At 54.0% G+C, this 52,207-nt stretch carries 35 protein-coding genes and 3 pseudogenes; 19 read left to right on the top strand and 19 right to left on the bottom strand.

Features of this window, described 5'->3' with window-relative positions; genetic code table 11:
- Positions 1-120: 120 nt before the first annotated feature.
- Positions 121-279, top strand: a pseudogene (locus tag FH061_RS27825) (IS3 family transposase); the annotation flags it as partial.
- A gap of 27 nt (positions 280-306) precedes the next feature.
- Here the strand turns inward: FH061_RS27825 and FH061_RS27820 are convergent.
- The 5 genes from FH061_RS27820 to FH061_RS30750 form a co-directional block, all read right to left on the bottom strand.
- Complete coding sequence (locus tag FH061_RS27820) at positions 307-1,287, bottom strand: hypothetical protein (RefSeq protein WP_151639088.1); 981 nt, start codon at positions 1,285-1,287, stop codon at positions 307-309.
- Between the two features lie 141 nt (positions 1,288-1,428).
- A complete protein-coding gene (locus tag FH061_RS27815) occupies positions 1,429-2,376 on the bottom strand; it encodes an ATP-binding protein (RefSeq protein ID WP_225984934.1) in 948 nt (315 codons plus the stop codon).
- Between the two features lie 82 nt (positions 2,377-2,458).
- Positions 2,459-3,418, bottom strand: a complete 960-nt coding sequence (locus FH061_RS27810; protein ID WP_151639086.1) for a hypothetical protein — start codon at positions 3,416-3,418, stop codon at positions 2,459-2,461.
- Between the two features lie 1,004 nt (positions 3,419-4,422).
- The gene (locus tag FH061_RS27805; protein ID WP_151639085.1) at positions 4,423-5,139 is read right to left on the bottom strand and encodes a PDDEXK family nuclease; all 717 of its coding nucleotides are present in this window, start codon (positions 5,137-5,139) and stop codon (positions 4,423-4,425) included.
- Between the two features lie 830 nt (positions 5,140-5,969).
- Positions 5,970-6,137 carry a hypothetical protein gene (locus FH061_RS30750; protein WP_192805290.1) on the bottom strand — a complete coding sequence of 56 codons (168 nt, stop codon included), beginning with the start codon at positions 6,135-6,137 and terminating at the stop codon, positions 5,970-5,972.
- A 464-nt stretch (positions 6,138-6,601) separates the two neighbouring features.
- Between FH061_RS30750 and FH061_RS27795 the strand changes: the two genes are divergently transcribed.
- Both FH061_RS27795 and FH061_RS27790 read left to right on the top strand, forming a co-directional pair.
- Positions 6,602-6,946 (top strand): PilZ domain-containing protein, encoded by a 345-nt coding sequence (locus tag FH061_RS27795; RefSeq protein WP_151639084.1) that lies wholly within the window; start codon positions 6,602-6,604, stop codon positions 6,944-6,946.
- 6 nt (positions 6,947-6,952) lie between these two features.
- The gene (locus tag FH061_RS27790; protein WP_151639083.1) at positions 6,953-7,153 is read left to right on the top strand and encodes a hypothetical protein; all 201 of its coding nucleotides are present in this window, start codon (positions 6,953-6,955) and stop codon (positions 7,151-7,153) included.
- A gap of 237 nt (positions 7,154-7,390) precedes the next feature.
- On the opposite strand, the gene hfq is transcribed toward FH061_RS27790, so the two are convergent.
- The 3 genes from hfq to FH061_RS27775 all read right to left on the bottom strand — a co-directional run bounded on the left by hfq (position 7,391) and on the right by FH061_RS27775 (position 9,985).
- Positions 7,391-7,717, bottom strand: a complete 327-nt coding sequence (gene hfq, locus FH061_RS31700; RefSeq protein WP_151639082.1) for an RNA chaperone Hfq — start codon at positions 7,715-7,717, stop codon at positions 7,391-7,393.
- A 65-nt stretch (positions 7,718-7,782) separates the two neighbouring features.
- Entirely contained in the window at positions 7,783-8,301 is a 519-nt protein-coding gene (locus FH061_RS27780; protein ID WP_151639081.1) for a hypothetical protein, read from the bottom strand.
- 313 nt (positions 8,302-8,614) lie between these two features.
- Positions 8,615-9,985: a hypothetical protein gene (locus tag FH061_RS27775; protein WP_151639080.1), complete on the bottom strand. Its 1,371-nt coding sequence runs from the start codon at positions 9,983-9,985 to the stop codon at positions 8,615-8,617.
- 331 nt (positions 9,986-10,316) lie between these two features.
- On the opposite strand from FH061_RS27775, the gene FH061_RS27770 reads away from it, so the two are divergent.
- Positions 10,317-10,739: a hypothetical protein gene (locus FH061_RS27770; RefSeq protein ID WP_151639079.1), complete on the top strand. Its 423-nt coding sequence runs from the start codon at positions 10,317-10,319 to the stop codon at positions 10,737-10,739.
- Between the two features lie 25 nt (positions 10,740-10,764).
- Here FH061_RS27770 and FH061_RS27765 read toward each other — a convergent pair whose 3' ends face one another.
- Positions 10,765-11,061 (bottom strand): hypothetical protein, encoded by a 297-nt coding sequence (locus FH061_RS27765; RefSeq protein WP_151639078.1) that lies wholly within the window; start codon positions 11,059-11,061, stop codon positions 10,765-10,767.
- Between the two features lie 445 nt (positions 11,062-11,506).
- On the opposite strand from FH061_RS27765, the gene FH061_RS27760 reads away from it, so the two are divergent.
- Positions 11,507-11,986: a hypothetical protein gene (locus FH061_RS27760; RefSeq protein WP_151639077.1), complete on the top strand. Its 480-nt coding sequence runs from the start codon at positions 11,507-11,509 to the stop codon at positions 11,984-11,986.
- Positions 11,987-12,126: 140 nt separating this feature from the next.
- On the opposite strand, the gene FH061_RS27755 is transcribed toward FH061_RS27760, so the two are convergent.
- Entirely contained in the window at positions 12,127-12,330 is a 204-nt protein-coding gene (locus tag FH061_RS27755) for a cold-shock protein (RefSeq protein WP_151639076.1), read from the bottom strand.
- A gap of 1,926 nt (positions 12,331-14,256) precedes the next feature.
- Between FH061_RS27755 and FH061_RS27750 the strand changes: the two genes are divergently transcribed.
- Positions 14,257-15,099, top strand: coding sequence for an ankyrin repeat domain-containing protein (locus FH061_RS27750; protein ID WP_192805289.1), 843 nt, complete (start codon positions 14,257-14,259; stop codon positions 15,097-15,099).
- Between the two features lie 491 nt (positions 15,100-15,590).
- Positions 15,591-16,811 carry a GGDEF domain-containing protein gene (locus FH061_RS27745; protein ID WP_225984933.1) on the top strand — a complete coding sequence of 407 codons (1,221 nt, stop codon included), beginning with the start codon at positions 15,591-15,593 and terminating at the stop codon, positions 16,809-16,811.
- Between the two features lie 137 nt (positions 16,812-16,948).
- Here FH061_RS27745 and FH061_RS27740 read toward each other — a convergent pair whose 3' ends face one another.
- Positions 16,949-17,602 carry a hypothetical protein gene (locus FH061_RS27740; RefSeq protein ID WP_151639074.1) on the bottom strand — a complete coding sequence of 218 codons (654 nt, stop codon included), beginning with the start codon at positions 17,600-17,602 and terminating at the stop codon, positions 16,949-16,951.
- Between the two features lie 331 nt (positions 17,603-17,933).
- On the opposite strand from FH061_RS27740, the gene recD2 reads away from it, so the two are divergent.
- The 6 genes and pseudogenes from recD2 to FH061_RS27715 all read left to right on the top strand — a co-directional run bounded on the left by recD2 (position 17,934) and on the right by FH061_RS27715 (position 26,578).
- Positions 17,934-20,264 carry an SF1B family DNA helicase RecD2 gene (gene recD2, locus FH061_RS27735; protein ID WP_225984932.1) on the top strand — a complete coding sequence of 777 codons (2,331 nt, stop codon included), beginning with the start codon at positions 17,934-17,936 and terminating at the stop codon, positions 20,262-20,264.
- 90 nt (positions 20,265-20,354) lie between these two features.
- Complete coding sequence (locus FH061_RS31695; protein ID WP_318841065.1) at positions 20,355-20,795, top strand: hypothetical protein; 441 nt, start codon at positions 20,355-20,357, stop codon at positions 20,793-20,795.
- Between the two features lie 141 nt (positions 20,796-20,936).
- Complete coding sequence (locus FH061_RS31690; RefSeq protein ID WP_318841064.1) at positions 20,937-21,566, top strand: hypothetical protein; 630 nt, start codon at positions 20,937-20,939, stop codon at positions 21,564-21,566.
- A gap of 115 nt (positions 21,567-21,681) precedes the next feature.
- Positions 21,682-22,815 carry a J domain-containing protein gene (locus tag FH061_RS27725; protein WP_151639073.1) on the top strand — a complete coding sequence of 378 codons (1,134 nt, stop codon included), beginning with the start codon at positions 21,682-21,684 and terminating at the stop codon, positions 22,813-22,815.
- A gap of 261 nt (positions 22,816-23,076) precedes the next feature.
- A pseudogene (locus FH061_RS27720) lies at positions 23,077-23,382 on the top strand (transposase); the annotation flags it as partial.
- Positions 23,383-23,716: 334 nt separating this feature from the next.
- Positions 23,717-26,578, top strand: coding sequence for a PAS domain S-box protein (locus FH061_RS27715; RefSeq protein WP_192805288.1), 2,862 nt, complete (start codon positions 23,717-23,719; stop codon positions 26,576-26,578).
- A 659-nt stretch (positions 26,579-27,237) separates the two neighbouring features.
- Here FH061_RS27715 and FH061_RS31935 read toward each other — a convergent pair.
- Both FH061_RS31935 and FH061_RS27705 read right to left on the bottom strand, forming a co-directional pair.
- Positions 27,238-27,495, bottom strand: a complete 258-nt coding sequence (locus tag FH061_RS31935; protein WP_151639071.1) for a helix-turn-helix domain-containing protein — start codon at positions 27,493-27,495, stop codon at positions 27,238-27,240.
- A 22-nt stretch (positions 27,496-27,517) separates the two neighbouring features.
- Positions 27,518-27,787: a helix-turn-helix domain-containing protein gene (locus FH061_RS27705; protein ID WP_151639070.1), complete on the bottom strand. Its 270-nt coding sequence runs from the start codon at positions 27,785-27,787 to the stop codon at positions 27,518-27,520.
- 440 nt (positions 27,788-28,227) lie between these two features.
- Here FH061_RS27705 and FH061_RS27700 point away from each other — a divergent pair, with 440 nt between their 5' ends.
- Together FH061_RS27700 and FH061_RS27695 are read left to right on the top strand one after the other, a co-directional pair.
- On the top strand, positions 28,228-28,887 hold the full coding sequence (locus FH061_RS27700) for a hypothetical protein (protein ID WP_151639069.1): 660 nt from the start codon (positions 28,228-28,230) through the stop codon (positions 28,885-28,887).
- A 314-nt stretch (positions 28,888-29,201) separates the two neighbouring features.
- The gene (locus FH061_RS27695) at positions 29,202-34,505 is read left to right on the top strand and encodes a RecQ family ATP-dependent DNA helicase (protein ID WP_225984931.1); all 5,304 of its coding nucleotides are present in this window, start codon (positions 29,202-29,204) and stop codon (positions 34,503-34,505) included.
- 526 nt (positions 34,506-35,031) lie between these two features.
- On the opposite strand, the gene FH061_RS27690 is transcribed toward FH061_RS27695, so the two are convergent.
- Both FH061_RS27690 and FH061_RS27685 read right to left on the bottom strand, forming a co-directional pair.
- A complete protein-coding gene (locus FH061_RS27690) occupies positions 35,032-35,373 on the bottom strand; it encodes a hypothetical protein (RefSeq protein WP_151639068.1) in 342 nt (113 codons plus the stop codon).
- 242 nt (positions 35,374-35,615) lie between these two features.
- The gene (locus tag FH061_RS27685) at positions 35,616-38,546 is read right to left on the bottom strand and encodes a Tn3 family transposase (RefSeq protein WP_151639067.1); all 2,931 of its coding nucleotides are present in this window, start codon (positions 38,544-38,546) and stop codon (positions 35,616-35,618) included.
- Positions 38,547-39,370: 824 nt separating this feature from the next.
- On the opposite strand from FH061_RS27685, the gene FH061_RS27680 reads away from it, so the two are divergent.
- A complete protein-coding gene (locus FH061_RS27680; RefSeq protein WP_151639066.1) occupies positions 39,371-39,676 on the top strand; it encodes a hypothetical protein in 306 nt (101 codons plus the stop codon).
- A gap of 169 nt (positions 39,677-39,845) precedes the next feature.
- On the opposite strand, the gene FH061_RS27675 is transcribed toward FH061_RS27680, so the two are convergent.
- Positions 39,846-40,259: a response regulator gene (locus tag FH061_RS27675; protein ID WP_151639065.1), complete on the bottom strand. Its 414-nt coding sequence runs from the start codon at positions 40,257-40,259 to the stop codon at positions 39,846-39,848.
- Between the two features lie 162 nt (positions 40,260-40,421).
- On the opposite strand from FH061_RS27675, the gene FH061_RS27670 reads away from it, so the two are divergent.
- Complete coding sequence (locus tag FH061_RS27670) at positions 40,422-42,350, top strand: hybrid sensor histidine kinase/response regulator (protein ID WP_225984930.1); 1,929 nt, start codon at positions 40,422-40,424, stop codon at positions 42,348-42,350.
- 478 nt (positions 42,351-42,828) lie between these two features.
- Positions 42,829-45,006, top strand: coding sequence for a hybrid sensor histidine kinase/response regulator (locus FH061_RS27665; RefSeq protein WP_192805287.1), 2,178 nt, complete (start codon positions 42,829-42,831; stop codon positions 45,004-45,006).
- A 650-nt stretch (positions 45,007-45,656) separates the two neighbouring features.
- On the opposite strand, the gene FH061_RS27660 is transcribed toward FH061_RS27665, so the two are convergent.
- A complete protein-coding gene (locus FH061_RS27660) occupies positions 45,657-48,056 on the bottom strand; it encodes a hybrid sensor histidine kinase/response regulator (RefSeq protein ID WP_151639063.1) in 2,400 nt (799 codons plus the stop codon).
- Between the two features lie 621 nt (positions 48,057-48,677).
- Here FH061_RS27660 and FH061_RS27655 point away from each other — a divergent pair.
- The gene (locus FH061_RS27655) at positions 48,678-51,401 is read left to right on the top strand and encodes an ATP-binding protein (RefSeq protein WP_151639062.1); all 2,724 of its coding nucleotides are present in this window, start codon (positions 48,678-48,680) and stop codon (positions 51,399-51,401) included.
- 210 nt (positions 51,402-51,611) lie between these two features.
- Here FH061_RS27655 and FH061_RS27650 read toward each other — a convergent pair whose 3' ends face one another.
- Both FH061_RS27650 and FH061_RS27645 read right to left on the bottom strand, forming a co-directional pair.
- Positions 51,612-52,037 carry a hypothetical protein gene (locus FH061_RS27650; protein WP_151639061.1) on the bottom strand — a complete coding sequence of 142 codons (426 nt, stop codon included), beginning with the start codon at positions 52,035-52,037 and terminating at the stop codon, positions 51,612-51,614.
- Positions 52,038-52,089: 52 nt separating this feature from the next.
- A pseudogene (locus FH061_RS27645) lies at positions 52,090-52,207 on the bottom strand (IS5/IS1182 family transposase); the annotation flags it as partial.

The raw sequence follows: 52,207 nt of genomic DNA, 5'->3' as shown, positions 1-52,207 counted from the left end.
TGCTGACCATCCCATCAACCGCATTGATGACCTGTTGCCTTGGAACGTTGCCGGCAAACTCCCGTCCTTCAACGCAAACGCATAACCCTAACGTCGCCGTCAACCACGGCTCTCAGCCGACGCTTACAATGCATCTACCAGACCCATTACGAAACGCGAGCCCAGGCACGGCTGGATATCGTGGACTGGATCGAAGGGTATTACAATCGTCAGCGGATTCATTCCTCTACCGGATATCGCACTCCGGTTCAGGCTGAGGAAACGCTTATGGCTGCATGACTTGCTGTACGTGGAAACGAGGCAGGGTCAGTTCCCCTTCGTCAATCTATCTCGTACAAGTCGCAGAATGCGCCGGCGAATCGCCTTGTAGATCCGATAGCGCTGTATCCCTCGTTCTTTACCGTTGTTGGATGGCGGACCTTCCGAAGTCGCTTGTCTTGATTGTAGAAAGCTGGCGAGTTGCTGTCTTTCCTGTACTTCCACTTCCCTAAGCCGGTGCGTCTTTCTTCTATACGAGTTCACTAAGTGGAGGGCGCCGCCATTAAAGAAAACACTCCGGTCACCTTGGTAAGGAACGGCCTTTTGAAGCATCGTAAAAGCGGCGATTCTTTTATCGGAGATTGCTGTGGTTACCGGCCAGGATTGAAATGAGTCGTCCCATGTGTGGCTCTTATCGATGGTCAGATGCACCTGACGAAGCCAGTGGACAATGGGAGACAATCGTTGATGTGCATGCCGATGATGGTGCATTGCGCGCCAGTATGTAGGTGACATGTCGCGACCATAAGGTGCGCCACAGCCATCACAGCACAAAGCCTGGGAGAACGGAACGCTCAGGCAGCCGTAACTTCGCGTGGGAGCGTTGCATTCATAACACCGGTCAAGCAGTTTATCTCCATGAATCGGGCACTGGGACATCGCCTCGATTTGAAACAACGGAGTTTGAAAGCCCACGATTGCACATGACGGACAGACTTTCATATGCTCGTCAGATACCAACGTATCCCACCAACGATTTTTGTCGAAGCGGTCCGTGATGAGATGAAGCCCCACGAAATTGGGTTTCCAGTTCGTTCGCCGTGCCCACTGCAAATTCGTCAGCGATTTGTGTCCGCTATACCAAAGTGCGTGATTGGCTCGCTTTCCAAGAAAGACAGCATCGAGAGTCTGATAGTTATCGTACGAATTGATCCACGCAAATTTCATCAGAAGGCTAACCCCGCCCTCATACGGCCCCGTCCAGCCAGAGACCCAACTTACTGTCCGTTGAATATTTCGGTCGAACATGGCAAAGTTTGCATGATGTAGTTGAGATCGGCTTGGGCTACCCTGGTAGAGCAGCATCGCCTACCACCCCGTTGTTCGCTCCCATGAAACAGCGACGGAACACAGCGAGTATGGCCGTACACGTGACATTGAAATGCTCATCTATCGATTGTTAGGGTAATACGTTACGCCTAAACTATCGGCGAATCCGGACGTGTTCACCGCCGATGTCCACGCGTCAGCTATTGGCCTGAAATCAGGCTCGTCTTTTGCAAGATGGTCGTACAAAAAATTGCGTATCGATGCTGACACCCAACGCATGCCGATCTGGTCAATCTTGAAGGTTCCTGCCGCTTCACGAAAGGCTTTCCAAAGATACCCTGATTGTCCCGCCAGTCGAAATCCTGAGCCGTATGCGGCAGTGAGCAAGCTCTCGGTATAGCTGATTCCGCTCCCCTCTGGATATTCCGATATCGCAGGGTCGTCGTAACACCTCATCACATAGGTTAACTCATTGAGAGACATAATCCCAGGAAATTGGTACTGCTTAAGCATGAAGCGGCCGACCAAATCCTGGCGATTACTTTGCAATAGTGAATTACGCAAACCCTCCATCTCAGGCTGCCCGAAAAATACGGAAAACAGGGCAATATTGAATTCCAGGTCAAGGTCATTGGAAATGTCCCGCAGATAGGTAAGCTCCGATTCCGACCAGTTCTGCGCTTCGTCGATAAATAAGACGATTCGGTCACTTTGTCGTTCGTGAGCTAGTGACCATAGATACTTGATAAACCGAGATCGTCTTGTGAGAGCCTTTCCTGCTTTCGTGTCGTGTCGACATGCTTCCAGCAGTTCTTCCGTATAAGTCAGCTCGGAAAAGCGAAGATGCCGGTGCGCGTTTATCGTCAGCATTGGAATTTTGGGAAAGGTCTGAGCCAACATGGCATTCAGGACCCGTATTGCGCTCGTTTTACCAAATCGTGAATAGGCATAGAACGAGCATCCCGGGTTATGCTGTACCAACTCGTTGGCAAGAACTGTATAGACCTTTCTTATCGAAGGAGTCGGAAACTTGGCTCGATCGTTCAGCACTGGATGTGACCTGTACATGCCTGAAATCTCAGGAGGCCTCTTTGAAACTTGGTCTTGCTGTAGTGACTTGGTCAACCTTACCTCCCCCTCTGTATCGATCCTAGGTGATGGTCTTCCACACGGGCGAAGTTACAAATGGAGAAAGCATTTGCTCTTCAAGTGCTTGTGAACGACCTTGGGCATGTGTAGGTTCCGGCGCCAGAACGGGAACGGGCTCCCCGGTTTCCTTCGCCAGCTGTGCGAGCTTCGTTGCATTCTTGGATATCTTGTAAGCTGCCTTTTCTGCGTCCTTGTGTGCTTTCGAAGCGTAATAGTTCATGGCTACTTTGATTGGATCGTCGCCGGGACCGACCTCAATTTCGCCTGCATCCCGAAGTGCGCAGATTTGCTGTCTTATCTCGCGCGTATGAGCTGTTCGACCCCACCATCCGCCCGCTGTCAGAATTCCTAGCTCTTCTCCAGAAGCAAAATAGGCCATCACTGTTTGGATGTTCTTTCCAATGTGGATCAGTATCTTTTTATTGACCAAACCCATTGAGCTTGCCAGGATGGGGCTCGTATAGTGCACTCCATAAATTTCAACATAAGGGCGTCGCCCTGTCGCCTTGTTACCACGTACCGTTTTCTGTAACACTTCGACACCAAGCTCCCCATGAAACGAGTTGGCAGGCGGTAGAAGTCGCGGGAAAAACGTCGACGGTACGCAATGCAGAGCCTCTCCTAGAACATCGAGCGGCCGCTGACTACCTATGCCCGCATGTTTCGTAGCGTTATAGTTCGCAGTAATCACGTCCACCAGGTCAAGAAGCACTTCCCAATCGATACCGATATCGACAGCACTCTTGACTGGTTGATCTCTCGCAGGATCGGTTGGACTGGAACCCGTTGAAGAAGGAAGGCGTTGGAAACCATAGCGTTCCAGAGTCGCGAAGAGTCTTTCTAACACTGCACGGTGTTCCCAATGTCCTAACGGACCAAAATTGATTGCACAGCCCAACCGACGACGAGCCCGGTCAGCAATCGCCGCAGCATAGTGAATTGCTGCATTGTCTAGCTTCATCGTGGTCCATCCAATTCCCCGCAGCTCCGGAAAGACCCCAGACGGCAATCCCGCGCCCTCGTTATAGGACATCCCGGGGATCTTAAGCTTTCGAGGTTCCCACGTGCTTAGGGCCGACACCAGCGCCTCCTCCGCTGTGGCGGCCGAACATTCCGTCCGAATGGCGACCGTATAACCAAGGATCGCACGGCTGTAGAAATCGAGAACTGGTATATACCAAAGCCGCTTTATCGCGATTCGCTGGGGCCCGCCCGGCCCTATGACTTTGACCGTCCCAATACAGTCAATCTTGTGTGCATCCATACCGACCACATCATATGGGGCAGTAACAAACGTCTGGCTTGCGTGCCCACTCCCTGTGCTCAATCGCTTGGCCGCTTCCCTTCCAAAACGGACTCGAGTTGCCTGCTCAAGGTGCTGCTCCATAATAGACTCGACATACCGGCTCAATGACCGCCGCCCTTTGGACACTGTATTCAGCGGATAATCGGATAGGGCCACGCCCTCTTTCAGGCACAGTTCAACGAACGTTGAATGAAGTCTCTTTATCGTAACCTTCGCTTCATGGACGACATCACTTTTTGCCTTTTTCAGTACCAGATCTTCGATGCTTTGTCCGATATGTGGATGTTCATCAAGAAATCTGGCGAAGGCCCCTGAATATTGCCCACGAGTCTGTACGGCACCGTTCGGTTGTGCCCGATTTCGCGTGTATCTGACAATTCGTAGATGTCGTATTAGTGCGGGCCATCCCTCGATGTCACCGTCATCTCTAAGTGAGACACATCGTCTAAAGCTACGCAATACCTCCGAAGGCGCCACTTGCATCTCATTGGCTATTGCACGCAGGGCCCCACTTCGAAGGTACGCCTCCACGGCAGCTTTTAGCTTGAGGAACCGCTGTCGATCACTATGTGACAGTGCACCTTCATCGACCGATCTCCATCGCGATGAGTCACGGAACGCGATTGGCAAAGTGCTGAAGGTAAGATGTCGACCTCTGGTCATGCTGTACCCTGCAGGCATGAGACCAAAGTCGCTTTGGATAAGGTATGAGTAGCGATATCGCTAATAAGGCGGCCGTCCAAAACGCCCTGCATCACTGCCGCCAGGTAGAGGGGATAATCTCGTTCGTTACCTAATGCGTATAGCTCACCTAATACGATGGATCGACGAGCGTCCAGAGTGGCGGCGACTTCCAGATAATAGCTGGCTAGACTCCGATCCCTTGCAGCGGAGACCCAGGCCAGGACGCGGCGCAGATTCTCCAGGAGCACAGAGTTCGTATGTAGCTGTTCTTCAGTGTATCTGCAGTACGTGACTCCGGCAATGCTCGCCGCGATGGTTTGCGTTTCCCTTTGCCGCAGGTTCCTTGAGGTTGTGTCATACAGCGATTTCACTTCACGCCATTCAGTACTGCCGTCTTGCCGAATCACCTCTGCATCGAAGATCGTCGTCCTTGTATCGCCTTCATCGCTTTTGATCGTAATCGGATCTGGTGCATAGTTAACGCTTCTTACCGTTGGGTCAGCTTCGGTAAGAACGAAGTGATCATACTCTAGGTTGCTGTGCAGGACCCAATCCCTTTTTGTTCGAGGGCTATAGACATACCAAAGATTGCTTCCATACTTGCCACGCTGCCCGTAAGCCAGGGTGAGCTTTCCCCGAAACTGAGTTCCTAACCGCCCGCCTTTCACAATCCGGTTCTTCTGGTCGCCCATTGCGTTGCTCCTGTTGCTAAAAAAAGAACAACTATTGCTAACTATTTATAGGCGCCGCTTAATCAAATGGCAACGGATATGGGAGACACAAGCACATGAAGAATTGACAACAATCAAACTTGAGAAGCGCCAAAATTCTCGACTCCGGTGTTATTTCCTACTACCAGTGATCGTAATGGCTCCTCTGTCAGGGTATTTAGACTTTGTTGCCCACGTTGAAATCGTCGACAGAAAAGTTGGACTTTGTTGCCCAATGCAGAAAACTAAGACTTTGTTGCCCGCTAAAACGGGCAAGAAAGTCTATATTGCAAAGAGGAAATTCACGAATAATCAGTAGCTTGGATCTTTGGGCCATTTAGACTTTGTTGTCCGCTGACTAGTTAAATGTTTTGCCACATTACCCATTTCCCCGGCCCGCGTACGGCACGTGGTGCCGTTGTCGTCGTCCTGCTTTTCGATGCCGACCAGACTGATGCCGAACCGCTCCACGGACAAGTCACTCTTGCCGCTGTTGTGAGAACTTTGAGCAAAAATATCACTGGCCAATAGAAACGGCGAGTTTCCCGTCAAATACCGCTGATGGCCGCGCCGCTTGGGCTACGGTCTATAGCTTGCCACCAGAAGTCATTGCCGCAGCGATGGACTCGGGCGATCGTGACTGGTTCAAGAGTCGCGTGATGTGAAGCGCCCATCCATACAATAGGCCTCGAGTAGGCGTTCGAATCTGTCGCGGCTAGTCGACGGGCTGGCCCCCTTGCGTTATGCAGACTGCAGAGCCCTGAGCATTCTATGCACCATTGAATAAAACGATTGGGTGATGCACTGCACATTCAAGCCGGTGTCTTTGCTTTTGATACTTTAGGCAGTTTCGGTTGTGCCGATTGCTTTTGAGCCGGCTTGGTGACGTTGCGAAGGATCTGCGCTGTGATGCGTGTTCTGGCTGCATCAGCAATCCCATAGCGATTCAAGACATCGATATCGCTCTTCGCGGTTTTCATTTGCGTTGCCATCAATTGCCTTCACTGTATAAAAAGACAGTACGGTTATTCTACCGTAACTATCCAAGACTCAGGCAATTTCAGCCCATTCCCGTTGTAGCATCTCCCTCACAACATCCTTTCAGCCGATTCAGATATCTAATTTCAATGTACGCGCCAAGCCAGGTTTACATGTGCTATCAATGATTTTTTGCTATCGAAGGTGAGGCATCAAAAGAAAATGCTCCAAACTTCCCTTGAACTTGGCAAAAGCATCTCTATCTACTATGCGTCTCCTCCCAACCTTCCGGTTTGGATTTTATGGCCCGCACGGACTTTCGCTCTTGCGGGCTTTTTTATGGCATTGGCAATGACAATAGTCGACAACACCGGCCATTGGAATACTGGCTGCGATCACTTTTGATGCGCCGCAATAAATGTTTCAAGGTTGAAACATCATTTCCCCGCGGAACTACAATGGCGGTATGTCTTCTCCTTCTGCCATTGAACAGCGCTCATACCGACGCCAGTATTGTTCCTTCGACGCGAAGGTGCTTATGGACGACGTGGGTCCCTATTCCGTCATCACGGTGAATGTGTCGTTGCATGGTCTCGGCCTATTCAGTCAGCGTCGACTCGTAATCGGTCGTAACTATGCCATCGCGATTGAGGTTCCGGACAGCCCTCGACGTATAAATGCGTGGGGTACTGTGGTCTATTGCGATCCTACCGAAGCGGGATTTAACGCCGGTGTTCGATTTCTCGACATGGACGCCTATAGCAAAGCCTGCATCGACGATCTGCTGACAAGCCATGTAAGCGTGTGTTGACCGGCCATGAAGATCAATACCCCAACCAAACACGATGACCAGCTGTATGAACCGAAGGATGGAAACCGGTATATCGTCATTTTGCATGACGGCCGAAAGGTGGAAGGCCAATGGAGTGCAGTAACCTCGCGCTTTTACTTGAACCAGACGCAGTCGATCTTCGTATTACGCCAGGAAGCCTTTGACTGGTGGCCAGCAAACGTCTAGTACTGGTTGAAGATCCATTGGCCCGAGGGACGGGCTATCTTTCTCGTTGACTGGGATCAATAGTGATGCTGCCCCAATCATGTCCCTGCTCTGTACAATCGCACCCCATGCAGCCATCGGAGTGAGACCTCAATTTCAAAAGAACAGGCTGCATCCACCGGAGCTGGCGGGCGGAACGAATACCAGCACCATATTCCATCGACGTTCGACGCCGAGCTCACCTATGTTTGAGCGGCGTTATTCGTCACGAACAATTGTTCGACGCGATACCTTACGGGTCACCACAGGGACTGAGTTAGCATCGGGACGCTTCACTGTCCGTTTTACTGGATTTGATGCCTGAGCTGGCAGGGGCTTTGTCCCTGGCATGATACTGCTGATCATGTGTTTGTAGATGAGCTGCGTGCTGTCACCGTGTCGCAGTAACACGGCATGCTGATCAAACGATTCGATCTTCCCGGATTGCCCTACCCCGGTCACCAGGTACACGATGACCGACATGCGCTGCTTGCGCAAGTCGTTCAAAAAGGTCGCCTGCACTAAATCGTTGTTACTGCGTGTCATAGTTTCGATTCTTCTTGCGCTCCGGCCCAACCCTCTCTCACTTCAGGAAGTGATCGGACACTGCGCTAAATGTCATAGCGGGCCAGCATCGCGTCCACAGGCAATGACAGCGTAGGCTGCGCAATGGTGGTAATTGGTCCAGTGCGGTCTTTGCGCTTACGTTGGTTTTTGTCGGGCGCGGCCATTGACGCCAATTGCTGACGCAAGACCTTGGCCAGCGAAATGCGTTTTTGAGACCGGCTTAGACCAACCTGGCTACGGTACTGAAAGCCGTCTTCAAAAATGATCTGAATCTGGCACTGGCCTTCGCCCGCTTCTGGCATATCGCTGGCCCAGCGTTCGAGTACGGTGTTCGCCAAGCCCAACGTGCTGACACGCGCTTGTGCGACGACGCCGTCAATGCGTTCCATAATAATTCGAGCGATATCAATCTTGTCACAAGGGTCAATGACCAATTTCTCATCCTTTGGCGCGTCGTTACGCCGAGTCTGGTAGGGAAATGAACGATCCACCAACGGTGCCTGCATCGGCACAAAGAAAAAAGCCCGCAGTCCTTGCGGAAGTTGCGGGCGAATCCAATTCAAGAAGAGTTGGAGGAGACAAAGACATAGTACCGGTGTACAACAGTGGTGTCTTCTTTCGAATGCGAATGACAGATATTCGAGATTTATATAACACCACAAAAGGTAAAAGCCCACAGCACAATGTACTGTGGGCTTTCACGTGTCTCCTGCCGTCCTCTTTGGGACTGGATTTTTATACTGCGCAGCGATTCTCTATCAATTTTCCGGTTTTGTCATTGGGCAGTGCAATATGTTTAAGGCTGATTTGCATCTACATTGCGCTGCGGACGCTGCGCCAGAACGTATCGCAACCGCGTCGTACTAGCACCCAGGGCTATGGGGTAGGCTTGGGACGGCGGAACTGCCGTTTCTTTGGAAAGCCTGTTCCTTGTCCCTTGCCATTGGGATTCCCCTGCTTGCGCGGCCATCGAGGCTGCTCGTTGACGGTATTGGGATTGGATAACCAGGCATTGAGTTGTTCACGTACCTGACTGATCCCGCCTATCACACGCACATAGCGGTTCCTGAAAGTCTTTCGCAGGTATTCGTCTGCAGGCGCAGGAATATCCTCCCGCAGTCCCATCATGCGCTGACAGCTACGTAGTGATGGCGCCGTACGAAGCTCTTCCAGCGGAACCACTTTCAATTCCAGTTGCGGGAAGTATTGCTGAAGGTCTTCGAAGTCTCGTGGACTGGTGGCGATCAGGGCGATCATGGGTTTGAATGCACTGTTGGCCGAGGGCGGCAGCTTTGGATCGAACAACGGTTGCACATCCCCTTCTGCATGTTCGTCTTCCTCATCATCATGCGGAGGGCTTGAGTTTGGCGAAAAATCGGCCGTCATACCCGGCTCATCCTGATACATAGGCCGCGTGGACGAAGCTTTACCTTGCTGTTCATGTCTGCGCGGCTGTTCCCGCAAGGCCGACTGGCCTATCCCACTGAACCCTGTCTGGAACAACGACAACGTGGCCTGGCTTCCTCCCTGCTGCATCAACTTCTCGACCAACGCGCTTGCCAGCTCCTGACAGACCATGGACACGAACGGACGTGCCATCTCAATGAAGTCACTGGTGGCCACCGGCAAAGGCGATTGAATCGCCTTGGTGCGGACTCTGGGTTGTTCAATGTGACTCTGGCGAGGCGCTGCATGCTGTACATTGTTCCTGTGGCGCTGATCGAGTTGCGTTCCTTTATGGGTTGGTACAGCACTGTCCGGTTGCTCGTCAACGCGTGGCGCCATAGGCGATGGTTCGTCGACAGTAGTATCTTTTGATTCCACATATGCCGACGGCGCAGTTGATTCAGCATCTTCAGCCACTACTTGTTTAGCGCCTTTACGGGAATTTCGCTGCTTCGGTTCATCCGCTGTGACAGCGGCAGCTGCAGCCGGAATTGCACTGGACTGGTCTGATTTGGAGAACAGGTCCTCCTGTGCAGCGTCCCTGACCTTCTGCAAGATGCCATGGAGACGCTGCCGAATTGCCTGAAAACCCTGCGAGATGGAAATCAGCTTGCGGTGCCGGTCTTCCGGCAAACACTCCTGCACCAGGAATACGTCTTTGGCTTTGACTTCTTCCAGCTGAGCTGACTGCAATAGTTCAGGACCCTTGATGTCAAGGAGCCGCCTGGCGATCAATTCCCATTCTTCTTCTGTCCACTTGATGACGGCGGGAGCAGCGACCGGTTCTGGTTTGCGAGGCATGACTTCTCAGATTAAGTTGGAGGTCTTCAATGAATAAGGCTATCGTGCCCTGACAGGCGAACTTGTCTTTCCGTGACTGCATAGACACCTTGCCGTCTGCTTATGGGCACGAACGGCTTAATGAAGTTCCTGAATGCAGTCAAGATGGTATGAGGGGTCCGAGACTATGACCATTTACCTTGCATACGGGCAGCGTAGCTGCAGCGCATGGGCACTTCGATGGTCCGACAAGCGAATATCGCAAGAATAGCACGATAGTCCTAGAAATGAGTATCACGTATGATGCAGCAATAAAGAGAGACATGGCGTCATAGAAAAATAAGAGCCCGATATGGCAAATGCGAAACTCAACGTACTCGTAGCAGAAGTACCTGAAGTGATTCCGCTCGTGCAGGAGGCATGGCAGGATACCTTTTCCCTGACGTTCTGTACCTCGATGGCAGAGGCCGAGACTTTACTGAATAAGCGATTCGATGTCATCGTGTGCGGCACGCACTTTGCCGAAAGCAAGATGTTTGATCTATTGCGGATAGCCAAATCAAAGCCCAAGTCGCAGGCTGTTCCTTTCCTCTGCATCCGTGTGCTGGATGGTGAGCTCGATGGTACGGCATTCCAGGGCATCAGCATCGCCACATGTGCTCTCGGGGCTGCCGGCTTTGTCGACCTCAACCGTTGGCGTCGAGAATACGGATTTGATCAGGCACGCGAGAAGTTACGACAGTTGGTTTTGTCATTGGCTCACCAAGCTGTCTGATGACTTCGGCCAGCCAATACACGGACTAATGGCCGCTCCGTTCAATCAATTCCTTTGCCTGCAATAACAGGTCCTCGCGCACCGGATCAGGTTTGTCTCCCGTCGTCATCTTGATATAACCCGTAAGGTCGCGAACCAGTTTAACGAAGGCGCCCCGCTCTGCTGCCAGGTTCGCACCATTGGCTGCTTCAATCTGCGCGACGAGTTCGAGAACAGACGCCGGATCAACAACTTGACAATACGAGGCATGCCAGTCGTCACGCCGTGTAGCGTCTTCCAGCGCTTGTAGGCAAGCAGCTCTGATGGTGTCGAAATCAGGCATTGCGATACAGGAGTCCCAAAGAAGTCATCGTTAAGTGTAACAGCCGGTCCTTCGTTGTAAAAGTCTAAACGTTGAGACCGGTATAAACCGACAAGCAAGCCTCGCATGAGTATTGCCAGACAGGCCTATGTTAATTGCCTTATTACCATACTGTATATCTCTTATAACAAGAATAAAGAGGACAGTGATGATGCGGCGCAGTATAGTAACACCTGTCTCCTCCAACTCTCCAAGAATTGGATTCAACCCGCAAGCTTCGGCCTGCGGGTTTTTTTCGTCTAAAGTGCCCCCTAGGCATATAAACCATTATTTAGACAGGCAAATAAAGCTGCGTTGTACTGATACTTGAGATTTGTCACGCCGCTCCGCTGAACAAAGCGTAATAAGTATTTGTCCATTACGGAACTTAAATTAACGCACTTTCCTATACATGGAGGCACCTATTATGGCAAATCTCGGACCGGCAGCGAAAGCCGTTGAACAGGAATTAATGCATGCGCGGCAGGGCATGGAGTATTACGCCAAACTCGTCGAGAACCTTGAAGGCGTATTGGAAACCTTGACGACTATCGATACTCGCGCAACAGGAGCAAGCACAAAAGCTCGTACGGCGTCTACCTCCAAAGCCAAGGGTAAGACTGCCAGTCAGTCGAAAACGGCTGCAAACAAAGGCGGAAAACGATCCAAATTACCGCCCACTGGCAAAGATTTCTGGCCAACGTTATTGACGGACACCCCTCAGCCGGCGTCCGAAGTGTTCAAAGCTGCAATCACTGCGCTAGGTATCAAGCCTGACGCAGATGACCGTAAAAAGCTGACTCAACGGATGTCCAACGCGCTGAGCGTCATGGCCAAAAACGGGGAAATCAAGGCAGAGGGCAGTGCCCGCGCACGGCTTTACTCGAAGAAAGCGGTAATCCATTAAGCGCAACAAGGGCCATTGGCAGAGGTCAATGGCCCTAAACAAAACCTTAGTTGCTCTGGGCAACCGAGCCCGGAAACTAGCTAGCCTAGCCTGATACCCTGATCACTTCATTCCGGTCAGGGCTTGCCTAATAAGCGAGCTTATGCGGGAACGATATTCGATGCCTGCGCGCCTTTGGGGCCCTGAGTCACTTCGAAGGAAACCTTTTGGCCTTCCTTGAGGGTCTTGAAACCCGAGCTTTGAATTTGCGAGAAGTGAGCGAAGAGGTCCTCTCCACCTTGGTCGGGTGTGATGAAACCAAAACCCTTGGAATCGTTAAACCACTTGACGGTACCTGTTGCCATAACAATCTTTCACATGTGTGCGGAATGAACCTGACCAGTATAGAAATTGTTAGCTGGTCCAGGAACGATCTATCGAGTCGGTAATACTTGGTCTCCTCCTCGACGAAGCAAAGTATAGCTGAGCGAAGCAAAGAGGCAAGTATTGGTTAACGACGGATTATGACCAGTGGACGAGAAGATGGTGCCGCAAGGGATGTTGAACGACGTTGTTGCCGCCGCGCGATCAAACGGCCAAGTCCAACGCAGCAGAGAACGACGTCTGTTGCTGTTTCTGATTTTAAATCGGATTCATCGATCCAAAGACGGCTGATCGTCGCAGAGTGCATTCGAATGGAAAAAGACCCGCGGCCTGACTGGGCCACGGGATAAACTTCGCACTAGGTGTTGACACATCCACTGTAGAGGCGTTTCATAGTGGCCCGCTTATCCTGTCGCAAGGAGCTGCTCCGGTTGCTTGAGGCACGATAATAAGATGAGGGAGGGCCCTATCCAGTTTCGTTCGAGTGCGGGTCGGCGCCAGTAAAAGTGTGAAAGCAAGTGGTAAAACCGTTCTACAAATAGGTGGCCGTTGCGATGCAAAATAGACACAGGACACACTAGACCCTATTGTTGTCTAGCCTAGTACACGTGCCCGGCCAGTATGCGGCGCTTGAGTAATTCGTACTCGTCCGGCGAAATCACGCCTTCTTGAAGTAGCCGGTTCAAATCGCCTATTTCTCCACCACGGGGATAGCCGCGGAAACCTGCTCGCTCTCCCATTGTCCGACGCCGGCTCAACCATAGACAGGCAGCTCCTCCTACCACGGCAACGGTGACGACTCCTGTGATCCAGCCAATGGCACTCACCCTGATCCCCTGTGTAACTGTGCAATTTTCGACGGCTTTAAGGGTAACGTGTTTTGGTGACAAGCTACTTCTTTTGTCATCTCGTGCGGCATTTTTGCTACAGTCCTTCCCCGGCCCACTCAACCTTCATGCGTCTCATATTTGTGGGATGCGCGTCCATTACCTTTGCGCTCTAATTGTTAGATCTGCACTCAGGCAAGCGATAAGGCCGTCCTCAACATGCGTATACAAAAAGACATCTTGGTATCAACCCTACTCGCTATCGCCATCGTTGGCGGCGGCTTATGGTTACTGGATAGGTCGACGTCGATCTCTACGCCTTCATGGCAAAAGGCGCCTGAGCAACCGAGGAACCTCACGGACCGCAACATTTCCACTTCGCGAACAGATCGTCAACCTGAGGGCAATGCGTCTGACGCTGCAGCCATCCCTCCTTCGTCTGCACACGGGATCAGGAAATGTACTGTCGGTGGCAAAACAACTTATTCGAATAGCGAATGCCCCGAAGGTACGCAAACAAAAACCGTCGTGTTACACGACTCTGGCGGAATCGTTAGTCCTCCGAAAGCTGATTTACTGATGCTGATGGCGCAGCGCAAAGCTGCTGAAGGACAGCACGGTGGCCGACAAAGTGTTGTAACAATGGGGAGGCCCCAGTCCGCGACCGAGGAATGTGGCCTCCTCGACCAGCATGTCCAATACCTGGATTCGAAGGCCCGCCAGCCGCAATCTGTCACCACGCAGGATTGGATTCGCCAGGAGCGATCCAAAGCCCGGGACCGTCAAGTCGCTCTGCATTGCTAAGGGGCCCGTACCTGATTCGCTTTTTACCGGTCAGGTCTTGCGATGCCTCGTCTGGCACTAATGGAATTGCCGCCATACTTGCTAAATAGTCATTGAGATGTCGGTGTAGCACGCAACACGGTCGCACAGTGACCGCAAAAGTTGCATCGCGGGGATTTTTTCCGCTAGCTGTTGTCATAGATGATTGATGAACGCAACCAAGAGGACCTGTCCACCTTTTGTTGGGATATGCGATTCCCTTCACCGCGCCTCTACCTAGACAGAAGCCCAATACCCATGAATCTCGAGACCGATCACCAAACCCGGCAACGCAACGACAACGAAAGCTTCCTCGCGGCTGCTTCGGCAGGTGCGGTCGACACGATCGCCTTGCTGCTGGATGAGCGTGGGGTGGACATCAACACCGTCGATCGTCTCCGCCAAACCGCCCTATTCCATGCCATTCAGGCCAGCTGCGCGGACTGCACGCTTTTCCTGCTCAAGCGCGGCATTGACTGGCGCATTCACAATAAACGAGGGCTGCGGGGCCTCCATCTGGCAGCCGGCATGGGCCTCGACGATGTTGTCAACTGGTTGATTAACGCCGGCGACGATGTCAACGTCAGCCGCGCAAACATAGACACACCACTCATCATGGCAGCGCGGCACGGCAAGTCAGGCATTGTGCGACGCCTGCTAGATGCCGGCGCTGATGCCAATGCTCTTGGCGGAAAACAGGTTACGGCTCTGCATGCGGCAACCACGGCGGCGATGACTGCGACGCTGTTGGCTGCGGGAGCGGATCCCGAAGCACGTGACAAGCAAGGCGAGACGCCCCTGTTCGGAGCTGCACGGTGTGGGCGGGTGGACCAGATGCGCCTATTGATTGACGCGGGCGCCGATGTGAACGTGCTCAATGAAAAACGCGAAACTGCGCTTTTCCAGGCGGGACAGCGCGGCGTCATCGAGGCAGTTGATTATCTTCTTGGCGCGGGTGCCAATCCGGACCTGCCAGGAGACAGCGATCGCTCGCTGACCGCTGCCGCAAGAAGAAATCCATCCCTGCGCACCTACATGACGGGTCGGGCGATGCGTGGCTGTATCGATGCTGCACTGGCTGAGATCGCCCGGTCTGTCTAGCCGCCGATTTCAACAAGCACATTGCGGTAGCGGACTTCGTCATTCCCATCGCTGTAAATACGCTATTTGGGACTTGACATTCTGTCGACGCACTAGGGTTGTGCACATTCAACAGCGTTGTAAAAAATATCTTTTGTTATTTATAAGATCTTGCACACAGGAACGACACACTTTCCGTAAGCCATTGATTTATATCAGTTCCAGATGGTGCTCAAGAAGAAGGCAATTTAGCCAGAACCCGCATGGTACTTAAGCGTTTCCGGTGTCAAGCCCCGGTTATTCACAAAGTTGTCCACAGACAATGTGGATTATTGGAAAAGTCCTTCTTCGACAATAGGTTGCAGTAATTTTTGAATTTGAAGTCGCAAGTCGGAGCCGCTGTTCACATCCATTCCATCGTGCCTTTTTCTACTGCCGCCTATTGTCGAGCAACGTAACTTGCACTGCAGGGTATTGCTTAAGAGAAATGCACCTATGTTAGGATAATTGCGTTGCGCACCATCCATCCGTTTTCTGGCGTCGACCACCTGTGTCCGCCATCGCCTATGTTAAGTACCCAACAAGTCTTCCTGATTGCCTCGCTGCTGTGCTTTGTTACCTTCCTTGTCCTGTTTTCCTTCCGAGAGAACGGCGTAAAGGGAATTCGGCAGATTATTCTGGCCAGTGTGCTGGGCATGGCCGGTAACATCCTATACGCCTATGGTCGCGAGTTGTCCCCGTTCTTCGCCTATGAAGTGGCCAATGGCGTCTATGCCGCTGCATCGGCGGCGGTCCTGGTCGGTTACCGTCGACTGTTCAGGCGGCCGGCCCATACGCGCACCCTTGCCGCCATCGTCACCGGATTGACGGCAGCCGTTGGCTACTTTCACTACGTGCACGATTCTTTCCTGGCCAGGACAGTCATAGCTTCCCTGTATCAAGCTGGCATCGCAGGTGCCATCGGTTACACCTTGCTGCGCGCGAGGGCTGAATGGCGCCGCCCCTACTATCCTAAATTCTTCATTCTGGCGATGTGCAGCACGATCGCAGCCGGCCACATCTACCGTGTGCTGCGGCAAGCCTTTACCAGCAGCCCTCCCGCATCTCTGCTAGAACCGTCGGGCTGGAACGTGCTCATCCTTGCTGCTGGCGCCTTTGCCTTGCCGGTACTGGCCTTCGGTGCCCTATTGATTGCGCATCGGCGCATTCTGCTTCTGGCCGAGCATGCTGCGAACCATGACTTCCTGACCGGGGCCTTATCGCGCCGCGCTTTTTTCGAAATTGGAAACCGTGAGATCGCACGCGTGGTGCGCACCGGCAGGCCGATGTCGCTGCTGCTGATCGACATGGACAACTTCAAGCCGGTCAATGACATGCATGGCCACGCTGCCGGCGACCGTGTACTGCAAGACTTTGTGCATGAGGTACAGCAGGAACTGAGAAGCATCGATTCACTGTGCCGTATGGGCGGTGATGAATTCGCCGTGCTAATGCCAGAAACCGGCCCGTCAGGCGCAGCCGCGGTAGCGGATCGCCTGCGGGTAAGAATTGAACAATCTCATGCACTACTGTCAAGCGTGACCCTGAGCATCGGCGTAGCGACTCAAAAACTGGAGGACACGCTCAATTCGCTTGTTACGCGTGCCGATGCCGCCTTATATACGGCCAAGCAGGGAGGACGCAATCGAGTGTCGATGAAGCAAGAGCCCGTTACGCATGCGTGTTCGACCTGACGTCCATCGTCATTAGTACTTACAGTGCCGTCTCGGTACGCTCGCAGAATCGATAACGGGATTGGTTGCAGCGAACGTAGCCTGGACACAGCTCCCGATGCTCAAACGTCATACGAACCGAGCGGCTTGCTGCAGCGTCAGGATGTGGTTGCGTGTCTTCGCTGAGCAGTACTGGATTTATTGGCACGGGTACGGGGCGCTTTCTTTGGTACTGCCTTTACTGGAGCAGCCTTTTTCGCAGCAGGTTTTTTAGTGGCGACCTTCTTGGCTGCCGTACCTTGGCTCAAGGTTTCCTTCGACTTCTTAGCAGCGCGATTAGTTACCCCGGCAGAGGGCTTAGTCACCGGTTTCGTTGAGGCAGCCCGTACGCCCGATCGCGTGCTCTTTGCTGCTTTTCCAGCTGGCGCCTTCACGGCTTTTTTTGTACTGGTCTTCTTAACTGCTGCGACCTTGCCCATATCCGCACTGCCTTTCGCATTGGCGTTCGATGTCTTCTCGAAGCGCGCGAGCGTCTCGCTCAGCATGCGGTGTTTGTACAGCGTGTCCTTCAGCTGTGACTTTGCCGCTGCCTGACCTCCCGCTTTTCCACCTTTTGATGTGGCAGTGCCGATCTTGGCCTGCTGACGCTCGGCCAAGGCCTGATACTTATCACGGAGCTTGCGGGAGCGTTCAATCCGTTGACTCAATGCCTTCTCACTCAGCGCACTGACAGCTGGTGTGAAGCTCTCATCGACGAGTTTGAATTCGGGTTCTGACAGAATCTTTTGTGCGGTTCCACGGCGTAGTGGCATCTTTGCCTCCTTTGAGATAAACATTTGCCAGCAGCATAACCACTTAGCATCAATAAGGGAATGATGAATGACAAAAATGTGAGCCCGAATGCCCCATTCCTTTACACATCAACTGAATTTCTCGAGGAACAAAAATGGCAGGCTCGTCAGAAAGCCGGCCCCCTCGATTGGGCAATCACTGCCCTTCCACTACCAATGTGTGTGCATGCAAATCATGAAGCATGATCGTGTACTGGTCTGTCAGGACCACAGCCGCAGCATAGACCTGCACATTATCGACTTCGGTTCTCCGGGGCGATATACCCAAGGCAGTTAGCGAACGAACTTGCACATGAAGTTGGTCATTCTCGCCTCATATTCCATGGAAGGCGAGTCGAGGCCGATGGTCCGCAAATACGTTACATTGCCAGAAGAAGCGATACTATATTGCCATCTATTATGGAACCGATGCACGCCTTCAACCATGCCCGCTCATTCGACTACCCCTGCATCCCGGTCTGAACTGGATCATCTCGCTGGCTTGGTGGAACGCGTGACGTTTCACAATCCCGATAACGGCTTTTGTGTCTTACGCCTGAAAGTCAAAGTCGAGCGAGAACTTGTTACGCTGATTGGCCATACGCCCATGGTAACGCCTGGCGAGTATGCCTCGGCATCCGGCAACTGGGTGACCGATCGTGAACATGGCAAGCAGTTCAAGGCAGTCTTCGTCAAAATATCGCCCCCCAATACCCTGAAAGGGATAGAGCGCTATCTCGGTTCAGGCATGGTCAAGGGAATTGGCCCAGTCTATGCGGGCCGGCTGGTGAAAGCGTTTGGCGCGGCAGTATTCGATGTGATCGAACAAACGCCGGCGCGATTACGCGACATCGAAGGCATCGGGGAAATACGCGCAAAGAAGATCATTGCGGGCTGGGCAGACCAAAAGATCATCCGCGAGATCATGGTCTTCCTGCATGGTAACGGCGTATCCACCTCTCGTGCAGTACGCATCTTCAAGACTTACGGTGCGGATGCAATTTCTATTGTTACCGAAAACCCCTACCGCCTGGCGCAGGATATCCGCGGCATTGGATTTCTGTCGGCCGACACCATTGCCCGCAAAATCGGCATCGCGGCGGATTCGCCGCTCCGTGCCCGCGCTGGTGTGTCCTATGCGCTGGCAGAAGCCTCTACCGAAGGCCATTGCGGCTTGTCCCGGAGTGAATTGGTCAAGCTGGCCGTCAAGCTGCTGGACATTGCCGAGCCCGTGATCGAGGAAGCGATTGATCAGGAATTGACCGAAGGTACCCTCATCGCCGATACGGTCGACGGTATCCCGAGTGTCTTTCTAGCCGCGCTTTACCAAGCCGAGCGCGCCATCGCCTCACACGTGGGACGGCTGAAGTCTGGCCAGCCGCCGTGGAAGGAGATCGATGCCGACAACGCCATATCATGGGTAGAACAAAAGCTGACCATTGAACTTGCCGACAGCCAGCAGCAGGCGGTTCGCCTGGCGTTGTCGTCGAAGATGCTGGTCATTACTGGGGGACCTGGTGTCGGCAAGACCACCCTGGTGAATGCGATACTCACTATCCTGCGCGCTAAACAGGTACGTGCATTATTGTGTGCCCCAACGGGACGGGCTGCCAAGCGATTGTCCGAATCGACCGGTCTTGAGGCAAAGACCATTCACCGCCTGCTTGAAATCAATCCGGCCAACGGAGAGTTCAAACGCAACGAAGACTTTCCGCTGGATTGCGACTTATTGGTGGCTGACGAGTGCTCGATGATCGATGTACCACTGACCAATCAACTGCTCAAGGCAGTGCCGAGCAAGGCGGCGGTCATTCTTGTCGGCGATGTCGACCAGCTTCCGTCAGTGGGTCCAGGGCAAGTGCTATCGGATTTGATCAATTCCGCTGCCGTGCCCGTTGTGCGCCTGACCGAGGTGTTCCGGCAAGCTGCGACGTCTCGCATCATACGCAGCGCTCATCAGATCAATCAGGGGCTCTTCCCCACTCTGCCGAACAAGGGTGAATCGTCAGACTTCTACCTCGTGCCTGCTGAGGAACCGGAGGCTATTGCAGAGACGATTGTTGGGTTGGTCAAGACACGTCTGCCGAACAAATTCCAACTTGATCCGTTGCGGGACATCCAGGTGCTCTGTCCAATGAACAGGAGCCTGACCGGCGCCCGCGGTATCAATGAGTTGCTGCAGAAAGCGCTGAACCCGCCCGGAGAACACAGTATTGAAAAGTTTGGCTACCACTTCAGCGTCCATGACAAGGTCATGCAGGTTGAGAACAACTACGATCGCGATGTCTACAATGGTGATATCGGTTTTGTCGCGCATATCGATACCGATGAGCAGGAGCTCACGGTAAACTTCGACGATCATCTGGTCAGCTACCCGTTCGGCGAACTGGATGAACTAGTGTTGTGTTATGCAACGACCATCCACAAGTCACAAGGCTCGGAATACCCTGTGGTAGTCATTCCGGTATCGACCCAGCATTTCATGATGCTCAAGCGGAACCTGATCTATACCGGCATAACGCGTGGTAAGCGCCTTGTGGTGCTGGTCGGGCAAAAGCGTGCGCTGGCCATGGCGGTCAAAGGCAAACAGACGCAGCGAAGGTGGTCGAAACTGGCAGAATGGTTATCCGCTGGCCGATCCTGAATATCCAATCGGCAATGCAACAACAGCCCTCCTGGAACTCAGACCGCATCGACTTTACGGGTAAGCAGAGAGAAAACCATCACATATTCAATGATTTCCTATAAATGGCAATTTTCCCCGCGTTTTAGGCGCCACGCTTTTGCCTGGAAGTCGCAACCTGCCATCCTGCGTATCAAGGAAGCGGTATCCGAAATCCGACAAGTCGCCCGAAAAGAACCTGTACTCGCCGCTGAAGGGGCGATCCTGTTCCTCGAAAAGCTGTCACCGGCAATCGAGCACGTCGATAGTTCGTCTGGCGCCATTGGCACTGCTGTCAATCGCGCGATTGAATTCCTGGTGGCGGTCATCGCTAATGCGCAGGCAGAGCATGAGACACGTCAACGATGGCTGGAACGGCTATGGCGTGCCGTCGAGGATGACGCGATCCCGTATCTTGAATTACTGACTGATTTCTGGGGAGAGCTATGCGCGACACCGGAAATCGCCTCCAGATGGGCCGATGAATTCATTCCGTTGGTTGAGCACGCGTGAGATCCTCAGGCCACTGAATTCCGCTACTTCAAGGGGACGAGCGCTTGCCTGAGCGCGCTTTATGCAGCTGGCCGGCACCAGCAATTGCTGGCACTGCTGGGGAAAGCGCGGTTTCAATGGTGGCCGAACAGGCGGTGGGGCGTGAAGTCTCTGGTCGCCATGGGCAGACATGCCGAGGCCATTCGTTACGCGGAAGAGTCCAACGGATTGAACGCACCTGTACAGGACATTGCCTACACATGCGAGGCTATCCTGCTCTCATCCGGCTTTGCAGAAGAAGCGTACAAACGGTACGCGATGGATGCGAATCAGGGTACGGCGCATCTGGCGACATTTCGCGCTATTGCAAAGAAATATCCTGGCAAGCCTGCTGAAACCATTCTGCATGACCTCGTTGCGCATCATCCGGGACAGGAAGGCAAGTGGTTTGCAGCAGCGAAGGATGCAGGCTTGTTCGATCTGGCCATTGAACTGGTCAACCAAAGTCCTGCCGACCCTCGCACTCTGGCACGTGCAGCCCGGGATTACGCGACCGAGCAATCCAACTTCGCGATAGCCGCCGGTATGGCAGCGCTACGCCACATTGCGCAAGGGCATGGCTATGAAATTACGGGCCCAGATGTGCTCGACGCCTACTCGGCGCTGATGAAGGCTTCTACTGCAGCTGGAAGGCAAGACGCAATGACGCATGGTGAAATCCGCGCCCTATTGTCCGCTTGTCCGGAAAACAATTTTGTCTACAAGGTCCTGGTCCGTCACTTGCAGTCCTAGTCAGCGATAACGCATGACAGAAGTATGAGGTAAAAGACAGTTCATGCCGCCACCATACTTGCATTTCTATTCATTTGCGGTAAATTCGCCCTTTCACTCGTAGTGGTGTGTCGCCATGGCTTCTTCCTCGGGCAACGTTCGCATCGTTGAACAAAAGGCAACGTCCTCTTTGTCCAACGCGCAAAAAACCTTCAATCGGCTGAGTAAGAAGATTGCCAAACAGCGTGAGCAGCTCAGCGCCTGGAAAACGACCATACCGCTCTATCAAGAAAAGTACGTACGAGAGTTCGATCCGCTCCTGCAAAACTTTGACGACTACCGTGCCCGGCTCGTGCACATCTTCGACCAGCTCTATGCCGACAAGATATTCAGCAAGACAGACAGAACCAAGCTGCAACACCTTATCTGCGCATTGGCTGCCGATCTGCTCGATTCTGGTGAGCATGAGGAATTGAAGGAGATCTATAACCGGCACAGTGGCTCCGATTACGACGCGGAAGAAGAGCAGGACAATCAAGAGATCAAGGCCATGATGGAAAGCATGTTGGGTGTCGAACTGGGAGACGACATTGACATGCGTACCCCGGATGATTTCCTTGACGATGTCAGCAGGCAGTTGCACGAAAAATTGCATCAAGATGCGCAGGATTTTGAAAACCCATCCGCTACGCGTAGCAGCCGGAAGAAATCAGCCAAAGCAATGGCGAAGGACGCGCGGTTGCAAGCCGAAGCACAACAGGTAAGCCAGTCCATTCGGGAAGTGTTTCGGAAACTGGCCAGCACGCTGCATCCGGACAAAGAACCGGACCCAAATGCGCGGGCGCGCAAAACCGAGCTGATGCAAAGAGTCAATAGCGCCTACAGCAACAACGATTTGCTCGCACTATTGGAGCTGCAACTGGAAATCGAGCAGATCGACCAGACTGCGATCAACTCTATCTCGGAAGACCGATTGAAACATTACAACAAGGTCTTGAAGGAGCAGTCAGCGGAACTGCAGCAGGAACTCGACATGGTCGAGATGTCATTCCGCGCGCATTTTGATTTTCCGCCTTATGGAGCGTTGTCGCCGACCATGGCGTTCAATATGCTTGAAAGAGACATCGCCCAGATTCGTGAGGATATCGCTGGCTTGAAGGAGGACGTGGAAACGCTTCGGGAGCCAACGAATCTCAAAAAATGGCTGAAGGCTTATAAGATCGTCCGAAGGAGAGGGTTTGACCTTGATCCGTTTTCCGAGATGTTTTAACCAATAAGTTTTGACCGGCTCTCGTTTGCAACTTGGCCAAACGCTCGTCCTTGAAAGGGCGGGTTACGACCAACCGAACATTGTGAGCCAGCACGACACAGTAGTGCTTCCAGAATGGCGAAATATTTCAAATAGGCAACTTTAACCCAATTCGAAACTTGTCCTTACCTTAAGAGCGTATCCCAGTAGGCATAGAATGAGGGAAATATTGGCCTAGCCAGCGGTCCAAGCCCATGATGATGCAGGAGGTGGAGCTTGGGCATGATCAAAGACGACGACGGCTGGCGCTTACCGGACAAGTTGTGGACGCAGATGGAGCCGCTTTTACCACCCCGCAAGCCGCACCCCTTGGGCTGTCATAACCCACGGGTAAGCGACCGGGCCGCCATGGATGCCATCCTGTTCGTGCTGCGCACTGGATGCCAGTGGAATGCATTGAACGGCACCGGCATTTGCTCCAGCAGTTCGGCTCATCCGCGTTTCCAGGAATGGGTTGACGCTGGCGTGTTTGAAGAATTCTGGATGCAGGGGCTGCTCAATGCTGCGGCGCTACAAGAAATCGATTTCGTGGTTTGCTGATTCGATGGGCGAAGAAGGCAAAGAACTATTTGGCCTTCCTTCACCTGGCATGCGGCATCATCACTTGGCGAATAATAGGCCTACTGGGATAGGCTCTTAGTGGCGCCGTAACGCCCTCTTCTACTCGGCAATACTCTTGCATATTCTCATTCCAGTACAATGAGGCTCAATAAACGCGCTACAGCCCGAACCGTTAGCATTCGGAACCGCCGATGCGACTTGCAATGGTTCTGGGCGCTCCGACAGTCCCTCCAAGATGAAACAATTTGCATTGTCTCGCGTACCCCTATGGATACAAGGCCCAGTTAGCCTGATTGGTGCCTTGGCGCTATTCTGGTCCCTGATTTTTTATGATTTGCATCGCCTGCACCAGCAGACCCTTCTCAGCAGCCAGGTCGACGCCCAGAATTTAGTCCGCGCGTTTGCCGAAGAAGTCAAGTCATCGGTCAATTCGATCGATCTGACGCTCATTGACCTGCGCGACCGCTGGCAGATGCCTGGCATTGACTTCGCCGATGCCGTGAAAAAGCGCCAATCCTATCTTGCGTCGAATGTAGGCTTTCAGGTCGCGATCATCGACTCAGCTGGCTTGCTGCAGTTTTCTAGCGCCAACCCACAAGCCAAGGGCATGAACCTGAGCGACCGGGAGCATTTCCGCGTGCATGTGGACCAGTCTGGCGACAAGCTCTTTGTCAGCAAGCCTGTGCTGGGTCGCGTCTCCCAGCGCTGGAGCATCCAGTTCACGCGTCCGATCAGTGGACCAGGCGGTCAATTTGCCGGAGTGATCGTGCTGTCGGTCGCACCGGAATATTTCTCCAGGTTTTTTGACACCATTCATTTAGGCAAAGGTGGCGCGACTACGGTGCTGCACCCGACCGGTGAAATCCTTGCACGGTCCCCCGCGCCGGAACTGGCGCTTGGTAAAGCGATGAAACAAACACTTTGGAACGATCCCGAACGTGACAACGGCTGGTATCGCGCCCCATCGGAGATCGATGGCGTCGAACGCATGTATGCCTGGCGTACATTGCCCACGGCTAGCCTGGCAGTGACGGTGGGCCAATCGATTGATACTGTCCTGGCGCCCTATTACGCCCAACGCAGGGCGTATCTGATCGGCGGCCTTGGCGTATCGCTCCTGCTTTTGCTTGTCACCCTTGTCCTCTTGCGCAGCCTTCAGCAGCGCGCCAACGATGCGGCCGCTCTGGCGGCGAGCGAGGCGCGCTGGAAGTTTGCGTTGGAAGGCGCCGGCGACGGCGTGTGGGACCTCGACCTCGGGAACCAGCGGGTAACGCTGTCGCCGCGCTGGAAAGAGATGCTGGGGTATCAGGAAGCGGAAGTCGGCAGCCGTATGGATGATTGGACCGGCCGCATCCACCCGGATGATCTGCCGGCCTTTCGCCGGGCATTCGAGGCACACCTGGCCGGGAAATCGCCCGGATATATCAGCGAGCATCGCCTGCGCTGCAAGGATGGAGAATGGAAATGGATCATGGAGCGCGGGATGGTGGTCAGCCGCACGCCGGAGGGCAGGGCGGTGCGCATGGTTGGCACCGCTACGGATATTTCCGACCGCAAGCGCAATGACGCTGCGCTGCAGGAATCCATCAGGCGGTTGAAGGAAGAGCAAAAGCGCGTTCAAGTCATCATCGACAATTCCCATGATGCCTTTCTCAGCGCGGATGGCGACGGCCGCATCACCGACTGGAACCGCAAGGCTGAACGGACCTTTGGCTGGCCCGCCGAGGAAGCCCTCGGAAAGGACTTCAGCGAACTGATCGTTCCGCCGGAAAAGCGGGCGGCCCACAACGCCGGATACCGGCGCTTCATTGCCACCGGCAAGGGAGCCTTGATCGACACGGTGATGGAACTGGAAGCCTTGCGCAGGGACGGCTCTCGCATCCCGGTGGAATTGGCATTGACGGGATACCACAATGGCCAAGGCTATGTGACGAATGCCTTTATCCGCGACATCACCGAGCGCAAGAATGCGGAGCGGCTGGACCGGGAGCGCCTGCATTCGCTGGAGGAAACGCGCAAGGCGCTGCAGCAGGCGCAGAAACTCGAAGCACTCGGCCGCCTGACCGGCGGCATTGCGCACGACTTCAACAATGTTTTGCAAACCCTGACCATGGGTATTGACCTGGCGCTGATGACGTCGGAAAGTCCGAAGGTCAAGACTGCACTCGAGGCATCCAGGCGCGCAGTCGAGCGTGGCGTCGAACTGACCAGGCAGCTGCTGGTATTCGGGCGGGCGCAGGATGCGCATCTGAAAGTGGTTGATCTGAGCGAGCAGATCGACGGCATGCTCTCATTGCTTCAGGGAGCTTTGCCAAGCACCATCGAATTTCAGATGCAATTGCAGGAAGATTTGTGGGCGGTCGAGATCGATCCATTACAGTTCGAGCTTGCGTTGCTCAACCTGGCAATGAACGCACGCGATGCCATGCCAACCGGGGGCATGTTTCGCATAGACGGCCGCAATGAAGTTCTCGTCGACGCGAGCAGTGAACTTTCACCAGGAGAATATGTGTGCTTGACGATTTCTGATACGGGTGAAGGGATGACGCCGGAGGTGCTTGCCAAGGCGGTGGACCCGTTCTTCACGACGAAGGAAGTCGGCAAGGGTTCCGGCATGGGACTGGCACAGGTGTACGGTTTTGTGAAGCAGATGAGTGGTAGCCTTAACCTGCGCAGCGAACCGGGTACAGGGCTGAAGGTCTCCATTCTCCTACCGCGCGCAAGAACAAGGCAGGTGGAAAGGGAAGAGTCAAAGCCAGCTCATGATCGACCAGCAGCGTTCCGAAACCAGTCCATCCTGTTTGTCGAAGATGATCCTTTGATTAGGCAAACGGTGCATCCGGCATTGGAAGCCCATGGATTTCACGTAGTGTCGGCCAATGATGGCGAGCAGGCGCTTGAACTGCTTGAATCGGCGTACAAGTTCGATCTCGTCTTTTCCGACGTGGTCATGCCTGGCAAGATCGACGGCATCAGGTTGTCCGAGATCGTTCGCGAGCAATACCAGGATCTGAAAGTCGTGTTGGCTACGGGCTATTCCGAGCGGAGGGTAACGCTACCCGACGTGAAGGTGCTGCCTAAGCCATATCAGATCGGACAAGTCATTGACACGCTCAACCAAATTTTGCAGGAAAGGGTGAACGATCCTGATTCCTATCCTTAATATTTATCGTGCAAGCGCATACATCTAAGCTTAGCGCTCCAACTGCCAACCAGCGACCGCCAGTCATTTAGCTGTTTGCTAGACCGTTTAGATCCGGCGGTCTTGGCCTGCGGTGGAATTTCGTCAAATGCCAGCTTCTGCGCGTCTTCGATCAGGCTGGAGCGAATGACAGTCGTCGGATAATGTCGAAATATTTCACATAGGAAACTTCATTCGCTTAATGGCAGTCTGTTCTACTTCTTAGAAAATTGCTGTTATGAGATCGTACTGTGGCAGAATTTAGAAACACAGCGGTCGGAGAATAATGATGGCTTACTTTGCAGCCCGAGGAATGCAACTCCTCGATACATCTCCTGCAGGAGCTGATGCGGTAAGTGGAGCAGCCCCCAGACGAATAAGCACGAATACTCCTTATTGAAGCACAGGTTCTACTTTGACAGCCAAGGTATCGCATGCATATAGAAACTAGCAACGCCCTACCACTGCTCAGAAATGAAGAGCCGTGCATCGTGATGACAAAGGATGGTAGAAAACGCAGCGCTGCCTGGCTTCGTCCTGTCGGTAAATTTTGGTACAAAGACGAACCACAGGGCCTGGCTGATCCGTCCGATATCGAGGAATGGTGGCCAACTGCTTTCAAGCGCTAAACTGGCATGTGCTTAGAAAAAGCGGCGCGTATCCCCCATTAGGTTGCGCAGTTCACGAATACTCAGGCCTGACATCTCGTGCATGTTGAGCAGCATTTCTGCTGAAATGTCAGCATGCTTGTTCCGTATCTTCGAAATAATGCTTTTCGTGACTCCTAGTGCACTCGCCAATCCAATATCATTTTGGCCCGGGGCGAAGCTTTTTAACCTGTCCAGCAATGGGTTGGGGTCATATGAATCTAGCTTTAGCACACGATTTGGACGGGCCATACGGAAAATTCTGAATCTGTGATTAGAACAAGCGGCGATTGTCGCCCATGAGTATGCGCATATGCCGGATGCTCAGCCCTGAAATATCATGCATCCTCAGCAAAACCTCCGCCGAGATCGGCTTATGTTTATTCCGGATCTTCGACATCGCGCCTTGGGTAATCCCCAATGCCTTGGCCAAAGCATTGTCACTCTTGACCGATATAGCCAAGCTGATTGCATCGAGCAAAGGCACAGGATCGTACGACTCCAATTCGTATAACGGACTTGGGATCTTCATAGGTTTGAACATTGGTAACCTCAACCCCTATTATGTCCCAAATGCAATTTTTCGGTGGTAAAAAAGTCCGATACGGCAAAATTCCCACTTGCTAAAGCAATTACTTGCAGCGCTACCATACGGATTTGGTTGCATCGGCTGTCGGCATAATTATCCGTAATAGTTGAACAACATCAGCTCTACTGAGATCTGGAGGCGATTGGCCGGTGACTGCGGCGTCGTGGAACACTCGCGAACAAAAAGGTAGCAGAGCAAGGGGGGCTTGAGCCAAGCACTGCCGTCCATGAGAATGACGAACTACAAACCACCTGCCCGTCAAGAAACCTGTAGTGGCCATCGAATGCGGCTCCGACGTTGCTGCTATTTCCGACCGTCTAAAAACAGACGAATCTACTAAAGAACCGGATCCTTCCCTAGTAAAATGCCAGCTTCATCTTGAACTCTAAGCTCTCATGGAAGGCCTCAAAAACTTAGTTGGTCAACGATTTGGACGGCTTGTTGTGGTATCAAGAGCGCCGAAAGAGCCACGGAAAACTGCGAAATGGAACTGCGTTTGTGACTGCGGAAGTGCTGCTGTGGTGGCTGGCAGCAGCTTATTAAATGGGCGAACGCAGTCTTGCAAATGCAAAAGAGTCGACTTCGCGAAAAAGGCGTTCACCGACCATGGGAAATCAGACTCTATTGAATGGGACGTATGGCAGGGAATGAAACAACGCTGCTATAACCCGAATAATTCGAGATACGCAATTTGCGGTGGTCTTGGCATAAGGGTGTGCGAGCGCTGGCTTGAATCATTCCCCAATTTTTTGGCAGACATGGGAGAGCGTCCAAGCCCAGATCATCGCTTCGGGCGCCTTGACACCCGCAAGGACTATTCTCCGGAAAACTGTCACTGGGTTACCGCAAAAGAGCATTCGTTCAACCGCCGCAGCACCGTGCTAGTGGAAATGAACGGCGAATCACACCCTATCACAGAATGGATTCGTCGCTTGGGGATGAACACATCAACTGTCTACAAACGACTTGCCCGCGGACTCAGCCTAGTCGAAGCACTTCAGCCGCCGAAACCTCGAAAAAACTCCGCTCAGGCTAAAAGCCGTTCACCTTCTTGAATCGGAGCGTCAAGGATTTGCGCAGCCCAGCCAGAGGCGGGCAGGCCCTACCTCTCCAGCATTTCTACGCCGGCACGGGTGTCCGAGCAGTGCAATGTCGATAAGTGGTAGCCGGCAACATGCAAGAAGCGCTAAGGCGACGATTCTTCAGAAGTCGAGGCTGTACATCAAAACACTCGCTTAAGCGGCGCCGTCGTAGTGCCGATCCCGCTTCGGCGCTAGTACCTCAATCAGCCAAGTCTTCCCCTCAACCCAAGAAATGGGTTTTTAGCAGATCTCCAGTTCTTTCATATTGGCAACTTAACAAGTAGAATGTGAAGCTAGGTGTACAGAAAGGCCATAATGAGGGCCTCGTTTCGGGCAATATCTCTTTCAGGGCTCTCATTGTGACGACGCCAGCCTTACATTCTATTGAACCTTCCCGCGTCGACGGAGAGCATCAAGATCAAGATGCCAAGTCGAACGCGGCCCTGCCAGTCACATCGCTTTCGCCATCGCAGCGCCCCGCGTTGAACCCGCGCTGCGTCTCCGTCGATCTCGAGGTTGGCATCAAAGACGCGAAGATCCACCGTTTTGCCGGGGTCAGGGGTGACACCGACGCATCCTACGTTTATCAAAAGGGTGATTTGCTGGCGGCGCTGGCCAAGCTCGATGAGGTTGCCGATGGTGCCTCCTTCCTGCTCGGCCATAACATCATTGCCTTCGATCGGCCGCACCTCGCCGCCGTCAAGCCAGATCTTCGCTTGCTCAGCCTGCCGACGATCGATACGCTTTGCCTGAACCCGCTGGCATTTCCACGCAACCCCTACCATCGCCTGGTCAAGCATTATCAGGACGGGAAGCTGCAACGCGGGCAGTTGAACAATCCTGAACTTGATGCCCGGCTTACGATCGATGTCTTTCGCGATCAGCTCGTAGCATTCAAGGAGTTGGCGCAGGAAGACCCTGACCTGGTCACTGCATGGCATTGGCTTACCACTTCGGACAACACGGTTTCGGGCCTGAACGCCTTCTTTCTGACCGTGCGGCGTGCTGCCCGTCCCACCGATGAGGAAGCGCACATCGCCATAGGCCGTCGCATCCAGGGCCAGGCTTGCGAGACTAGCGCACGTGAGATTCTTGCCACGGCAAAAACCCACGGCTGGCCGCTAGCCTACGCCTTGGCCTGGCTTTCCGTCGCTGGCGGCAACTCGGTGATGCCACCATGGGTCCGCCATCAGTATCCAGAAGCTGGCCACATCGTACGCCGGTTGCGTGATACCGCTTGCAGCGCTCCGGACTGTACATGGTGTCGTGAGCGGCACGACCCACGCAAGGAGTTGAAGCGTTGGTTTGGGTTCCCCGAGTTCCGGCCGCAACCCGCCGATGCTTCCGGTCGTCCTCTGCAAGAAGTGATCGTCGAAGCAGCCATGGGGAGACACCATGTTCTTGGCATTTTGCCAACAGGCACTGGGAAATCGCTCTGCTACCAGATTCCGGCCTTATCACGCTTTGACAAGACCGGTGCGCTGACGGTCGTCATTTCGCCGCTTATTGCCCTTATGGCCGATCAGGTAGCTGGCCTAGAAGCGCGGGGAATTGGTGTGTGCGCCGCCATCAACGGCTTGCTATCCCTCCCGGAGCGCGCCGACGTGCTCGACCGGGTGCGGCTGGGTGACGTCGGGATTCTCATCGTCGCGCCTGAACAGCTACGCAGCAAGGCCGTACGTAAGGTGTTGGCGCAACGCGAGATTGGCATGTGGGTATTGGACGAAGCGCACTGCATTTCGAAGTGGGGTCATGACTTCCGTCCCGACTACCGTTACGTCGGCCGCTTCATTCGGGAATCGGCAAAGGGGGACGTCGCCGCCCCAGTACTCTGCCTAACTGCCACGGCTAAGCCAGACGTGGTCGTAGACATGCTTGAGCACTTTCGCACCAAGGTTGGTATCGAATTGACCGTCTTCGACGGTGGCGCGAGCCGCGACAACCTTGATTTTGCAGTGGTGCCGACCACACCGGCCGACAAGTTTCCCCACCTGCATCAGATATTGCAGAGCGAACTGCCGGAAGACATGCCCGGCGGCGCGATCATCTACTGCGCCACCCGTAAGCAGACCGAGGAAATTGCCAAATACCTGCAAGAGAAAGGCTTGGCAGCCGACTTTTTCCATGCCGGCCTGCCGCCCGAGACCAAGAAGGACGTTCAACGACGCTTCGTGGAGGGGGAATTGCGGGTCATTACTGCCACCAATGCTTTCGGCATGGGCATTGACAAGCCGGACGTGCGCCTGGTGATCCACGCCGACATGCCGGGCTCTCTGGAAAACTACCTGCAGGAAGCTGGGCGCGCCGGCCGCGACCGGGCACCCGCACGCTGTATCGCGCTTTACACAGCTGAGGACGTGGAGCGCCAGTTCAGCATGTCGGCGCGCTCGCGGTTGACTCAGAAGGAAATCCAGGCTGTCCTTAAGTCCCTACGTGCGCTGGAGCGCAAGAAGCAGGCAACCGGAGAGGTGATCGCGACCGCGGGTGAGATCCTTGCCGAAGATGCGGAGGGTGACTTCGAGCGCGATTCGGCCACGGACGACACCCGGGTTAGGACCGCTATTTCCTGGCTGGAGGAAGCTGCGCTTCTGACCCGTGAAGAAAACCACGTTCAAGTCTTCCCATCGTCGCTGCGGATAGCGACGATGGACGAGGCAAGAGACAAGCTGAAGAAGCAAGCACTGTTCGACGATTACCGTCGCCAACTGTTGGCCATCATCTACGCCATGCTGTCGGCTGAGGCCGACGAGGGCATTTCCACCGACGAGTTGATGGGTGTAGCTGGCCTCTCCGCTGGCAAGCTGCGCACCGCGCTCTATGACCTCGAACGACTGGGTATTGCCAGCAACGACACAGGCCTGACCGCCTTCGTGCACAGTGGAGTCAATCGCTCCTCCCAGAAGCGGCTGGAGGAAGCGATCGCCCTGGAAAACGGCCTCATCGATCTGATGCGGGAAGTCGCTCCAGACCTGCAAAAGGGGGAAACTTCGTTGCTGCAGCTACGGCATACCACTCAGGCGCTTAAGGACCATGGTCACGCTGGGGCTCTTCCGGACAAGATTTCCCGACTGGTCAACAGCATCGCGAGCGATGGTCGTAACGAAGATGGTGGGCTAGGGAGCCTGCGTCTGCGTCGGCTCGACGCTGAAAACATCCAAGTCACGTTGCAGCGCGATTGGACACACTTGGCGAGGACCGCGGACTTGCGACGCCAGGCGGCCGCCCTGGTCCTGCAGCACTTGATCTCGGTCTTGCCCTCCGGCGCCCGCGGCACAGATTTGCTGGCCGAAACCACGCTCGGTGCCCTGCATGCCGCACTCAAGACCGATGTCGTTCTGGTCAGCCAGGTCAAGGATTCCGCCAAGCTGCTAGACCGTGCCCTACTTTGGCTACACGAACAGGACATTATCCGGCTCAACAAAGGCCTGGCTGTTTTTAGGCCGGCGATGACCATCCGGCTGGGTAGCGAGCGACGCGGTTTTATCAAAGCCGACTTTGCGCCTCTGAAGATGCACTACGACGAGCAGGTCGTGCAAATTCACGTCATGGCGGAATATGCGCAGCGCGGCTTGCAACAAATGAACGACGCGCTACGCCTCGCCAACGACTACTTCAAGTTGGATAAGGAGGAGTTTCTGCGCCGCTGGCTGCCACTGAAGCAAAAGGAACTGGAGCAGCAGACCTTGCCCGCCTCCTACGCAGCGATCGTCGACAGCCTCAACCACCCGGTACAGCAGCGCATCGTCGCCGATGATCGTGAGCAAACCAATGTGCTGGTGCTGGCTGGCCCCGGCTCGGGCAAGACACGGGTCCTGGTGCACAGGATCGCCTATCTGGTGCGGGTCAGACGTGAAAATCCCCGCGGCATTCTGGCCCTCGCATATAACCGCCACGCCGCTGTCGAGATCCGTCGCCGCTTGGCAAGTCTAATTGGTGATGATGCGAAAGGCGTCGTGGTCATGACTTGCCACGCATTCGCCATGCGCCTCACCGGGACCAGCTTCCGCAAGCATGCGGCAAAAGACGAACAAGCCTTCAAATCGGTCATGCGTGAGGCGGTGGCGTTGCTCAAGGGCGAAGGCGCGGCCATTGACGAGGCCGATGCTTTGCGCGATCGTCTACTCGCTTCATTCCGATGGATCCTGGTCGATGAATACCAAGACATCGGACTGGACCAGTATGAACTCATCGCGGCATTGGCGGGGCGCGCCCGTTCCGAGGAGGATGGCCGTCTCTCGCTGTTTGCCGTCGGAGACGACGATCAAAACATTTATGCCTTCGACGGCGCCAGCGTGGAGTTCATTCGCCGCTTCGAGGACGACTACGCTGCTAAACCGGTATTTCTGGTCGAGAACTACCGATCGACCGGTAATATCATCGCGGCATCGAACCAGGTCATCGCACCTGCACTGAACCGCATGAAAGCGGACCACCCAATCACCGTCAACCACAGGCGCGGCAGTGAAGACGCTGGAGGGGCATGGGCGAAGCTGGACCCTGTAGGGCATGGACAGGTGCTGATCGTCGAGGCGGGTAAAGACGATTTGTCCCAAGCAGAGGCCGTCATGGCCGAGATGCGTCGCCTCTTCGAGCTCTCGCCTGAGCGGGATTGGTCCCGCATGGCCATCATCGCGCGCGAGTGGAAGACCCTTGACCCAGTGCGTGCCTACTGCGAACAGCACGGCATACCTGTGCAGATGGCAGATGAAGACACCGCACACTGCTGGCAGCTGCGGGAAACGCGCGCCTTGGTCGCATGGCTGCGTGGCCGCCCGGGAACCATCGTCACCATCGACGAGATCCAGTCATGGTTGCTGGGGCAGTCGACCAATCCCTGGTGGACCCTACTCTTGGAAGCCGCCGAGCACTATGCAGCTGAGACAACGCATGCCGAAGTATTGGTGGATCATTTTAACGAGTGGCTGGCGGAATGGGGGCAAGAGGTCAGGCGCCGGCAAAACGGATTGCTGTTGTTGACGGCGCACCGTGCCAAGGGCCTAGAGTTCGACCATGTCGCAGTATTGGACGGCAATTGGCGACGCTCAGGCCCATCTGAGGATGGCGATGCGCCGCGGCGGCTCTATTACGTTGCCATGACCCGTGCGCGCAGTACACTAATTCTAGCCAGGCTCGATGGTCGCCAAGGGTTCTGCGAGGAGCTGCTTACGAATCCAGCTGTCATGATTCGCCGGCCACCGCGGCCGTTGCTGCCGCAACAAGCGTTACGCAGGCGCTACCTGCGTCTGCCATTGAAACATGTCGATCTCGGTTATGCTGGTCGGCGCCATGAACAGGATCCTCTCCATGCCGCGATTGCATCGCTATCCGCCGACAGCCCGGTCACGCTCGAGCAGAACGCCGAACAATGGGAGATTATGGACGACAAGCGCCGCGTCGTCGGCCGCCTCGCGCGATCGTTTCGGATTCCCGATGGCATGCGGTTCTTGTCTGGCAAGGTGAACAGCGTCATCGTAAGACGGTGCAAGGACAGCGATCCGACGTTCCAGGCGTCGCTCCGGTGCGAGCAGTGGGAGGTGATCCTGCCAGAACTTGTGTTCGAGCCCATCATTCGCCCCGACGCGTTACGGTAATTGTCAACCGGGTTCAACGGGGGAATTGCACCTTCCGGGCGTTAGCGCGGTTGGGCACTCCCCTTTTACAATGACGGGACTGTTTTCGTTACCAGACCTACGCTCCACACTTACTTCATATCGCATTGTCAACATTGCCACCATGGCGGAATATTTTCGCAAGGAAATGCGAAGGAGCTTCAATCCCTTCCAATCACAACGCGGTTGGTCAGAATTTTCTCTGACACTGAAGGTTGACAACCCATGTACCCCTGTTTGACGGAAGCCTGGAATTTCGGGATGCCGATCTATCCTGCCCGCGCAAGAATCTCGAATTCGGCTGCTTCTTATTCAATTCCGGCCGTTGGCGTTAGGCAGAATCATTTGTGGAGGCGACCCTTTGCAATCGTTCACTTTGAAAGAATTACTGTTATCACGAGCGCAGGGCTGGAAAACTGCAGCTTCAACGCATCGCCATCTCCCCTTTTGATTGTGAGTCTCACACTCGATGAACTATTAGTTGTACGTAGCGTTTGCATAGGAAATTTTATTTAGGTGCATTAGGTGCACTGCACTGGCCATACACGTTGAATGCGTCTGCAGCCACTGCAATAGCTCCAGCAATGCAACCAATGCCTAGCGACCCGACACAAACAAAAGCTCCTGCTCCAGTGGACAAAGCAAGCGTGGCGATTGCCATCTTGCACTTATCAATCTGTCCGAGTCCTGCAGCTGAGACGACTTTTTCGGCCATCGTGAGTGTGATATACATCGAGGCTTTTGCAGGAGTCATACCGGCAACCTTAAGTAAACCAATTGATTTCAGTGTCTGACCTGTCGCGAAATTTACAAATTCAAGACCCTCAGAACCGAGGGTTTTTGCGGCCATGCCAGAAATAGCCACGCCTTTCTTGGCGACTGCTGAGGCTAGCTCAACCTTTGTCTTTGGAAATTGGGGTCCCCTCGTTTTCCGTGCAGTTTACGACGGTAGGCGGACCTAGCGTTTATGCGGGTTTGCGGGAGGTGCTTTTCAAATAGTCTTATTAAATCAATGACTTGCTGTCTACCCCCCTTTTCCGCTTCCGGCACTGTATCCAAGCTGGCCAGCTTCGGTATGCGTCTGTTGGCGAATCAGGTTCCAGTAGCAGGTACCGCTGAGCTGGTCGGCAGAATCCGATGCTCGTACTCTGCTAAAGGGAAATCGAACGTTCCCCGCAAATTAATGCCTTCCAGTGCTGTCGGCGCAATCCTGCGCAAATCGTCTGGAACTAACGCCTCTCCAGTCCTCGCTTCTATCTGGTCAACGGCTTGCTGCATATGCCGGGTGTTCCAGGCCATCACTGCGTTGGTCAACAACGATAAGCTTGACGAGACAGCGTTAAGCGCCTCTGGCCGCTTGGCAAGGTCGGTCGGGATCTTCCCAATATGAATAGCACGCTGTACGACATGGACAGCTTCTCCACGATTGAGCGCGTGTTGCAGCTCTCGTCTGAACGATGCATTGGTGTGGTAGTCAATCAGGAAGATGGTACGCAATAATCGTCCTAGCGCGACGCCGGCAGCGTACACCGGCTCGCTGCGAGCTTCACTGCCAAAGCGTTGCAATGCCTGAACTGCTGTGCAGCGTCCATTTTGAATGGATGCCGCAACCCGTACAAATTCGTCGTAGTTGTCGCGGATGACGTCCAGATCAATGCTGCTGGTCGCAACGGGGACAATACTTGAAGGAACAGCAAGGCCTTTCGGCACGCACAGCCGGCGTTCACGCACATGGGCCAGACGCGGACATAGGTCAAACTGTAGCGCCTTGGCCATCGCCATGGCGAAATCCGTATAGCCATGCGTATCCACGGCTAATTGCGCGACATCGCTGGTACTGCCCTGGCGCACTACCCCTTCAAGTGCCGCACCAGCCTGGCGCTCCTTCAACAGGATCGGCTGATCGTAGAAGACACCCCACCGGTCCCGTACGTGAGTATAGACGCCGATCGACGGTGTCCGTCTGCGCGGATCCGCGCGTGCCTGCCATACCGAGCGTGAAGTCTCCAGGCTCATCATGTCGGCGGATGCCAGATCGCCACGGCCCCAGTGCGCCGCGACCGGATGGCGGTGCATGTAAGCGAGAACAGCGTCCGATGCATCCCTCAGAAGCCGTTCGTCGGCAATCTTGTCCATCATCTGCCGGATCGCCTGAGACGACAATTCCGGGATCATACGCGACACATCGGCCGCTGAAAGTGATGTGCCATGTGCAAGAATAGCAGCGTATGTCAGTAGCAATTCCGAGCGGGACTGCGGTTCACGGCCAAGCAGAATCCAGGAAAAACGAACGTGGCTATCTATGTCAAGCAGGAGGCGTGGCAGCTGCGCAGTAGGACGACCCTCGAATATGGCTCGACGCAAGGTTGCAACATGCGCGTCTTCGGTGTCAGGAGCGAGCCGTGCCAGATGCACGCCATCATTGTCGATGGCCACCTCCCCTGCCCGGCTGGCTGCATCCAGGCGCTTCATGCCCTGGTTTAACTGTTTTACGATCTGATCCAGATAGACTTGGGGGTCCTGTGGCAAAGCTAGGTGTCCGTAAAAATGATTACGCTTGGACTGCCATTCCGTCGATGGAATCAGTAAGGTGGTTCTGCTGCGGAAGGAAAAGCTGTGATTGATGTAGACGGAACCGTTACGCAACGCTACGCGCAGCCCGAACAGCGTTGCCCATTCAAAGGCACGTAGTGCATTGACCCGATCCTGTCCATGAATGAGGTCATGCCATGGTCTACCCAAGTCGATTTGAACTTCGTGTGGCAAGCCATTGCTAACATCATCCTTGCCGTATAACTCGCGAAGAACCGCAAGCGCATCAAGCAGCCGGTGCGGCGTCTCGCTAGCAAATGGAAGCGCGACGAGCTTGCGCAGCACCTTTCTGGCCTGCGTACTCTTCGTCATTAGCTGCAGACGCACAAGCTTACGTCGGCTTGATGCCCGACGTGGCAGCGCTTTGTCCGCGAGTTCCTGCAGCGAGGCGCGTAGCTCGTCAGCCGCCAACTCGGGACTAGCGGCCAGTTCCTTGATTGCCTGCACGAGTTCGGCAAGCGTCTTTGCATCATCCTGACGGCCGTTGTCAATTTGCTTGCCGGCGTCGTTGGTCACGTCCGCCAGCCACCTTCGTAGCATTTGCAGGAGGTGATCGGTCGCTGCGCATAGCGAGTAACGCATGAAACAGGCAGCTTCAATCCGTCTTGTTTGCGGAGCCAAGCGTTTGTTGGCGGAAGGCGTTCGGCTCGCGCAGCGTCGTGCATAGTGACGAATCAAGGATTCGTTGATTGCCTCCGGCCATTGTGCATCCACGTGAAGAAGCCGAAGGAACTGGACCTTGCCGAACAACTCGTTCATTTGCACGGTAGAGTTCCGAACTGGAACAGACCATAGCCATTCCTGTAAGCTGACGCGGTCTTGCGTTCGGGCGACCAATCGTTCGTTCCAGTAGTCGGATAGTACTGGTCCTACCGTGTCCAGGAGAACCTGCTCCAATCCGTCTTCATGGGCGCGAACTGCCTCGGCGATCAGCGTCCTCAACAACCGGTCGCCTGCAATCAGAATTCGATGCTCATATAACCAGGTCTTGATCTGGCTAAGCAGCATGGAAGGATTCGGGCGTCCGTTCAGTGTTTCCTTGAGCCAGCGGATAAGGTACCTGCGCTGATGTTCTGTCATGACACCAAAGCCAAGACATTGATAGGCTGACTGCTGATGATCGACCAATGTACGCGGCCGCGTTTCGTAAAGCGAGCGCAGAGTACCTATGTCGAGCGAAGGTACGTTCAGTCGTTCGGCGAGGTGTTTCCAGAGTACCTTCGGAATTTGCTTGTACGCGTCCAGCGTACGTCCGGCCATGCGGACGAACCCGATATGAAGGGCCAGCGCCAGGCGGTATAGGTCCGAGCGCCGCGAGTCAATCAGTTCGATCTCCTTGGGCGAAAAGGTAAAGAAGATGTCCAGTTCGAAGGCAGTGAGATCGGAGGGTATCTGTCGCAAGCCAAGATAAGGTACGCGCCAATGGTCCATTGTTCCGTTGCAAAAAAGGAAAGGACCGGAATCTTACCGCCTTAGGCAGGGGTAGACAGCAAGTTATTGATTTAATGAGATTATTTGAATAGCGCTCGCCGCAAACCCGCATGGATGCTTGGTCGCGCTACCGTCGTAAAATGCAGCAAAAACGAGGGGACCCCGGAATGCATAATCCATATAACGTAGTCTGCATGGTGACAGAGATGCCCGTCGAACTGGATGTTGTCAGTTTGATATATCGCATAAATAGAGAGCAAAGAAATTGTCATCAATGAAACAATGCGCCCAGCAGTAGCCACACAAAGCTCGCCTGCATTGCCATTTTATCAATGGATCAGGCCTACCTCCGTCGTGCTGTGGACAGCGCTGAACGAACCGGGTGTGACTTGCGGTTAATCCGCGACGACATCGAGACACCCCCTTCCCAGGTGCGCGTACCTAATGACGGTACAGCACCGGGTCATCTGAGTGAAGGTGTCCCAGGCATCGCAGCAGGCATCAACGTGCTGCTCATAGCTGTCGTAACATCGATTTGCCAAGCTGCGGACCCGCAGCTGCCACCACAGTTGCTCAGTCTGATTTAGTTCAGGCGAGCCGGCAAGAAGCGGCAACAAAGATAAGTTGGGCAAGCGCGCCCTCTTTGTTGTCGTATGCCGCCAGCACGGTCGAGTAAAGCGAATCCTTTGATGCGCCTCAATAGAGCTGCTTAGAACACTAGCGGGCAACATAGGTCTGTCTGATTCCTTACGCGCTGTCTAAAAGTGTAACGCGGGCGCAATGCGCCCATCTACAGGACGAGCATATCTGGGCTTTGTATTTCAATGAGACAAGATGATGAAACGAGCGAACGACTCGCCCGGATTGAGGATTTCAGTATATGGTTGCGGCAAACGGCACCAGGCTGGACTATTTCGCTGCCCGAGGTACAACATTCCGCGGCTGGAACGGCATACATTACATTTTCTCTTTGCCGCGAAGGGCTAGCGGTCAGTCTCTGCGACTCGCCTGAAGATGCGCTGGCGAAGATGCGTGATGATCGTCTTTTCGCTTTGTACTTACAGCGTGCATACGGCATGCTGGTTCTGGAAAAGAAAGGCCTCAACAGCGCTTTTAACGAAGCGACATAGGACGAGAATGGTCCATCACTTCCGCGCCGGGGTGGTGAACGACCATTTCACTTGCCAACTATACGTCTCTACTGGAGCAACGATCTGAATCGACAATCGCTTGAAGCGGATCGACATGTGCCGAATGTCTTCATACTGCAATGCCTGATCTGCGCTACATTCATTGACCTCAGTGACGGATGAACCTTGAAGCAATACCGCACATGGTCTGAATAAAGTGCTGTATATCCATTGGCTTGACTACATATTCTTCGATCCCCAACGCAATCGTCGTATGAATATCAGCTTCGATGGCTGACGCAGTCAAGACCACGACTGGGATTGATGCAAGCGTTGGGGTGGCTCTTATTGTCCTGAGCACAGTAATGCCATCAATGGCGGGCAGTTTCAAGTCCAGCAACACCAGGCCGGGGTTTTCGGTGCTCCTGTGCTGATGGTTTCCCCGACAGAGAAGGTAGTCGAGCGCTTCCTCGCCATCCTTTGCAACGATGACCTCGTTGGATACTCCACATCGTTTCAGCGCCAACAGCGCAAACTCGATGTCGTTCGCAGCATCTTCAACCAGCAGAATTGGACGGCTCATTAACCTAAATCATTTTTCATGGAGAAACAGCGAAAGTCGCCTAAGCGGGTGTGAACCGACCCGCAATTGAAGGTACGCAATTCAAAGTGCTTATCATACAAGCGTATCTGGCCACGCGAGTGTACCATTGCTCCTTGGCCAAGCTTGCACCCGAAGTATTATATGAATGACAACATCTCGAACGATACGCCCCACTCACCGTCCTCCAAAATGACGGTCGAAAGTCGATTCCAATTGCTCGTTTCGGGCATTAGCGACTACGCCATCTACATGCTGAATCCAGAGGGCATTGTGACGAGTTGGAATGCCGGCGCGCAACGCTTCAAAGGCTATACAGCCGATGAAATCATTGGCCAACATTTTTCCCGGTTCTACAGACCCGAGGACCAGCAGTCCGGCCTGCCAGGTAAGGCACTTGAGACTGCGCTCAAAGAGGGCAAGTTTGAATCAGAGGGATGGCGCGTGCGCAAAGACGGGACACAGTTCTGGACCAGCGTGGTCATCGATCCGATCTACGACACCACTGGCCAGCATATCGGCTTTGCCAAGATCACCCGCGATGTGACCGACCGCAGGAACGCGCAGGAAGCCTTGCGGCAAAGCGAGCAGCGGTTCCGCATGCTGGTGCAAGGCGTGACGGATTATGCGATCTACATGCTGTCGCCTAGCGGTGAGGTCACCAACTGGAACCTGGGCGCCCAACGTATCAAGGGGTATAGCGCGGAAGAAATCATCGGCACCTCTTTTGCGCGCTTCCATACACCGGAAGACCAGGCCGCAGGATTGCCTGCAGTCGCCCTGGCGACTGCAGGCAAGGAAGGGCGATTTGAACGCGAAGCCTGGCGTGTGCGTAAGGATGGAAGTCGGTTCTGGGCGCATGTCATCATCGATGCGATCTACAACGATGATGGAACATTGGCTGGCTTTGCCAAGATCACACGCGACATCACGGAAAAGAAAGAAGCCGCGGAAGCCCTGGAACGGGCGAACGCGGCGTTGTTCCAGTCACAAAAAATGGAAGCCATTGGCCAGCTCACCGGCGGTATTGCTCATGATTTCAACAACCTGTTGTCCGTGATTAGCAACGGGCTGGAAGTGCTGCCGCTAAAGACAGCGGAGCCGAGTGACGCGAAGATCGTCGACAGCATGAAACGCGCAGTCAACCGTGGGGCCACGCTGACTCAGCAGCTGCTATCCTTCGCCCGGCAGCAGCCGCTGCGTCCGGAAAAGCACAATCTGAATAGTGTGATCAACGGGTTCGAGGCGGTACTACGCCGCGCCGGCAACTCCAGCATTGCTTTCAGCATGAATCTTGCAGAAGATCTGCAATTGGTCATGGTTGACATTCCCCGCTTTGAAACGGCATTGCTCAACTTGGTCGTGAACGCGCGCGATGCCATGCCAGGCGGCGGGGCCATCGAGATTGCCACGTCAAACGTGACATTGGCTGAACAACAGATTGCTGGCCTGGCTGCTGGTCATTATGTGCAAGTGTCGGTAACGGATACGGGAACCGGCATGCCGCCGGAAGTGATTGCACGTGCATTCGAGCCATTCTTTACCACCAAGGAGATTGGCAAAGGCACTGGTCTAGGTCTAAGCCAGGTGTATGGCTTCATGCAGCAGTCCGAAGGCAGCGTGGGGATCGCATCAGCGATCGGCCGTGGCACCACGATCAGTCTATATCTACCGGCACTTGATGAAAGCGGTGGCGTTTCTGCTGCAACTGAGGACGCCAGTGAGAAAGCACTGGTCGTCGATGATGAACCGGACGTCATGGAAACAGCGGCGGCACTCTTCCGCAGCATCGGTTACGAAGTCTTTACGGCCAATAGCGGAACTGCTGCACTTGAGATACTGCAGCGGACCAAGGACATTGCTATTCTGTTCTCCGACGTCATGATGCCAAGCATGACGGGTATTGAACTGGCAAAGCGGGCTCGCGAGCTCCGACCAGCCATGAAGATTCTGCTGGCGTCCGGCTATCCCTTGCCTGCCTTGAAGGCGCAACATAGCGGCATTGATGAATTTTCCTTCATGAACAAGCCGTATAAGCTCGCCGAACTCGCCAAGAAACTCCGGCTGGCATAGCGGCACATGGCAAGATTGAATAGCAGCGCACGAAGCTCGAGGTTGCGGCACAGGCGAGGCGTGCTGCAGAAGACTAACGAGGTTTAGCCTAGGGACGCAACCGCGAACAGTTCGCTGTAGAAACTGATATACCAATGGTAGCGATGATCGGCGAGACGAGCTGAGCGAAGGTGCCTGGAAACCTGCTCACAAATACGACGATATCCACGCCAGTTGAAAGCCAAATCATACCGACAGCTCGTAAGCCCGGTGCACGTCCGTACTTCTGTTCACGATAACAGGATCGATGATGCGCCGAGCCTGTTACTCGCGCCCCTTGAACCGTTCATGCAGACAAACCAAGATAGCAACACGAGGACGCCGCTTGCCGATAGCCAACTTCTATGGTTACATGTGATGTGATTGTTGTATATTCAATCCCCTTTCAAGCTGAATTTTCTGCAAGATGCGATTTCGAAAGCAGCTCTTTATCCTTGTCATGTCCGTGCTCATTCCTGCAGCGCTGGCTTCAATACTTGCAGTCTGGTATGTTTATCGGGAAGAGCAACGGGGTCAGGAGAGAGGTCTGCGGGAGGCCACACGTACTTTTTCCCTTCTAGTCGCGAACAACCTGCAAACCCAAGAAGGTATCTTGAAGACACTTGCCAACTCCACTGTGCTTGAGCAAGGAGATCTTCAGGGGTTCTATGCCTTTGCGAAGAAGAACGCGCCTACATCTGAGACGGCAATCATACTTATTGATAAAAATAACAAGTACTTGTTCAACACTCGTGTGCCTTTCGGCACAGAGTTGCCGGCAACGCGTTCGTCTAACCTTCCCGAAATTAAAGCGCAACACCGAGGGGAGCAAACGCTCATCTCCGATGTCTTTCGCGCTCGCCAAGGGGGCACATTCGACTTTGCACTTCAGGTGCCCGTTTGGATCGCCGGCGACATCAAGTATTACCTTGTCATGAGCATCAACGCCAGTGAGATGCAGTCGCTCCTTGTGCAGGCGGGCTTTCCGAAGGAATGGCTGGGCGTCATTGTAGACAGAAATGGCGTTATCGTAAGCCGCACCAGGAATCCGGAACAATTCGTTGGAAGACGCGCGACCGACAGCATTGTGCGCCAGCTTAATGATCAGCCTGAAGGCATGTTTCACAGTGTGACGTTGGATGGTCAGGCGGTTAAGACCTTCTTCCATCGAGTCCCACATGCGCAATGGACTGTCGTGTTGAGCATTCCGGAATCCGAATTGAGGCAAACACCTCTTCGCGTCGCAGCGTTCCTGGCAGCAGTGATGGCGCTTTTGCTCGGCTTTGCCCTCATCGCCGCCCGGATAATCTCAGCCAGGGTCATGAAGCCGATGGAAAAACTGAGTGAGTCGGCGGATCGTTTAGGGCGTGGTGAAGAAGTGCCGTATGACACGCAGGGGCTGGTCGAAGTGGATGCCGTTGGCGAGCGCATGGCAGAGGCAAGCAGGAAGATCCGGGATCATCAACTGGAACTGGAGAGGCAGGTAGCACAAGCGATAGCCAGTACAGCGCGCGCCGAACGCGCACTGTTACAGGCACAGAAGCTGGAAGCGGTCGGCCGCCTTACCGGTGGTATTGCACATGAATTCAACAATCTCCTGCAAACACTCGCTACCGCCCTCCAGCTCGCCAAAATAGTATCTAACCAGGAACGGGTGCACTCTCTCATCGAGACCTGCAATAAAGCGATAGAGCGCGCCACATCGTTGACAAGCAAACTCAGTTCCTTCGGGCGCATCCAGGACGCAAAACTGGAGACGCGGAACCTGACCACGCACATTGCGACGGCTGAGCAGTTGCTGCGCACCACCCTTCCCTCGCATGTACAGCTACAGATAGATATTTGCGAGGAGCTCTGGCCAGCCAAGGTCGATCCCACACAATTTGAACTTGCACTGATCAACCTCGTGATCAACGCCAAAGATGCGATGCCTGCTGGCGGAATGATCAGGATTCATGCGGAAAACGAAACGCTGTGTCCTCCTTCCCCTGAATTGCAACCAGGAGACTATGTCCACATTCAAGTCATTGACACAGGATCTGGCATGAGTCCCGAGGTCATGGAAAAAGCGCTCGATCCCTTCTTCACCACAAAGAGAATAGGAGAAGGTACGGGACTTGGGCTGCCGCAGGCCTATGGCTTCGCACGACAGTCGCAGGGCGTTTTGCTGCTGCAGAGTTCCGAGGGCAAGGGTACGACGGTTAGCATCTATCTGCCTCGATCTACCAGTACGGTAGTAGAAGACCGGGAGTCGGCAAGAGAAGTTTCCACACCTGCCGCGCGCGGCCGGCTCTTGTTCGTGGAAGATGACACGCTTGTAACGGACGCCGTGGTTCCTGCCCTTGAACAGGCGGGTTTCACGGTATTGACTGCGGCTGATGCCGACCAGGCGCTGGCAGTGCTGGAGTCAGGCGTTACTGTCGATGCTCTGTTTTCCGACATTGTGATGCCCGGTTCCACTAATGGCAGAGCTCTGGCCGAGGCGGTAAGGGCGAAATATCCCAATATAAAAGTGGTGCTTGCTACCGGGTACTCTGAGGAACGTATTGCGCTACCGGGCGTGAAAATTTTAGCGAAACCATACGAAGTTGCTCAGCTAGTCGAGGCACTAGCGGGTGCTGTTAGTTATCAACCTTGAGTTGCAGCGGAAGATCTTGACTGTCTCTTTTGGAATGCTTGAGAATTGAAGGGCTAAAGGCATACTACAGAGTATTCAGTGTCAGGCTTCACGCTCCTGAAAGCAGACCGCTTATGGCCGTTCCAGATTCGCACTTCGACTCACGTTATTGTCGTTGATGGGCCGCAGTGTGGAATTAGCTAAGCCTGAATGAAGATGGAGATACCGGTCCTAAGCGGGAGATCCCTTTTGCGGGAAGGCGCCATTCAATGTTACGCATCCTCCATCGATATGGCGCAGAGAAAAATCACATTCAACCCAAGGCTCAGAATCATTTTTTCATTTGGATATGGAGGAGTGTCAAAATACCAGTACACACATCCATTCAGCGTACTGCCTAAACCGTTCAACCTTAAGTCACTGCAATGCGCGTTGGATGAGGTGAACCTCCCTCAGTCGGCTAGTTCCTGAAAACGGGGGCGTGGCAATGGCCTTTTCTGCAGGAGGTACCGACTAGGACGCCATCACGAAGCTTAAGATGAAATGTCATAAGGGATTGGAATTGTTATCCGTCCCTATAAACCGACGACTACTTGTCCCCATACGCAACGGGTTGCAAACGGACATGCTGCATGTTCACGTTCTAATTACTAACCGCCCGCACGAGCAGGTCATTTGTGTACCCTCATTAGCAGTTCGCTCAATTCTCTCGTATCCATCGGCTTGACAAAGTGATGCGCGAAACCGACAGCTCTGGACAGAATGCGGTCATGAGCTTGACCATATCCAGTTAGGGCGATGAATAGTGCATCACGTGTGGTCTGGTCTGCACGCAAGCGCCGAGCCAGTTCATAGCCATCGATCTCCGGTAAACCGATGTCGAGTATGAAAACCTGGGGTGGTTCTTGCTTGGCAGCTAAGATTGCAGCAAGCGGATGCGACTGTACATTGACCCTGTGGCCCTGTGCCTCCAGTAAGACGGCCAGCGACTCTGCCGCATCGACGTTGTCATCGACAATCATGACACTTACGGTGGTTGTCCGCATCCCCTTGTAGCCCTCACCCGTGACAGGTAACCGCTCCTGCTGTCCTGTAGTAATGGCTGGCAAGGTAATAGTGAAAGTACTTCCCGAGCCTGGCCCGTCACTGTATGCCCTCGCTGTGCCTCCGTGAAGCGCGACCATCGTCTTTACAAGAGCGAGGCCTATGCCTAGCCCACCTTGCGAACGGTCCGGCGTTCGTTCTGCTTGTGTAAATAGATCAAATACATGCGGCAGTAGCGTACCATCGATGCCAATGCCGTTATCGATGACGCTAATGTTGATTTGTTTGTCGTCAGAGCTGACCGTCAGCGTTATTTCGCCACCTTGCGGCGTGTACTTCGCGGCATTGTTCAGCAAGTTGGCGATGACCTGTATCAGCCGTGTCCGGTCGCCCTGGACCATTGGATTCGATGAGTCCGTCCGTACAGTTAAACTATGATGCCGTGCCTCGATTAGAGGTCTGGACTGTTCAACAGCACTCGATACGGCCGCCTTGACATCGACGTATTCCATTTCCAGCTGTACCAGACCACGCGTGACACGCGAGACATCGAGCAGGTCATCGACCAGAGACGTCATATGCTTGACCTGGCGGCTGATCACCTCGCTCGCCTTCCGAACACCGCTATCGCTGACAGCCATCATCCGCAACATTTCAGCGGCCGTGCTGATCGGCGCTAGCGGATTGCGCAGCTCATGTGCCAACATGGCGAGGAACTCATCTTTTTTTCGATTCGCCTCCCGCAACTCTAGTTCAGCCTGGTAGCGTTCAGTCACATCCACCGTGACGCCACGCATGCGCGCAGCACGGCCGGCGCTGTCGTACTGCACCTTCCCCCGACTGTCGAGCCAGACCTGCCTGCCGTTGTCGGGACGGTTAAAGCGCACGACCTCCTGGTAGGTGCCCGCTCCCTCCAGTGCTTGCCGATGCGCCGCCGCAATCTTTTCACGGTCTTCGGGATGGATATACTCATTGATCACATCCATTTTAGGTGGCGAGCACCCAAGCACCAGCATGATGTTGTCAGAGTATGCCAGTTCGCCCGTGGCGAGGTTCCAGTCCCAGACCACCATCTTTGTCGCATCCATACCATCGCGCAGTCGTTCCTCGCTTTCACGCTGCGCGGCTTGGGCCTCGACAGAGTCAGTCACATCATATCCCTGCGCAAAAATACCGATCGTCGTGCCATATCGGTCTTTGTAAGGCTGATAGACGAGATCAACATAGCGTTGGGTAACCGGCCCGTTGCGCTCCCGCTGGACAGCGATCGGCATCGCGCGAGCCGCCCACGCTTCTCCAGTCGTATAGACTTGGCTCAAGAATTCCTCGTAACCCTGGCCAGCCACCTCTGGCAACGCTTCCCAAACGGCCTTTCCGATCAGTTCACGATGCCCGACCAGTTGGTAATAGGCTTCATTCACCATCTCGAAGACGTGCTTCGGCCCCATGAGGACCGCGACGAAGCCTGGCGCCTGGTTGAACAGGCTCCGCAAGTGCTCTCGCTCGTTATTCAGGATACGTGACAGCGCTTCGTGCATCTGTGCGCGATTAAAGTTATCAGCGTTACTGCTGCCTGGCGACGTGAGCTGCAGCGTTGCAACCTGGGATTGTTCGTCGAATCGATATAGTTCGGTAACATCCACCGGATTCTGAACTACGAGTACAGGCTTGCCATCGTCGCCCATCACGGGCGTATGCACCGTGCTCCAGTAGCGCATCTCGAACTTCCTGCCTTCCGGCGTTTCTACCGGGACCGCATACCGTACGAAAGCGGTCGTGTCCGGTTCACCCTTTGCCAGAGCGCGCAGCAACGATCCTTTCACCTCTGCGATGTCGGTCGCGCTCGGGTTATCGGGATCTTCAGGGAAGGCCTCGAAGACATAGCGGCCGACGATGTCTTCCTCGGTTCGCTGGACCGACCGCAGGTAGGCACCGCTAGCGCCAACAATCGTGAGGTCCGGCGCCATCACCAGATAGGGATACGGCGAGGCCCGAAACAGTGCTTGGTAATCGTCGAGGGTCATCATAGACAGATTTTCTCATGACTGTCGATCGCTTGAGTTCCATTCATCACCTAAACCGACCCAAGACGCACAAGGTGAATAATTTCATGATTACAAGCCTGAATTCCATCAAGAGTACACTATTGCCCCAAGCCACAATCGATAGAGAAACGATTGGAAGGCCTTTTAGTCTCGTAAAATGTTGTCATAATTTAATTCTCTACATAAATTTCATACCTTTAAGGGCTGGTGCCCATCGGTAAAAGTCCCAGAGCTGCGATGCAATCGGTTCCTTATAGGGTGGCGACCCAGCGGCCGGAGGACTCGCTCAATTCGCTGGTTACCTGCGCTGATACGGCTCTCTATACGGTCGAGCATAAATGCCAAAATCAAGCCGCGCTGAAGCATGGACTGGTTATTTATGGAAATTTCTGCAAATTGCACGCTGGAATTGCAATTAAAACAACTTCCGAGTTGTCTATAGTCAGTTCTATCTTTGGAATGCAGAATTTGGCAAACTGAGTGCCTCGTCGGACGGCATTGGGTAAAACCTCTGTTTCTGCAAAGATACGCCCAATAAAAATCCAAAAGGCTCACGTGTTAGTTCACCGAAACAATCTCGAAGTTTACTCGCTAGATACTTCCTTGATCGAGGAAGTCCAGAGGATGACCAATGCGGCTGGGCTTACCGCCTCACTCAAGAGCACAAAAGAACACGAGTTCGTATCGCCCCTTGACACGACTTTTGCGATACTTATTGACGCGACAACGCTCGGTAATGCGCTGCAGATTGGTGCAAACATTCGGCAAAGCTCGGATGTTCCTCTGCTTTTCCTTACTGACTCACCGGCTCGGACCAACAATTTTTCATTGCAAGATGCTTACGGGCTTGAAGACGTTGATCATTTTCTCTGCCCTGTTGATCCTGTGATCCTTCAAGCCAAACTCCAGTTTTGGCATCGATATCAGAACCGTCAACAGCACTTATCCTACTCAACCTCTAGGGAGGCGGCTATTCATTCCGAAGGTCGCTTTGAATCGTTGGTCCTTGCTACATCAAAGGTAGTATGGACCACGAATCATACCGGTGCAGTGGTAGCTGACTCGCCGTCATGGCGCCAGTACACAGGGCAAACGTTCGAACAGTGGAAAGACGCGGGTTGGCTAACCGCCCTTCATCCAGATGACCGTGAACGGGCAGCCAAACAGTGGCAGGATTGTATTCGTACCGGCGCCATTTATGAAATCGAATACCGTGTGCGGCGCATAGATGGTCAGTACCGATGGCATCTGGCCCGGGCTGTCCCGGTCTATCATGACGACGGGTCTGTATTGGAATGGGTCGGAGCCAACGCCGACATCACTGATGCCAAGCATGCCGATGACAAGCTGCGCCAAAGCGAATATCTCTACCGCGCCATTGCCGCAAATCTTCCTAACGGTGCAGTTTTCGTGGTCGATGCCGACTACCGTTATCGGCTTGCTGACGGGACGGCATTGCGTGAGGTCGGCATGTCGTCTTCAGAGATTGAAGGCCGCACGATTTTTGATGTGTTTGGCAGGGATGAAACCGCCCAAGGTATCAGAGACTATCGAGCCGTACTAGCGGGTGAGCCATTCCGTCGTGAACATGAGGTTCGAGGCCGTCATTTCGTTTCTCACGGGACGCCAATCAAAGGCGCTAATGACGACCGTTATACTGCACTCGTAGTCTCCTACGACATCACCGAGCGTAAGCATGCCGAAGAACGGCTGCAACTTCTGGATAGGATCAGCGAAGCCACCCGTGAGGCAGGTTCTGCCCACGCGATCATGACCGTGACTACCCGCATGCTGGCACAATATCTTGGTGCAACACGCTGCGCTTATGCAGATGTCGAGCAAGATAGCGATCGGTTCACTATACGACAGGACTGGCACGAGTCAGGCACCCAAAGCACCGTTGGTGAATACTCGTTGCAACTTTTTGGTTCTCGCGCGGTAGCCGATCTTTATAGTGGTCATCCGCTTATTCTCCGAGATATCGATAAAGAGCTATTGGCCGATAACGGCGCGGATATGTTCAATGCGATTGGGATCAAGGCCATCATCTGCTGCCCCCTGGTTAAGGATGACCGGCTGGTTGCAATGATGGCTGTGCACCAAAGCAAGCCACGAAGCTGGAGCGATGGTGAGATCGGCTTGGTCGAAGCAGTCGTGGAACGCAGCTGGGCGCATATCGAGCGAGTGCGGGCGACAGAAGCATTGCGCGAAGCAGATCGTCGCAAGGACGAATTTCTAGCTATGCTGGCCCACGAGTTGCGCAATCCGTTAGCCCCCCTTAGTGCGGGCCTGCAGCTTTTACGTATGACGCCACATGAGCAGCCAGGTACGCAAAAAACGCTCGACATCATGGAGCGCCAATTAGGTCATATGGTGCACTTGATCAACGATCTTCTTGATATATCGCGTATCAATCAAGGCAAGATCTCTCTAAAGCGGGAGATCATCAAGATTGATGACGTGGCCAGATCCGCTTGTGAAGTGGTGTTGCCGAAGATTGAGGCACGACGCCAACACCTATCGATCAGTCTCACGACTGAGGCCTTACACATCAATGCCGATGCAACACGCATGGCCCAGGTACTTAGCAACCTTCTCAACAATGCGAGCAAGTACACGGCGGACGATGGCACCATTGCGTTGTCGACACAACTGATGGATGGTAGAGCTGTTATCGAAGTCACTGACAACGGGATGGGTATACCACGAGAGATGCTGTCAAAGATTTTTGGTATGTTCACTCAGGTCGATCGGAACATGACACGATCCCATGGCGGCTTAGGCATCGGTTTAGCACTCGCTCGGCAACTGGTTGAAATGCACGGTGGAGAAATTTCGGCGCAAAGCCCAGGCATCGATTTGGGAAGCACGTTTCGCGTTGAAATGCCCGTCGTAGCTCCGCCAGAACAGGTTACTGGCGACAGCAGCGATGCTCCTCCTTCAAGGCCAATGACGGTCGATGAAGTCACTCGTCGTTTGCTAATCATCGACGACAACGTGGATGCTGCAGAAACACTAGCTACGCTTTTGCGTGTCAAGGGACACGAAGTTGTGACTGCACACACTGGATTGGAAGGCTTGGAATTGGCATGCAAGACCCACATTGAGCTCGTTTTTGTCGATATCGGATTGCCCGATATTAGTGGGAATGAAGTTGCGCGAACGATTAAAGCCGCTAGGGATAACGATAAGACTGTGTTGGTTGCAATTACCGGTTGGGGGAGTGAAGATAACAAGCGAGAAAGCCAGATGGCTGGATTCGACTTACATCTAACCAAGCCAGTTAGCCGTCAACAAATCGAAGATGCTCTCAAATTGCTCAGATAATCTGCCGCATCCTATTGTTTATTGCAAGGGCATAAGCAATGCCCTTATCAAATGACGACTAGGGACTTCGCTCATTGATACGTCATTGGTACATCCGCATACAACAGGGGCAAATTGCCGTACCCTGGGGTTTGCTGTCGGTGAGTTGCCGACCGGCTGAGATCCATGCCGCTGCGAATCGTCAAGCGTACTGACGGCGTGTTTCAAGGGCTAGACGATGAACTTTGACACCACTTCACAGACAATGTGGCCGGTCTGCAGGTCGAATGACCGCATGGTGGCGCGGTACACATCGCCGGTGGCGTGATCGAACTCGGCCGGTTCCGCTGTTCCGTCGGGATGTACGCAGCCGTCATTCCTGAAAATCCCGATTGGGAGCAGAATCTCGCGTTGCGGCCGGAAGTAATCGGCCAGCATGCGGACGCTCGACGCAGCGGTGCGCGAACTCTCGGGCAGACTCGGATAGCCGACTCCCTCATACAACCACCTACCGTCGCTATCCCGGTGAAAAAGGTTCTGGTCCGCCATCAGCACCAGCGTGCCCGAGGGATCGACCGCGCACCATCCCGAGCCCTGGCGTCCCATCCCCGGCACGCCAAGCTTTTTAAACATCTGTCCATACTGGTATCTGATCATATGCACTCCGTCACAAATGTCTGTCGCTGCCCGGGGGCTGCTAAGAGCGTGCTCAGTATCTTTTTAGCAGGAGAGCGAGGAACGCGAGGACAATAAACTGTTCGCTGGTATGCAGCTTTCGCTCACAGTTCTTCCATAGCCTTCTGCACTTTTCAAGCCACGCAAAGGAC

This window comes from Noviherbaspirillum aerium (genome assembly GCF_008929045.1).
Taxonomy (GTDB): Bacteria; Pseudomonadota; Gammaproteobacteria; order Burkholderiales; family Burkholderiaceae_D; genus Noviherbaspirillum; species Noviherbaspirillum aerium.
This window is presented reverse-complemented; position numbering and strand designations above follow the sequence as displayed.

Bases quoted from the DNA above. Each gene is read 5' to 3' on its own strand.
- FH061_RS31695 (WP_318841065.1), top strand. From the start codon at position 20,355: ATGATTTCCTATAAATGGCAATTTTCCCCGCGTTTTAGGCGCCACGCT.
- FH061_RS27680 (WP_151639066.1), top strand. From the start codon at position 39,371: ATGAGACAAGATGATGAAACGAGCGAACGACTCGCCCGGATTGAGGAT.
- FH061_RS27690 (WP_151639068.1), bottom strand. From the start codon at position 35,373: ATGGCCGCAAAAACCCTCGGTTCTGAGGGTCTTGAATTTGTAAATTTC.
- FH061_RS27675 (WP_151639065.1), bottom strand. From the start codon at position 40,259: ATGAGCCGTCCAATTCTGCTGGTTGAAGATGCTGCGAACGACATCGAG.
- FH061_RS27665 (WP_192805287.1), top strand. From the start codon at position 42,829: ATGTCCGTGCTCATTCCTGCAGCGCTGGCTTCAATACTTGCAGTCTGG.
- FH061_RS31935 (WP_151639071.1), bottom strand. From the start codon at position 27,495: ATGGCCCGTCCAAATCGTGTGCTAAAGCTAGATTCATATGACCCCAAC.
- FH061_RS27740 (WP_151639074.1), bottom strand. From the start codon at position 17,602: ATGCCACTACGCCGTGGAACCGCACAAAAGATTCTGTCAGAACCCGAA.
- hfq (WP_151639082.1), bottom strand. From the start codon at position 7,717: ATGACACGCAGTAACAACGATTTAGTGCAGGCGACCTTTTTGAACGAC.
- FH061_RS27650 (WP_151639061.1), bottom strand. From the start codon at position 52,037: ATGATCAGATACCAGTATGGACAGATGTTTAAAAAGCTTGGCGTGCCG.
- FH061_RS27790 (WP_151639083.1), top strand. From the start codon at position 6,953: ATGAAGATCAATACCCCAACCAAACACGATGACCAGCTGTATGAACCG.
- FH061_RS27755 (WP_151639076.1), bottom strand. From the start codon at position 12,330: ATGGCAACAGGTACCGTCAAGTGGTTTAACGATTCCAAGGGTTTTGGT.
- FH061_RS27725 (WP_151639073.1), top strand. From the start codon at position 21,682: ATGGCTTCTTCCTCGGGCAACGTTCGCATCGTTGAACAAAAGGCAACG.
- FH061_RS27750 (WP_192805289.1), top strand. From the start codon at position 14,257: ATGAATCTCGAGACCGATCACCAAACCCGGCAACGCAACGACAACGAA.
- FH061_RS27775 (WP_151639080.1), bottom strand. From the start codon at position 9,985: ATGCCTCGCAAACCAGAACCGGTCGCTGCTCCCGCCGTCATCAAGTGG.
- FH061_RS27760 (WP_151639077.1), top strand. From the start codon at position 11,507: ATGGCAAATCTCGGACCGGCAGCGAAAGCCGTTGAACAGGAATTAATG.
- FH061_RS27805 (WP_151639085.1), bottom strand. From the start codon at position 5,139: ATGGGCGACCAGAAGAACCGGATTGTGAAAGGCGGGCGGTTAGGAACT.
- FH061_RS27700 (WP_151639069.1), top strand. From the start codon at position 28,228: ATGGAAGGCCTCAAAAACTTAGTTGGTCAACGATTTGGACGGCTTGTT.
- FH061_RS27815 (WP_225984934.1), bottom strand. From the start codon at position 2,376: ATGTACAGGTCACATCCAGTGCTGAACGATCGAGCCAAGTTTCCGACT.
- FH061_RS27765 (WP_151639078.1), bottom strand. From the start codon at position 11,061: ATGCCTGATTTCGACACCATCAGAGCTGCTTGCCTACAAGCGCTGGAA.
- FH061_RS27660 (WP_151639063.1), bottom strand. From the start codon at position 48,056: ATGATGACCCTCGACGATTACCAAGCACTGTTTCGGGCCTCGCCGTAT.
- FH061_RS27670 (WP_225984930.1), top strand. From the start codon at position 40,422: ATGAATGACAACATCTCGAACGATACGCCCCACTCACCGTCCTCCAAA.
- FH061_RS27685 (WP_151639067.1), bottom strand. From the start codon at position 38,546: ATGGACCATTGGCGCGTACCTTATCTTGGCTTGCGACAGATACCCTCC.
- FH061_RS27770 (WP_151639079.1), top strand. From the start codon at position 10,317: ATGGCAAATGCGAAACTCAACGTACTCGTAGCAGAAGTACCTGAAGTG.
- FH061_RS27820 (WP_151639088.1), bottom strand. From the start codon at position 1,287: ATGTTCGACCGAAATATTCAACGGACAGTAAGTTGGGTCTCTGGCTGG.
- FH061_RS30750 (WP_192805290.1), bottom strand. From the start codon at position 6,137: ATGAAAACCGCGAAGAGCGATATCGATGTCTTGAATCGCTATGGGATT.
- FH061_RS27795 (WP_151639084.1), top strand. From the start codon at position 6,602: ATGTCTTCTCCTTCTGCCATTGAACAGCGCTCATACCGACGCCAGTAT.
- FH061_RS27705 (WP_151639070.1), bottom strand. From the start codon at position 27,787: ATGTTCAAACCTATGAAGATCCCAAGTCCGTTATACGAATTGGAGTCG.
- recD2 (WP_225984932.1), top strand. From the start codon at position 17,934: ATGAAGTTGGTCATTCTCGCCTCATATTCCATGGAAGGCGAGTCGAGG.
- FH061_RS27810 (WP_151639086.1), bottom strand. From the start codon at position 3,418: ATGAAGCTAGACAATGCAGCAATTCACTATGCTGCGGCGATTGCTGAC.